Consider the following 57,671-nt stretch of genomic DNA (forward strand, 5'->3'; position numbering starts at 1 on the left):
TGAACGTGCCATTTCATTTTATAAAGACCACTTAAATGAGGTTTTTAAATAAAGGAGTGAACGTATGAATGTTACACTATCGCGAAGGCGAAAAGGTATTTGGATTGGACTCGTCTCTTTAATTATGCTATCAAACTATTTATTGTATGCTCTTCCAATAGTACCAGCTGCGCCGAAAGAAGTTGTACTTGGGTCATTATTAGATTGCATGTTTGTCATTCCAATCATCACGTATTTCTTCATTATTCGAAAAAGGTACTCGTTAACGTATATAGTTCCTGTTGTAATAGCTGGTTATATTTTTGCAAGATTTATTATTCCAAGTGACTATTTACAAGATTTTTCATACGTTTCTTATATTATAGTTGCAGGAGAAATTGCTTTTGTATGTTTAGAGTTATTCCTTCTATATAAAATTGTTAGAAAGCTTCCTACCATAATAAAAAAATATAAAGAATATAAAAGTGAGTACTCTTCATTTTCTTATGCAATTGATGCTGCGTTTGACGCTACTATGAAAAGAAATAAATTAATAGATATCATTGTAACGGAGTGTAAGTTAATCTATTATGCATTTTTATCGTGGCGTGAAAAAGTACCAGAAGGTGAATACGTATACTCATATCACAAAAAGACTGGTGCAATAGGTGTATATATCATGATCATCCATGCGACCTTAATAGAAAGTATTGGTTTTCATTATTTGCTACACCAGTGGAATCCAGTAATAGCATGGATTTTACTTATTTTAAATGTATACGCGATGATTTATTTTATAGCTGAAATACAAGCGATGCGTAAAAATCCACTTATCGTAACAGAAGAACAAGTAATCATTCAAATTGGATTAGGAAAGAAAATTGTTATATCATTTACACAAATTGATAATATTGCGTTCTACAAGGATGAATTGCTAACGGCAAAAGAAGGGAAACAGGTATTGGATGCAACTGTTATGGAGTTCATAAAAGAACCTGCTACTTTTGAAATAACATTAAAAGAGCCAGTGAAAGCACAGTTGTTATATGGATTTTCTAAAACAGTAAGTCGTGTGCACTTAAATGTTGATGAAGAACGAAAATTTTATGATGCGGTTAAGGAAAAGTTAAAACATGAGTAATAGTGCTGTTAGTTACATAAAAACAAATAAACTTCCGTTAGAAGTGAAAAACTCTTTCTAAATAAGAAGGAGTTTTTCTTGTATAAATCATTATATAAAAAACTATATACTTCTTTATCACTATATAAATGGATATAATTGAGGATAGAACTAGTGTAAGGGGAAACAAAATAATGAATAAGTTACTTACATCGAAAAGTGAAATTATAGAAAGAAAAATCCGGTATAACTCAACAATAGTAGATCACAATTGTTTATTACTTGAAAAGCAATCACAAAGTATCGTTTTATTTCACGAGGTGCAGTATTCATTTACAATGACTGCAAATGATACTAAGTTAACAATCCCAAAAGGGAGTTATACAATCGCATATTACTGGAAAGATTGTCCGTACAATTTATACGTATGGAGAGATATAAAAGGGAAGTATTTAGGTTCCTATTTTAATATCGTAAAAAATACACAAATAAAAGACGAAGTGGTTTCCTTCGAAGATTTAATCATCGATATTATGGTACTTCCAAATGGAGAATACTTCATATTAGATGAGGATGAATTACCAGAACCATTAGGAAATTTCGAAGGTGGTTATGTGAAGGAAGCTCTTTATATATTAATGGATACAATTAAAACGTTCCTTCCAAAAATAATAAAAGGGACTGCTGATATCTTTAAAAATAAATAATGTTCGCTAAAACCCAGTTGACTTATCGGAAATATTTGTATAATATGTACTTAATTCCATAACGTATTGCTGATTGGAGAAACCAAAGGCATTTTATCTGTTGATAAAATGCCTTTGGTTTTTTTATTGCACAAATACTGAATCTGTTCATTTATATGAATCATTTTAAGGAGGGGAAGAAATGACTGTTTCAATTGATGGGGTATCAAAATATTTTTTGAAACAAACTGGTACTGTTCAAGTATTAGAGAATATTAATTTTCAATTAGAGAAAGGGGATTTTGTTACAGTAATTGGTCCGAGTGGGTGTGGAAAAAGTACATTACTAAAAATTGTTGCAGGTCTAGATAATGATTTTGAAGGGGAAGTTGTTATTGACGGGGAGTCTATCTTAAAACCGAGTAAGAAACAAGGTTTTATTTTTCAAGAACATAGGCTTTTTCCATGGTTAACAGTTGAAGAAAATATAGCGGCAGATTTGTCGTTAAAAGATAAGTATGTGAAAGATAAGGTGAGAGAATGGGTTGAAATCGTTCGTTTAGATGGCTTTGAAAAATCGTATCCGAAAGAAATTTCAGGTGGGATGTCACAACGTGTTGCGATAGCGAGAGCGTTATTAAGAGATCCGAATGTATTATTACTTGATGAACCTTTTGGAGCGCTGGATGCTTTTACTCGAAGTCATTTGCAAGAAGTATTGCTAAATATTTGGGAGCAGAAAAAAACAACAATGATATTCGTTACACATGATATAGACGAAGCGATTTATCTTTCAAACCGAATCATCATTATGAGTGCAAAACCAGGGAAAATACATAAAGTGATTGAAAATAATTTGCCTTATCCGCGAAATAAAACTTCTCAATCGTTCCAACAACTTCGAACGAAAGTATTACAGCAGTTTGAATATGGAGGATTGATTCAAACAAGTATATAGGAAAAGGGTGATTTTATATGTATAAAAAATTTAAAGTTCTTTCTTTTGCTTTAGCTATATCAGTATGTTTATTAGGATGCGAAAAAAGTACAGCAAGTAGTAAGAAAGAAGATGTAACAATACAAATTGGTATACAGCAAGGATTAAGCCCGCTATTACTAGCAAAGAAAAAGGGATGGTTTGAAGAGGAGTTTAAAAAAGAAGGAGTTAAAGTGAAATGGACAGAGTTCCAAAGTGGACCTCCTTATTTTGAAGCAATCGCATCAAACCGGTTAGACTTTGGTGAAGTAGGGAATTCTCCGGTCATTTCAGCGCAAGCAGCAGGTATTGGATTTACCGAAATCGCCAATACAAGTTATGCGAGAAAAGGAACTGGAATTCTCGTTCAAAAAGATAGCAAGATTGCGAGTGTAAAGGATTTAAAAGGTAAAAAAATTGCAGTAGCAAAAGGAAGTAGTGCCTTTAATTTATTGTATCGAGCACTTGATAAAGAAGGTATTGATGCAAAAGATGTAAATGTCATTCAATTACAACCAGATGAAGCGCAGCCTGCATTCGAATCAGGATCAGTAGATGCATGGGCGATTTGGGACCCTTTCATATCATTACATACGTTAAATAAAGGTGCGAAGGTGATTGCAGACGGTGAAACATTAAATGTCTCTTCACCAGAATTTTTAATTACGAGGACAAAATTTGCGAAAGAACATCCAGAATTAGTTGAGAAATTCCTCAAAGTTTATGAGAAAGCACGTGTATGGCAAGATGCTAACTTAGATGAAGCAATAAAAGTATACACTTCTGTAAAAAAGATAGATGCAGAGATTGTAAAAGAAGTGTTTAATCACGACAAACCAATTTTAGTTCCGGTAACGAAGGAAATAATAGCAGAACAACAAAAGACAGCGGATTTTCAATATAAGCTCGGTTCTATAAAGAAAGAAATTAAGACGGAAAAAGTTGTAGATAATTCTTTCGTAGAAAAAGCATTGAAAGCGAAGTGAAAAGAGGTTTTGTAAAGTGGAAAATACGAAAGCTGTTATGAAACCAGCGAGTATAACGATTAAGAAAAATGGCATAAAGAAGGTACGAAAGTTAAATGTAAAAGTTTTAGTAAGGGCGATTACTATACCGGTTATTATATTAATAATTTGGCAGTTGGCTGGCGTATTCGGTCTTGTTTCTAAAACAGTTTTACCAACACCATTAGATATTTTTCTAGCTTTCCAAGAGCTTATTAAAACAGGAGAGTTATTCGGCCATTTAAGTATTAGTGTATTCAGGGCTGCGGCTGGTTTCTTTATTGGTGGGGGCTTAGGAATCATTTTAGGAACGATTGTTGGATTTTCAACGAGAAGTGAGCAATATTTAGACCCATCTGTGCAAATGTTAAGAACTGTACCTCATTTAGCTGTTGCGCCGCTTTTCGTATTATGGTTCGGTTTTGGTGAAACATCGAAAGTGCTATTAATTGCAGATGGTGCATTTTTTCCTTTATACGTAAACGCATTTTTAGGTATTAGAGGTGTGGATTCAAAGTTATTTGATGTTGCGAGAGTGTTAGAGTTTAGCAAAAGAAAACTAATTACGAAACTAATTTTACCATCTGCATTGCCTAACCTTTTACTAGGAGCAAGGTTATCGTTAGGTGTTGCATGGGTGAGTTTAGTAGTAGCAGAACTTATGGGATCTACAGAAGGTATTGGTTATATGATTATGGATGCAAGGCAATTTTCAAATACAGATATCGTATTTGTCGGCATAATTATCTTTGCATTTGTTGGGAAGTTTTCTGACTCTCTAGTACGTTTATTAGAAGTGAAGTTTTTAAGATGGCGAGATAATTTTAAAGGTGAGACTAGGAATTAACATATAAATTATTAGGGGTAATTTATATAGAATTTGTTAGTATACGTTTCAAAATAAATAAGGGGTGTGTAAAGGTATGGAATTATTATGGTTTATTCCGGCTTATGGAGATGGTCGATATTTAGGAACGACAAAACGAGGAAGAGCAGCTGAATATGGTTATTATAAGCAAGTTGCTGCGGCAGCTGATTATTTAGGATATACGGGTGTTTTACTTCCAACTGGTCAAGGATGTGAAGACCCTTGGGTGTTAGCTTCAGCTCTTGCTGCTGAAACAGAAAAACTAAAATTTTTAGTAGCAGTGAGACCAGGACTAATGTCACCTACAGTTGCAGCGAGGATGGCATCTACATTTGATAGAATTTCAGATGGGAGACTACTTATTAATGTAGTAGCTGGAGGAGATCCAGTTGAACTACAAGGAGATGGATTATATCTTGAGCATGATGAAAGATATGAAGCAGCGGATGAATTTTTAAAAGTTTGGAAATCGACATTGCAAGGTGAAACGATTTCTTTAGAAGGAAAACATATTCAAGTTACAGATAGTAAAGTTGTATTCCCGCCAGTTCAAACACCATATCCTCCTATATATTTCGGAGGATCATCAGCTGCTGGAAAAGAAGTAGCAGCTGAACATAGTGATGTATATTTAACGTGGGGAGAGCCACCAGAGCAAGTGAAAGAGAAAATAGAAGAAGTAAGAAAACTTGCAGAAGAGAAGGGCCGTACAGTACGATTTGGCATTAGATTACACGTAATTGTAAGAGGAACAGAAGAAGAAGCGTGGGAAGAGGCAGAACGTTTAATTCAATATGTGGATAATGAAACAATTGAGCTTGCTCAAAAGACATTTGCAAGATATGATTCGGTTGGTCAAAAGAGGATGACACATTTAAATAAAGGTACGAGAGAGTCGTTAGAGATAAGCCCTAATTTATGGGCTGGAATCGGACTTGTAAGAGGTGGGGCAGGTACTGCACTTGTAGGCAATCCACATACAGTAGCAGAAAGGATAAAAGAATATGAATCGTTAGGAATTGATACGTTTGTTTTATCAGGATATCCGCATTTAGAAGAAGCGTATGAAGTGGCAGAATTGTTATTCCCATTATTGAAAAACGAGAAGAAAGAAGAAAATAAAATGGTTGGTGAAATGATTGCTGATGCATATGCATTAAAAAAATAGTGAGAAATAAAGTTTCACCTATTTATTGCTTTATTTTGTTTACTGCCTGTTAATACGGGATAAAAAACCCGCAAGTTATTCGCTTGCGGGTTTTCATCGTAAATTATTAGAAAATATGGTAAAATTAAAGGGTAACTTAAGGTGCGGTTGGTTGTTCAATTATCACTTCTCCGAGTAGGAGGGGGGTGATAATACGTGAGTGAAATAGCGTTGCTACTGCAAGGTGGACTGTTTCTCGTTGCATTGTTAACGTTCGTCGTCGTTTTAATAGACAAGCTCAAAAAATAACAACCCACCTATGCTTATAGAATGTGGGTTGTTTTGTTTGTAAGAAACAAATAGGATAAATGAACAATCCAATCTGCTAAGTTACGTGGACTAGTGTGTAGCCGCACACTAGTCTTTTTTATTTATATACAATTTATAATTGGTTTATGTGATTGTATTGTTCTTTTCATACTCATTATAACACAGTGTCTTTTCATCAAGAAAGGAGACCGTATGTTCTGGTTTCTGTTATATAGTAGGTGCTTTTTCTTTAAACAGCCCATCCATATACTGTTTTAAACTTTGGACATAAAATTTCTGCGTATTCACATTATTTACACCGACAATCGGCGATGGAAGGTCAAATCTTTTTTCTGATAAATGAACGACAACATCAAAGATATCAAACAAACGAATGAAGCAAAACAGGCCGTCTTTATCGCTAAGTAAAATAAAGTAATGATTTTCACTACTTGTATTTAGCGTATTCCATAAAGAACTTTTGCTTAAATCACGTACAATGCTTTTTTCTTTTAGTTCCACGAAATCTGCATTGGAGAGAATGGTAGAAATATCAATTGCATCTTGATCTTCAAAGTAGCCGTCAACTGCTTGTACAGCGAATGTATAAGCCATTTTTAATACACTCATTTTATATTTACGGTTATCTAATAGTAATTCACGTTGAATAGAACTCGCTACTTTCGTTACACGTTCCTCTTTCCAAATTTCATTATGTAAGGAAATATCGTGCTTTTTACATAGTTTCATAATTAATGCATTAGAATAAAGAATCTCGTCGCTTACTTCGACAACATCAGTCTCAGCAGCCGCAAGTTCCTCACCGTGCTCATTCGTATAGAGTGGGGAATCAATTTGTCTTTTCATTTGTTCAATCTTAAATTGACTCAATTTATGCCTAATTAAAGGGCGATCGATATTTGTTGTCATTTGTTCATGACAAGTATCACAAATTGAGTTTGTGAAATAATATCCACATAATATTTCTGGAATGACATATTGTTCACTAAGTTCTTTCGTATCTTTTCTGCAAATGATGCATTGTGTCATTTTTATCACCTTTACCTGCAAATTTGTATGTAATCTCATTGTAGTGTATTTATCGGTATTTTGGAATATTGTAAAGGAAAATATTATGTGAAATTCATACTTATTTTGGTACAATGAAGAGAAGTGCTAGTTTAAAGGAGGCCGTTTTTTTGAAATCAAAAGTGCACTTTTGGACATTAGAAGTGCTAATGGTTGTAGGAATCATATTTATTTGCACAAAAATATCATTTTTATTTCAACCGATTGGTATCTTCATATCAACATTATTTTTCCCAATCTTAATCGCGCTTTTTTTATACTTCATATTTAATCCTGTATTAATCTTTTTGGAGAATAAAAAAGTACCTAGAAATTTAGCGATATTACTGTTATATCTTTTTATCATAACATTAACTGCGGTTGGCGTTGGAGTAGTTGTTCCTACGATTTCACAACAGCTAATGGACTTAGTAAAAAATATGCCAGGCTACATAAAAGAGGGAAAAGTATACATACAAGAATTATCACATCATAGGTTGTTTGAATGGTTATCTACACAAAACTACGTTTCCATTGAAACAATTGAAAAAAATGCAATTGAATACTTAAAAGATATACCAAATACAATTACGTCGAGTGCAACGGCTTTATTTGGTATTATCACGAACGTTGCATTAGTTGTATTTACTGTACCGTTCATTTTATTTTACATGTTTAAAGATGGACATGCCTTTCCAGGAAAAGCGGTAAGTTTATTACCAGAGTCTTACCGTGAAGAGGGGCTTCGTATCATTAAGGAAACGAACGAAACATTATCTGCATATATTCAAGGACAAGCGCTCGTTTGTATATTTGTAGGTGCGTTTACATTTATCGGTTATTTAATTATCGATTTACCGTACGCTTTCGTTTTAGGAATTATTGCAGCATTTACAAACATCATTCCTAACTTAGGGCCATTTATTGGGGCAGCGCCAGCTGTTATTGTAGGACTGTTCGTATCTCCGATGCAAGCATTGTACGTAATTATTATCGTAACAATTGTACAACAGTTTGAAAGTAATATTATTTCACCACGTATTATGAGCTCGAAATTAAACATCCACCCATTAACAATTATTATCCTAATTTTAGGGGTAGGTAACTTTGCTGGAATCATCGGAATGATTTTAGCAGTACCAGTTTATGCAGTAACAAAAACAGTTGTTTCGAACTTAGTGAGATTGTTTAAGACGAAGAGAAGTAATCGGAATTAGTAAAACCTGAGAAAGATACACCGCTTTTTAAGTGGTGTATCTTTTGTTTATAAAAAATAATTAAAAGTGGGTTGATTTGATTTTATTATATATTTTTTATACATCAAATTCAGTGATGAACTTGTGTGATATAAGGCTCTATAAAACTATGTGGAATCCCTCTGAACTATCCAAATCATTTCCTTACAGCGCGCTATCAACATCAAAATCGACTCCTTTCAATTCTATATAGTTAAACGATTAAAGGTGAGTGTAGTATTTGCTTCTACGATCTCGAATTTCATTAATAACTTGTTTATATTGTCTTTCTTGTTTTAATTCATTTTGAGATATTGTTTCTTTTTGAATCGTAATCGTTAAAAAGAAAAGGTGAAACTTCATATGTGAATTCCTCCTTTCGAATTGGAATTACAGATGACTACAGTAATGACTTTGTCTTTCTTTTACAGAATCCATAGCCTGATTAATTTGTCGTTCATGAAGCATTTCAGACTCAGAAAATTTATTTTTTTGAATGGTAATGGTTAAAAAGAATACTTTAAATTTCATTGGATAATTACCCCTTTATAAGTGATTTAGAAAAGACGAGTGTAATAAGAAGATTGGCGCTCTTTTACTTCGTCCATAATGTTTTGGATGTGTTGCTCACGTAAAATCTCTTTCTGTGAAAGCTTACGTTTTTGAATGGTGATTGTTAAAAAGAATGCTTTAAATTTCATGAATATATTACCCCTTTAAAATATATTTTTAATACATTTGAGTGTAGTATGAACTTTTAATGTCAGTTATTTTATCAGTCAGTTGTTTTAACTGTTGTTTACGAATGGTTTCAGTTTCAGATAAAGTATTTTTTTGAAGCACAGTCGTAAAAAAGAAAATATGAAAAGTCATAAATGAATTCCTCCTTTCGAAAAGGAATTACAGGTGATCACAGTAAAGTGCTTGGCGCTCCTTAACATCATTCATAGCTTTTTCAATTTGCTCATTATGAAGAATTTCATCTTTGGAAATTGTATTTCTTTGAATCGTAATACTTAAAAACAATACGCTAATAGTCATTGAATGTTGCTCCTTTCTTAGAAAAATAATGTAAGAGACTAAAAAAACCGCGCAAAAAAACCACAGGAAGATACAGTTCTCCTATGGCGGGGCGTGAAAAAGCCACAGGAAAGTATACGACCTCCTGTGGCGAATTTATGAATTAAATGAAATAAAGTACGATTTTCAATTCTCCATTAGGGTGGTCGAATTCATATTTAATTGTCCAGAAAACACAGGTGCAGTTAACGCTAAAGTTAATGCATGTAATTGTAATTTCATCATTTCCTTCGACCTCCTTTTAGAATTTTTTTCTTACGTTAGTAAGTATATACAATTAATGGATAATTGTAAACATAAAAAATGAAAATTTTTAATTTTGATTAAAATGCGTATATTTAAAAAGGGATTTGAAAGTAAATATTGTAATTAACGAAATATCGATAAAAATGGGGGATGCTAAATGAAATATATGCATCATAACATAATCGTTATGCTAACAATTTTTTTATTCATTACGGCTTGTTCTAACGGAGAAAGAATAAAAGATATATATGATGTTAGGTCAGATGATTTTAAGAAATATACTGGGACATACGTTGGTAATAATTCAGATGTGGTTGCAATTATTAATCATTTATCCGGTGGTGGAACAGTTCAAAGTATAAGTTTAGAAAATGAAAATATAAAAGTGAACTATGGTGCAAAAGAGAGTGGAGCTCTTACAGAAGAAATGATTGAGACGTATTGGTTTGATGAGAAAGATACGATGAAGAAGAATTTTCTCTTTAATGCTACCTATCTAGTAATTTTAGTACCAAACGCAAAAGCTTATGAGTTTCAAATAGAAAATAAAAACTTTAAGATAACGAGGGAAGAAATGTTATCAATTTTGCATAGGGAATTCGATGATTTTCCAAAAGAAAAAGATATATGGGATAAAAATAAAGTTATAAAGTTCTTTAACGGCAATGAAGAAAAAATTAAAATGCTTGTGGAAGATAAAGATTTTCGGAAATCTTTATTTGCTAAATATCCAGTAAGCCAGTTGAAATAATGGAGGGGAGAAGATGGAGTTAGTATACAAAATTTCTTATCATAGAATGCAGGATCATTATTACAATTTTTGAAAGAAGATATTCCATACATCCCGCATGTAACAGTCGGAAGAAAAGAAAGTGCCGAATTAGCTGCTGAAGTAGTGAAGGAGATTCCTAGTTTGCATGGGAAGTTAAATTGTGTGATTGATAGAATAAGCGTGGAGCGAATTGGAGAGAACGGGGAATCAATTATTGAATTTGAAGTGCCATTTCTAAAAAGCTGACAAAAGTCAGCTTTTTATTTCGTAGCATGAAGTAATGCACCAATTGCACCGCTATTACCACCATCTTGTAAAAAGATTGGTGTTTTATTTTGATATTCGGTGTAGCTACTAATAATATGTTGAAGTTGTATGTTATTACATAAAGTTGAACCAATATAAATAATGTGTTCAATGTCTTTTGTTTCGGCGAATTGAAGGCTTAGTGCAGTAACGACTTCACCGACAAGTCCTTGCACAGTAGCTAGTATATCGGAGCTACTATTATTTGATTCTGTAATGGCTGCTTTTCCGAAGTTGCTAGCAGTTAAGTTATTATCGATAGGGGAAAGAATACCACCATAAATATCTCCAACCGTAATATCTAGTTCTTTTCTAGAGCCTACTTTTGTTAGAGGGATTACATCTTCAAAATGATCTATATTTGTTAACAATTTTGAAAGTCCCATAATAGTCCCACCGCCAACTCCGGTTCCACCAGCGCGAATATATTGTTCATTATAAACGTAATGGATAGAAGTACCTGTACCGATATTGGTTAAAATAAAATTGCGTATAGCATGTTTTTCTTCTTTTAATATGTATTGGACACCTGCAAGAGTAGCTTTAAATTCGTTTAGCTCTACTATTTTATATGAACTTGTAAGCAGTTGCTGTAATAGTTTCGATTTACCACCCGTAATACATATTTGTTTTATGCCATTGTTGCTTTTAATCCAATCTATTATTTTATGTTGTTCATGCGAATAAAATTTTTCAAAAGTTAATAGCTTTTTTTCGTTAAAATAAGCTATTTTCGTTAATGTGCCTCCAGCATCGATACCGATAGTACGTTCCATTTCCCTACTCCTAACTACGTAATATATTTTCTTATTTATTTAATTGGTTGAGAATAGATATTTCCAACTAATATAAGGAACACTTTAATCTGCTTGATATATTAATAGTTTTTCTATAGTTAAAATAGGCTGGTCGTTTACAGTTGCAATACCTTTACCAAGAATAAAACCTCGGCGATTGCGCGTTAGCTCATAATGTAAATCAAGTTTATCACCGGGATATGCTTTTCCGTGGAATTCAACTCCATCTAAAGAGGAGAGAAATCCTAGTCCTTCAGAATCACTTGTATGTATAAATGCACTAAGCTGAGCAAGTGCTTCTACAATTAACATATGAGGCATATGTTTGTGACTATCGTTTATAAACCATTCGTTATTTGTAATGAGTTTATATCCTGTAACGAATTCATCTTGTTTTACATTTATTACTTTATCAATCATTAAAAATGGATAACGATGGGGAAGTGTGTCTTTAATATGCATATGAAAGTACCTCCAATTAATAATACCCCTGCTAAAGTTAAGCAGGGGAGTGGGAACTAATTTTTAACTAATTCATTTACTTTTTCAAGGACGAAAATGCCGCTATTTCTAATGTTTTCAACAACTTGTTGCAACACTTCTTTATCTTGAACGAGTGCAATACGTACGAAGCCTTCTCCGTGAGGTCCAAATGCGTGACCTGGTGTAACAACGACATTCGCACGATCCATTAATGCATAAGCGAAGTCTAGAGAAGTCCATCCTTGTGGAATTTCAGCCCAGACAAACATACTACCAGCTGGCTTATCGACATTCCAACCAAATGTTCGGAATCCATCGACTAAAGTATCTCTCCGTTCTTGATAAATATCGCGGTTTTTCTCACAAAATGCAGCGCCATTTCTTAGTGCTGCAGATGCCGCTTTTTGAATTGGTAAAAATACACCGTAGTCGGTATTGGATTTAAATTGAGTAAGTGCACGAACAATTTCTTCGTTTCCAATCATATATCCAATACGGCTACCTGCTAAACTATAACTTTTTGACAAAGAATTGATTTCTACGCCAACTTCTTTAGCACCATGTACAGAGAGGAAGCTAATTGGCTTATTACCATCGAAATAAAATTCAGCATAAGCAAAATCATGGACAACGATAATATTATGCTTTTTCGCGAATGCGATTACTTCTTTAAAGAAATCTTCATGGGCCATTGCTGGAACGGGATTCCCTGGGAAGTTTAAAATCATCATCTTCGCTTGATCGGCAATTTCTTCAGGGATGACTTCTAAGTCTGGTAAGAAATCATTCTCTTTCTTTAAAGGCATGTAGTAAGATGTTGCACCAGCCATTTGAATACCTGTTTCATAAGCTGTATATCCTGGATCAGGAACTAATATAATATCACCTGGATTTGCATAAACCATAGGTAAATGAACGAGCCCGTCTTGTGAACCCATTAATAATAAAACTTCTTTATCCGCATTTAATAAAACGTTATGAGTGTTGTTGTAATATTCAGTTACAGCTTCGTGAAATTCTTGAATACCTGATAATGTATACCCGTAGCTCTCTTTCTCACTCGCTGTATGTACCATTGTTTCTCTTACAAAATCAGCGGGCGGCATATCAGGATTTCCGATGCTCAAATCAATCATGTTATGACCTGCTGCAATTTTTTCTTTTTTATAGGCTCCTAATTCACTAAATATAGAAGATTGGAATGCTTTCATTCTAGTTGCTAACGTGTAAGTCATCAAAACCCCTCCTAAAACAGTGCTTTCATTCTGCGTTTTTAATTATTCTGAAAACACATGTTTATATTTTATCATTTTTTTATGAAAATTAAAACGATTGACAAATTTAGAGGAAGTATTAGCCTATTTTGAAAAGTATCGATGTAAATAGCGTAGACGTGTTAATTGAAATGTCTATTATAGGATTCATTTTATATAACTTAAGTTATTTTATAGTTTTTATTAAGTATTTGTGGAAGATTTCTAAAGTGAAATAACGCAGAAAATATTTTCTGCGTTTCCTCTGAAATATAATCATTTCTTTTTATACGTGCATAATTTTTCAGCTGTCAAAAAGTATACATTTAATGTACCGTCGGCAACTTTTAAAGTTTGCTCTGATGTAAATGAATTACCATAATCAATGTGATATACATTAGAATTTTTGACAAATGAGCCTTTATATAAATCGTCTTTATTCTTTGTGGTTTGCATTTCTACTAAATTTTGCACAATTTCCTCTTTATTTTCTTTTTTGACAACTGTTTCAAATTTATAATATACAGGGCATTCACCATTTTTATTGTCAACGACTTCCCAAGAACCGTATATATCGTTATTGCTGCATCCACTAAGTAGGATGATTAGTATAGGAATTGTAAGTAGAACCTTTTTCATTTTGTGCTCCTTTCTTTTAAATTTGAATAAACGTGCGAATACGATAGGGATATTATAATAAATAAAGTTTAAATTTTTTTAAAGAATTATTTAATTTCATATAAAAATTTAGGAGAAATTAAATAAGCATGAATCTAGTGTAAAGTCAGATTCATGCTAGTACCATAGCCTATGTTATATCTTTTTTGAGGATAAATAAAGAGGAAAGCAGAAGCACTATTCCATTTAATATATATACGCTTGCGATCATAAAGGCTAACGTACCTGCGCCAAATCCTGCTTTATCGAATATAGAAGCAAATGTTGCGATAGTCAAAAAGACAATGGGAGTCAGTAGTAAAAATATGAAACCTGCCACGATTCTTTTTTTTAAACTATGTCCAGATAAGGAAATGGCTAAAAAGTTTAGGATGCTAAACAGAGCAATTGCAAAGAGCAGGACAATAAATACTTCAATGCCATCAGACATTTTACCACTCCTTTTATAAAGAGTACTCTTTATAATCTATTCGAAATAAAAGGGGGATACTCCTTTAGGTAATTTCAATAAACGTAATAAATAGGCGTATTATAGAACAAAGAAGTATGGATTCAATATTATATCCATACTTCTTTGTTTATTTTATAAATTCGCAGATTGTGAATGCTGTTTTTCATAATGTTTCTGCTTAGAAAGGGAAATAGAAATAATCAATAATGAAACGACTCCGAAGATGAGAACCATATATTGTAACCCAATTGTATCTAAGAAGAACCCTGTGCCAAGTAAGACGATTTGGAACATAACCCTCTCAAACATATTACGGAATGAGAAGAGGCGACCGTGATAACTTTTTTCCACTTTCGTTTGGAAAATTGTCGACATAATAGGGAAGAAGCAGCCAACACTAAACCCAAACAAACCAAATGATGTAAGAGCCATCCATTTTATATCGCTAAAGAACAATGACAGGTGTGCAAAAGCAGTACAAATTGCGAAGAAATATAGTAATTTTTCGGGTTTGAAATGATCAGATAGACGTTTAATTACGAAGGCACCTAACATAAATGCGACACCTTCAATTGTATATATGAACCCTTTAATCGTAGGATCATGTTGCATTTCGCTAATGTTAATAACCATTAAATTAAACCCTGCTATAAATAATAGAGGGATGATACTTAATATAAGTGCTGTAAAAGCAATAGGAATTCCTTTTAAAATACGAAATACTTCCATAAAGCTATTATCTTTTGCAGCTTGTTTACTTGGTGTTGTTGATTTCTTGTCTTCGAATTGTAGGAAGAAAGTCGAGAGGAATAATAAGGCGTATGCTGCCATTGAGAAGGCATACATGTACTGTAAACTCATCACAACTAAAAGAATTCCACCTAGTGAAGTACCTGCAATACGAGCGATTGTACCAACATTCATATGTACACCATTCATTTGTAATAACTCATGCTCACGTACGATGAGTGGAATTACAGATTGTAATGCAGGGAAATAAAATGCTGCTGAAATTTGAAGAGCAACCATAAATGCAATCATAAATGCGATACTTTCAAATTGAATAGCAAAAAACATGAAAATAACACTTAAAACTCGACCAAACCCAGCGTAAAGAAGAACTTTTTTCTTTTCATACTGATCGATGACACGGCCAGCCATAGGTCCAACTAGAACACCGGCTAATAGTCCGATAAATAATATAACTGATTTCATGAAATCAGAAGGGACATATTTTTGCATAAATTCAAGGTTGCCAAGAATACCAAGCCATAATCCTAGACCTGCAATAAACTCCCCAATTAAAACAATCCAAACGTTTTTATTACGCCACATAACATAAAACCTCTCCGTCTTTTAAAATGAAAAACTCGTATATAAAACCTCCTTATTTATGTAGTATTTTTATACGAACTTTTTTAGAGTCAGAGTCTATATTACGTGTTTCATAATTGGATTTCAATCTTTTTGATTTGTAAAAAATTTGATGTATTAATTGATGAAATAAATGAAGCAAAACGTAAAAAATTCATGATTAAAGCTAATAGAAAGTAAGGATAAATATAAAAAAGCAAGAACGTATAACTACGTCTTGCTTTTCCAAAGTACAAAATTAAACATTAATTTCAATTAGCAATATTTACGCTCTTGTCCAATAGCTAAAGCGCTAAAAGATAGAGGACCAGCAACTTCTGTACTTGCACTACTAATAAGGTTTTCTACAGTTAATGAATATTCGTGTGTTCCACTGCTAACGTTTTGGTCTGTAGCTTGGAATGTTTGTACGTAAAATTGTTCAGAATTTGTTGATTCAATACCTACTTGTGTATTGAAAATTTCAATGTTATCAAGGAAAATTCGGAATAAAACTTGTGAAATCTCAGTTATACCTTCTACACCAACTGTAGCTATTAATTCTACTCGATTATTACGTGAATCTCTACTTGAAATTCTCAATTTCAAATTTGCTAGAATTACTTTGTTTGGAGAAGAGGGGATTGCAAAAGTTGTTGCATCAGTTTTACTTATAGGTTGAGTAGCTTAATAATCAATGATATGAGTCATATTCACAACCTCTTCATATACTGAAATACGGAAATAGGGATGAATTATCTTGGACAAATACTAGAATATTATAATAGAGTCCACAACAATTGTTGAAAAGAAGCAATTTACATAAAAGCATCAAGAATATATCATAATAAGATGATATTTTTCTTAATGCTTTTTGTAATTAAGCAGAATATTCTTCTTTACGTACTTCAAAAAATTCATTACGTCGTAAGTAATTATAAATTCTCTCAGAAACTTCTTCTTCTTCAGACACTAAGAAACGATGGTCAAAAGCGTAGAAAGATTGACCTTTAATTAATTTTACATAATATATATTAAACGCCTCCTGACACTAGATTATTACTTTCTTCATATTATGATGGCCTATATGTCTGCTAAAAATACTTGGAGTTTCAAAGGAAGTAAGTAAAGGGATGAAAGAGCTTACAATTTTGTAAGGTTTATGTCACCTTTTTCGATAGTTTACATTCACCAATTTCTTCTATACTACAAATAAGTTGCATAAAATAAGGGGGTAAAAAGATGGATGAAGTAATTGGAGAAGTTGTAGCAGGTATTTGTGAATTTGTAGTAGAAGTAACAGCGGATGCTATAGGAAGTTTAGTTTCCGGAAATGATGAGGAAAAAGAAACATTATAATAATTTGTAAAAGTATAAAGTTGATCAAATTGTAAAGGCTGATTTCTAAAGGGAAGTCAGCTTTTTATTTTTTACATTATATTAACTTAATTTGAATATTCATTTGTTATTATATTGAAGAAACCTATATAAGGAGGTGAATAAACAAATATGTCGAATTCGGGGGCTGATTTATCTGTTTCTCGTTTGATTGTGGCAAATGTAGAGGAAAAGGAATATCATTTTATTGTTCGTGAACATCCGATTGTAGGGAAAGTTATATCGCTATTTGAAAATGGTAAAGAATATGGTTTACTAGATAAACAAATCGCTAATAAAGATAAATTTATTACATCGGAGCTTACTAAATTAGATTATTTTAACTTAGATGTTTTATATCATACACCTGGGTGGATATGGATTGGTATGGATCAATTTGGTTTACATGCTCGTGAGGCTACTTATAACGAAGTAGATGTTATTATGAAGTTGAAAGAGGATTTATATTATATAGATATATACGAAGAAATAAAAATGTAGTAAATATTTAGTCAGGTTAGGGGACAAGTTCCCGTAGCCTTTTTTGTTTAATAGTAAAACGTAAAATTATATTATTTTGATTATAGGTAAACTTGATAAGAAGTGAGATGAAAAGAGGATTTGAAAATACATGAAGAGAATTGTAATAATTATATGAATCGTATATGTAAATAACAATAGAAAGAAGATGATAAAATGAGTAAGGAAGAGCTTGTGAAAAAACAGTTTGGCAGTAATGCAGATAAGTATGTGAATAGTAAAATACATGCTAAAGGACAGGACTTACAATATGTAGTTCAACAAGTTGCGTCTCGCCATAATAATCGTCTTCTTGATGTTGCTACTGGTGGCGGACATGTTGCGAATATGTTAGCACCTATGTTTGAAGAAGTAGTTGCACTTGATTTAACAGAACAGATGTTAGAAGAAGCAAAAGGTTTTATAAAGCAGAATGGTCATGGAAATGTGTCTTTTGTAGTAGGAAACGCAGAGGATTTACCATTTGCAGACCATTTTTTTGATACAATTACATGCCGGATTGCAGCCCATCATTTTACGAATCCGGCTCAATTTATTTTTGAAGTAAATCGTACGTTGGAGGATAATGGATTATTCATCTTAATAGATAATGTTTCGCCAGAAAATAATGAATATGATACATTTTATAATTTTATAGAAAAAAAGCGGGACCCAAGTCATGAACGAGCTCTAAAAAAGACAGAATGGCTTACTTTATTAGAAAAAAACGGTTTGCAAATGCAGTCATGTCTTACTTTTGATAAGAAGTTTGATTTTGACTGGTGGTGTAATATGATGAATGTCCCTGTACAAAAGCGCGAAAAATTAACAGAATGTATGATGAAAGCACCAAACGAAATGAAGGGATATTTTAATATTCAATTTAAAAATAATAAAGTAGATTCATTCTATACTGAAATGGCTATGTTTATATGTAAAAAAAGTACAACATTAAAAAGATAAATGTGTTGCAGTCTTTCTGAAGTACGATATACTTAGTACAGAGAAACTGAGAATTGAGGAATAGTTATAATGATTCGTGTACGCATTGAAGGTACTGAGGAAGAAATGCTTGAATTTATGGGGAAAATGCCGGACATTCCTGGATTTGAAAAGACACATATGAGAGAGCCGAGAAAAGGAAATAACCCGAAATACGATTCGAGTAAAAATGTACTAGCATATTTGTCTTATAAAAAGATTGAAGTCGCCAATAAATAGGCGGCTTTTTTAGTTTGCGCTGTTTCACCGCCTTGTCTTTTTCACATAATAATAATAGTAGATTATGCTGAAGAGGGGTGAGAATAGTTAATAAGAAAATCATCTTTTTTGGAGACTTTGGTATTGATGACGCCGTAGCGTTAATTTATGCAAATAAAACATGTAAATTAGATATTCTAGGTATTGTTGCAGAGTACGGGAATGTATCACGAGAAATCGTTACGGAAAATGTTTATTTTTTAGAAAGGTACTATGCTACACATGTAAAAATTATTGAAGGTGCGAGTAGGCCGATGACAGCTGAAGAACCTTTGTTTTTCCCTGAAATCCATGGGGATCACGGTTTAGGTCCTATTAATCCACCTGAGATGAGAATTTGTAAACGAGAAAATTTTTGTGAATTAATCAAATTAATCGAACCTTGTCCAGAAGATATTATAATTGTGGCGACAGGAAGACTAACGACGCTTGCTACGTTATTTTTATTGTATCCCAATATAATGGATCGTATTTGTTCGTATTATATAATGGGCGGTGCTTTCCTATTTCCAGGTAATGTTACACCAGTATCTGAAGCGAATTTTTATGGTGATCCAATTGCAGCAAATATTGTTATGAAATATGCGAAAAACGCTAGTATATACCCGTTAAATGTAACACAGGGCGCGCTTATTACGCCTGAAATGGCCAATATAATAGATAAACAAGGAACTGGACAGGCGAAACTCATTAAACCAATGATTGATTTTTATTATGAGAACTTCTATAAAAAAGAATATCCGGGTATTGGTGGAAGCCCTATACACGATTTACTACCGTTTGTCTCGTTTATAAATGATAGTATTTTTGAATATAAAAAATCGGCAGTGTGGATTAGTACGACAAATGATGTGACTAGGGGCCAAAGTGTAGCTGACTTTAGAAAAATAGCTGAACCAACAAGGTTTGATGGTCGGCCGATTCAAAGAATTGCTGTTGGTTTTAACTATCCTGCTTTTAAAGAAGAGTTTATGCGAACAATATTGAAGCCAGATTGTCCTTAATGTGTTAATAATAAGTCGGATAAATCGTTAGTCCGAAAAATGGTTTATCAGTCTGTATTATTCTCAAAAGTCTTATAGTTGAGCAGCATGAATAACTTATGAAAAATGTCACATAACTAATGGTAAGCAATTGTTTCTAATTATATTTTGATTGGTTAAATATAAAGGAGGTTATTATATGATTTGGTCTTTAATCGTTGGTGGTTTATTAGGATGGTTTGCAAGCTTAATTACTGGAAGGGATGTACCAGGTGGTGTAATTGGTAATATTATTGCTGGTATTATCGGTTCTTGGATTGGTACGAAATTACTTGGTAGTTTCGGTCCTGTAATAGGCGGATTTGCAATCATTCCTGCTTTAATTGGTGCGGTTATTTTGATTTTCATTGTGAGTTTTTTACTACGAGCAATGCGGAAATGAATGTAGCAGGACTGTTTACATTTGTAAGCAGTCCTTTTTATATGTTATGCTAGTATTATACAATCAGGAGGTGTCAGCATTGAAATCATTTACAGTAAATTTCCATCAAGAAGATAATGCAAAAGCGACAACAGTACATAAATTAAGTGAAGAGGACTTCAATAAAGCAACTGAAAAAGGTACTCGTCATTTATTTGATTTAGATACAAACGTTGGCTTCTTCGTATTCTTTGATGCAGAAGATGCAGAAGGAAATGATCAATACTTAATGTTACAATATGAAGGGGATCATGAAGAACCAACTGCGTGCTACGGATTTGATTTAAAACTATATTATCAATTTTTAGCGCTATACTTAAACGATCTTGAATTCCAAGGCGAAACAGATGAGGAAGAGGAAGAATACGGTCCAATTCATCATTTAGCGCACTTACTTTATCATATTGTTGAAGATGGTAAATCAATCGAAGTATAATATACATATTTGAAGCTGTCCTTTTGGGGCAGCTTTTTTATATGACATTGAATTGGTGTATTATTAGTTGAACCAATAAGGCTTTTACGGGCAGCCCTGCCCATCTAACTTCTTTGTTTCCGCTGAATTTTGAGGTGGAGATTTTACTGCCCGGCAAATAGCAGGATAAATTCATAATAGAAATTTATTTATTACTTTCATGTTAGCATCGTAAAACACCTGTTATAATGATTGTAATTAAATTCATGGAGGCTAATTCTATGCTTGTAGATGTAAAAGCTTTTATTAAAGCTGCAGGTTTAACATGTATTTCATCATTAAGTGGAGATAACACGTTTGTTTATAATTTTGAAACTGTAAAAAACACTATCGCTACACTTTTTAAGAAGCTAAGATTTACCATTTAATTTCATTTCAACCAGTAGGAAAAGAGTAATCACTTCCTACTGGTTTTTTTTCTGTTTGAAGGAGCTGTTGTGACAACATGTTTTAAGTGATAGATAGAGGATATTGTCATTGAGAAGAGAAGGGTTAAATAAGGAGATGAAAATGGTTTCGTTTATCAGGAGGTAGTTACTTCGGATATAACAGACTTGGTTACTTTTTAGAAACAGCTTTTGTAATATATTTTGTACAAGCTTTTTGAGAGAGTGAAGTACTGACTTTTTTGAACAAACATAATTTGAAAAGTAGTGTAATGGGTTGGTTAACGAAATAAATAAGATGCAATAGGGGGTAAAAATGATGAAAATATATTTAAAAATAGTTATGTTATTTTTGGTGTTTACATGTATGTTTGCGCTAGCCGCATGTAAAGAGACAGACGAAAAAAACGAAACAAATCCAACCTTGGAAAATAATAAAAATAAACAAAGTAATTCTTCAGAAGAACAGAAAAATCTTGAAACAAAACCAAGTAATGAAAAAACAACAAAACCATCAACTGAGCCAGATTCGAAAAATAGAACATTTAATCAAAAATCAATTAACCACATTAAAGATTTGTTTGAATTAGCAAAAGAAGGAAAAGTACCTAATGTACCATTTGGAGCCCATACAGGGGATATTGAAGAAATAGAAAAAGCATGGGGGAAAGCGAATAAAACCGAACAAGCAGGGAACGGAATGTACGCAACTTTTACAAATAAAAATGTTGTTTTTGGATTTAATAAAGGGTCACAAGTTTTTGATGTACGCTCATATCATGCAGAACTAAAATCGATTACATTACAAGAAATTGAAAAAGCGTTAGGAAAACCATCTTCAGTTAAAGGGAATGGTGGAGACAAAATATATGTATACAAAGTAAATAACCAGTATGAGTTAAAATTTGTCATTCCAAAATCGACTGGTAATGTAGATCATATTTCCGTGTTTTCACCAGAGGATAGTATTAATAAAATGGCAGGATAAGAAATTAAGTGATTTCAAAAACACCTCGCTCTTTAAGTGAGGTGTTTTAGTTGTAAACAAGGAACGTCTCATTTCATATGCGAAATACTTCACTTTTGTTTTTTAGCATGCATCCAATAAGAAATGTTGATCTACTGAAAAAGTAGTAACTTATAAATTATGTGTAGGCTGGTTTGCGATTTTTTTTCGTTCCAAATTTTGAACAAATAACGCTTGTACAATACCTCCAACTAATAAGAAACTAGCGCAAATATAAAACAGCATACTTCCATTTAACTTACTTAATAAAACTGCACCAATAACTGGTCCACACGTTCGAGATATATCCCAGTGTATACCGTAAATTGAAAAATATAAACCACGTTTATCATGAGGTGCAATTTCTGAAACGAATCGTAATAAATGGTTTAGAGCAATACTTTCTCCAATGACTAAAAAGAGTAAGGTGAAGAATAACGACAATTTCGTCGTTGAATAACTAAAGCCAACTGCAGCTATTGTATAGCAGGCGTAAGAAATAAGGATGATTTTCGCCATAGAAAATCGTTCAGACCATTTTACGAGGAAGATTTGTAGAATGATTTCCAAAATGGCTTTACATGTTGAAATAAATGCGAGTATGAATACGAGATTAAGAAATACATGTTCTGCAAAAATACGATAATTCGTCTCAGTTTGTGCATAAAAAAAGCTAATAGGAAGTGTAGAAACCATAAGACCGAATATGGCGTAATGTTTAAAAATAAATTGCTTTGGTGAACTTGCCTCAACTGTTTGTTTTGACATACTTATTGGTGGAACGGTTTCTGGGAGCTGGGTCCAAACAACAACGGCATATATCGTAAGGGTTACACTTTGCACGATAAATAAATATTCTGGGTGAGTATTATAAAAACTTGCACCGATTAAAGGGCCGACTACGGATCCAATTGCTCCCATCGTTTGTAGGAGAGCAAAAATTTCTGCTTGCTGCTCTTTTTTTGTTAAATCAGCAATTTGTGCACGTTGAGCCGGAATATATAAGGAACGGCCAATGCCATTAATGACATATAACAGTGCAAATATAAAAACGGATTGAGCGAAAACGAAACTACCGATTGCAACACTTTGTAGCAATAAGCCGAGTAACATAATCTTTTTCCGGCCATATTTATCAGTAATTCCTCCAGCAATAAGTGTAAATAAAATGTCTGAAAGTGGCTGTAATCCGAAAATCAGCATAGTTATTATTACATTGCCGTTTAACATTTTATTGACGTAAATAATCATAATGATAGCTAACATAGATTCAGTCGTTCTGGTTAATAATTCACCACACAGTCTAATAAAAATAGGTTTATTGTAACGAAGTAAGAGATAATTCAATATTAATTCCTCCTTTCTATATTGAAATGATAAGATGAAAGAAGAATTGGAAAAAGTGTAGAAACAATAGGGAGTATTTTTCACCTTTTAGGGGGATTATGATGTTTATTTTAGATCAATACATTGAACTATGGAGTGCTTATGGAAAAGGGGAAAAAGAGGGAGAACAATTGGAAGTAACAGTGCAAAATATATCTGAAACATTATTTTGTACAGAGCGTAATAGTAAATTAATTATAAAAAAATTAGATGAGTTAAATTGGATCAAGTGGTTTCCAGGTCGCGGCAGAGGAAATCGTTCTAAGTTAATATTTCAAAAGGACCCGATATCTTTAATTTTAGATAGAGGAAAAGAAATAACGAAAAAAGGGGATGTGAAAAGCGGGAGCATATTTGTGGAACGCTATAGCTCACATTTTCCATTAGTAAAGGAAGAATATCACTCCTGGGTGGATTCAATATTTGGTCATAAGATTGAAATGACATCTGAAGGGAGAAGAGATGTACTCCGGTTGCAAGTACAAATGAATTTAGATATCACATTAGATCCTGTATACGCTACAATGCGTTCAGAATGCCATATGGTAAAACATATATTCGATACACTCGTGTATGTAGACGGTAATACAAACATTATAGAGCCAAGACTTGCATTTCACTGGGAATATAATGATGCTGAAAAAATATGGACGTTTTATTTACGAAAAGGAGTTCACTTTCATAATGGAAAACAACTTACTGCACATGATGTTATATACTCATTGAATCGATTTATGAAGCTGGAAAATAATGCACACGCATGGATGTTACAACACGTTGAAAGTATTCGTTCAGTGGATGACTACGTTGTCGAAATTCAATTACATACGGAAAATCGAATGTTTTTACATATGCTAAGTGCAGAACAGTGTTCTATCGTGAATAAAGATGAAGCAGGAGAGCTAATTGGAACAGGGCCTTTTCAATTATATAAAAGTAATGAAAATTTGTTCATTTTAGAAGGTCATCCTTTATATTTTCGTGAAAGACCTTTTTTAGATCGTGTTGAGTTGTGGAATGTAGAACAAGGTGTAAGTACATACGATGTTTTAGTAAAGGCGCAGTATAAAGATAAAGAAAAACATAATAAAGAATTGTCTCGGCTTGAGTCGAACGTGACATATATAACATGTAATCATACGAAAGAAGGACCAATGCAAGATGAGTTATTTCGGAAAGCATTATATAAAATCATTCATGGTTATACAATCGTTCAAGAACTCGGCGGAGAACGTGGAGAAGTGGCACAGAAACTAATATTAGCAGGTGAAAGCATTGTAGAGATTGAGGAAGATGTAGAAAGTTTAATTAAAAGGAGTACTTATCATAATGAAGTGCTACAACTCTACACATTTACAGGACGAGATCATGTTGAAGATGCACAATGGATACAAAAAGAGTGTGTGAAGTACGGGATTCGTGTAGAAAATAATTTTCTTGACATAGAAGAGCTATTGGAAGTAAGTACGATACAAAAGGCCGATATGATGCATGATAGTGCCACAATAAGTGAACGAATAGAAGATAGTCTATTATATATGTTTCTTACAAAAAATAGTTTTATTCATGGACAAAGCAGCATGGACTTTCATGAAAAGTTGTCTCCTTATTTTAAACAAGAAGAATTAGAGAAAAGAGTTACACTGTTACGCGATATTGAGGATACTTTGTTACGTCAAATTCATATTATTCCTTTATATCGTAATAAACAAGAGGTAAGTACACATGAAAAAGTCCAAAATATAATGATTAATTCACAAGGTTGGATTGATTTTTATAATATTTGGTTTAAATCTTGATATATAAGGGCTTTTGCGCATTTTCATAAGATGTGTAAGAGCCTTTTTTTGTATGTGGGAATAGGTTTGTTTTACACATTGTTACCCTACTTGTGATAAAAGTCTATTTACAGTGTAACAGTGTTATGTTACATTGTTATCAGGAAGGGGTGTTATACAGTTGAGTACAGATTTAATTTCAAAAAAAGATTTATTAGAACTAACTGGTATTTCATACGGACAGTTATATAGGTGGAAGAGAAAAAATTTAATACCGGAAGATTGGTTTGTACGAAAGTCAACATTCACGGGTCAAGAGACATTTTTTCCGAAAGAAAAGATATTAGAGCGCATCGATAAGATCCAAACGATGAAAGAGGATTTATCACTTGATGAACTAGCGAATATGTTTTCACCGAGTGTGAGAGAAATTCTTTTAACAAAGGAAGACATTTTACGTAAGGAGATTGCATCAGAACCAGTTTTACAATTTTTCATAGAACAAACGAATAAAACAGCAGAGTTTCAATTTGTAGATATTCTTTATGTGTACATGTTAGAAGAATTACTACAATCGGGAGAGATTAGTTTAGAAGAAGGAAAAATGGTCTTGCAAGTTTTACGTGAAAATTATGAAACAATTAAACATAAAACTTGTGATTTAATCGTTGTCCGAAAATTAGGGATTTCTACATGTTTATTAGTTTCAAACGTGGACGATTTAATTTTTGAAAAAGGCACTAAAATCGTTTTACGCGAAGCGATTATGAAATATACCGAAGCATTAAAAACTAAATTGTTGTAGTGGAGGAGAAAGTATGCGTACAGATAATTTGATTATAAATGGTTACGGTTCATCCAATGGCGGCGAGTTTCATAAAGTACAATTAAACGGAAAAGGAACTGTGAATGGAAATGTTGAATGTGAGCAATTTGAATGTAACGGTTACGGTGCAGTTACTGGCGATTTGAAAAGTAGCAGTGCACGAATTAGCGGATCTGGTAAAGTCGATGGCACAGTTCATGCTGAAACGATGCGAATTGATGGGAAAGCAACAATTACGCAAGATGTAAAGGCAAACAGTTTGAAAATTGCAGGAAAAGGTACGATAGGTGGAAATGTCACTGGTGAAGAATTTAAGGTCAATGGTCAAGCTACAATTGACGGTAATTGTGAAGTGGATACTTTTTCTTCAGAAGGACAATTTACAATTGGCGGATTATTAAGCGCTGATGAAATAAATATTAATATTCACGGTACATGTCGAGCGAAAGAAATTGGTGGTCAAACGATTAAAGTAAAGCATAGACTAAGTACTTTTAGTAGGCTGTTTAAATCAGTATTTGGTATGCAATTAGAGGCTGAACTATTAGAAGGTGACAATATCGATATTGATTATGCTCACATAAGAACGGTAAGAGGAAATAATGTTACGGTAGGACCGAACTGTGAGATTGAACTAATCGAATATACGGGTGTTCTTACTGTTGATAAAAGCGCAAATGTAAAAGAAATTAAGCAGATTTAATGGAAGGGAGAAAATGATATGGAACATCAACACAGTCTTACTGTTAATGGTTCTGGTATTTCAGCGGGCGGAGATTATAATAAAGTAAAGATTCGCGGTGAAGGAACGATTTCTAATGATATGAGCTGTAATGAATTTAAAACGTACGGCACGAGTGAAGTGTGCGGTAATATGAAAGTGAAAAGTTATGTCGTGTATGGAGATAGTGAAGTACAAGGAAATGTAGATGCGGAATCTGTAAAAGTATACGGAAATACACAAATGCATAGTGATGCTCATATTGAAAAAATAAAAGTAAGAGGTATGATAGAAGTTAAGGGGAAATTAACTGGTGATTTCGTAGATGTGAAAGGCGCTTTAAATGTAAAAGGAGATATTGAAGTTGAAGAACTATCACTAACTGGTGGCCTTGAAAGTGATGGATTACTTAATGCTGAAAATATTGAAATTTCACTTCGTTATGAAGGTAGCAAAGTAAGAGAAATTGGCGGTCAGAAGATTACCGTTCGTAAAAAAGCGAGATTTATTCCATTTACCAATCATGCTGGAAGCCTCCAAACATCTATCATTGAAGGAGATGATATCTATTTAGAACATACGATTGCTGAAGTTGTAAGAGGAAACAACGTTACAATTGGTCCTGGATGTGAAATTAGTATTGTAGAATATCATACTAGTTTTAACCAAAAAAGTAATGCAGTCGTAAAAGAACATAAACAAATATAAGTAGTATGAGGGAGAGCAAGGTTATGGTTGAGAAGAATAATAGGCTCGGCTTTGTTGTAGCGGGCTTATTGCTAGGTATTTTAATGGCATCAATGGATAATACCATTGTCGTTACAGCGATGGGAACAATCGTTGGTGATTTAGGAGGCCTTGAAAACTTTGTATGGGTCGTTTCTGCCTATATGGTCGCAGAAATGGCAGGTATGCCGATATTCGGAAAACTATCAGATATGTATGGTAGAAAGAGGTTCTTTATTTTCGGTTTAATCGTCTTTATGATTGGTTCGGCACTTTGTGGTACTGCTGAAAATATTACACAGTTAGGGATTTATCGTGCCATTCAAGGTATTGGCGGCGGGGCATTAGTGCCGATCGCGTTTACTATCGTTTTTGATATTTTCCCTCCTGAAAAGCGTGGGAAAATGGGTGGTTTATTCGGAGCAGTATTTGGTTTATCAAGTATTTTTGGTCCGTTGCTTGGTGCGTATATTACAGATTACATAAGCTGGCACTGGGTATTTTATATTAACTTACCGCTTGGCGTTTTAGCACTTATTTTTATTACATTCTTTTATAAAGAGTCAAGAGTTCATAGAAAGCAAAAAATTGATTGGTTTGGCGCAATTACTTTAGTTGGAGCAGTAGTTTCTTTAATGTTTGCGCTTGAACTTGGCGGACAAAAGTATGATTGGGATTCTAACTTTATTTTAAGTTTATTTGGTGGATTCGCTATTTTAATTATTGCATTCATTTTTATTGAACGTAAAGTAGAAGAACCGATCATTTCATTTGAGATGTTTAAACAACGTTTGTTCGGAATGAGTACAATTATTGCTTTATGTTACGGAGCTGCGTTTATGTCAGCAACTGTATACATTCCATTATTCATTCAAGGTGTATACGGTGGCACTGCAACAAACTCGGGATTATTACTTTTACCAATGATGTTAGGCTCAGTCGTAACAGCGCAGTTAGGTGGGTTTTTAACGACAAAGCTTAGCTACCGAAACATTATGATCATTTCTGCGGTTATTATGCTAATTGGACTATTTTTATTAAGCACATTAACGCCAGAAACAAGTCGTGTATTATTAACAGTGTATATGATTATTATCGGATTTGGAGTCGGCTTCTCATTCTCTGTACTAAGTATGGCAGCTATTCACAACTTCGGTATGGAACAGCGCGGATCTGCGACTTCGACGAGTAATTTCATTCGTTCATTAGGTATGACACTTGGTATTACAATCTTCGGAATGATCCAAAGAACAGGTTTCCAAGATCAATTAGAAGAAGCATTTAAAGGCATGAGCGGGGGAATGAATACAAACACATTAGGGGATTCAAGAGCCATTTTATCAGAATCGGCAAGATCTCAAATCCCTCCGCAAATATTAGATAAGATTATTGATGCTCTTTCTAGTTCAATTGTTCAAACATTCATGTGGGCATTGGTACCAGCTGGATTAGCATTCATATTCATTTTCTTTATGGGAAATGAGCGCATGGTAATTAAGAAAGAACAAACAAATAAAAAAAGTGAAACATCAAAAGCGTAATGAAAAAGCTCCTTTCCAATTGGAAAGGAGCTTTTTCGTATGTATGGTGTTAGATTAGCCTTCAATAATTTCGTATTCTTCGTCTGCAAGTAATAAAATTTGTGTTTTCTTACCTTTGTTTTGAACTTCAATTACATCGTATGCACCTAAGTCTCTTACTTTGCTTTGAGAAGCGTTAACCATAACTTCCATAGAATCGATTAAGATATCTTCTTCAATGTATGATTCAGGCAATGCCATATCTTCAGTTTCTAATACACATGCATATAGATTTTGTAAGTTTTCAGCAGTTGGGTTTTGTTCCTCAACATCAATGATGTTTTTTACTGCTTCCATATTTTCTTCTTTTACTTGGTATACTTTAATTTTAGCCATTGTTTTAATCTCCTTTATAACGTAATCGTAGAGGCTACACTTCATTATAACGTTTTTTTCATGAAAGATGAAATTGTTATATGTATTTATAGTAAAAATTATGTGTTATTACTCATTATTGGTGTAATTCCCTTACTAATATTATGAATAGGTAACGATATTCCTACGTTAAAGTTATATTGTCCAAGCTTTTTTGTTTTCCTTTCATATATATGTATTAGCTATTCTATATAGAGAAGGGATGGAGTGTAAGTGGATTGTGAGCCGAAACGTGATTGTGGATGTTGCCAAAATAGTATATGTGAATTTTTACAAAGTCTAGAACCGTATACTAAAGTTGAAAGTATTGTAATAGTAGGAAACGAAATCGTTGTATCTTATTTTCTTTCATTTAATGTGATGAAAGGGATTGTATCATTCGTACAAGAAGACAGTGAGGATATTTTTGTAGATTGCTCAAAAATTGATGTAATCCGAATAGGAAAAGTTTGTAGTTGCAAATCGAAAGTTAAATATATTGAAGAGGACTTTAGCTTGCTAGGAAATGTGTGCCCGCAATGTTTAACAGAGGGGAGTACAATCTTTTTTGATTTTCATAATCCAGAATTAAATTTATCTTTACAAGCGAAAACAATTGATGCACCTATATGTACTGAATTTACAGATGAACTTGGGAATGTAGTAAAGCAATTTGCAATTGTAGGTGAAGCGATTGTTTCTAAGGATTTTGTTCAAGTACCTGAACTGTTAGATTTTCGATTAGTTTTATCGGATACTGCTGCGAACCCTTTGAAGTTTGGAATGCTGTTCATTAATTTTCCTGATATTACATTCGTTATTCTTTTCGCATCTAGTGGATACTTAAACATTTCAAATTGTTTAAAGGTAGAGAGTGGAACTGGTAATATCGAAATAGAAGAGCTGAAAAAAATGATAAAGGATGACGTTAACACGTACAAGTCAGTTGTTAAATTGACTAAAGTATATAAAAATGGTGAAATGGAATCTTTTATTTCTAAGAAGGAGTTATAACGCATTTTTTGATAAATCCTCATACATTATGTTGAGGGTTTATACATACACGATGTATATTCTAAAGTTTAAAAAGTGAGATACTCTTTTTTTATTAGATGTTATAATAATTTTATATTTGTGAATGATTTATAATTATATAAAAATTTAGTTTAATAGGTGTTTTCTTATATGGTAAATGGTTGATTGAAAAATTATATAAGTTTATTCTAAAAGATTTAGAATAAGATTGATTTTATAGAAGGCGGGAATGTAAATGATACATGAAGCGAATATACATACAAGAAAAAAACTAGTTTCTATGTTTGATGATTTCAATAACGTTATTTTACTTTCTTATTTACAAGGGCATATGGGGACTGCTTGGGTAAATGATCTTGAAAATCCAACAGTAGCACAAGTTACGGTAGGAATTTTCACATTTTACGCTGGAGACCCAAATGTGCAAGAAACAGAAGAGTTATTACGTAACATTCCTGAAAGAATTTTAGTTATCGTAAATAGTGAAGAGTGGAAACAACGCTTAGAAACATTCCATGAAAGAAAAATAGATAAGTTTTTACGCTATAAGTTCAAACGAAATTCAGAAGGTTTTAATCGTTCAAAATTACAGTCTTTTATATCAATACTTCCAAAAGGATATGAGTTAAAAAGAATAGATGAGCATATCGCAAATAGCCCTACATTACATAAAATCTCTGAAGATTTTATAAGTCAATTTCAGTCGGTAGAAGATTATATAAACCGTGGTATAGGTTATAGCATTTTATATAACGGAGAAGTTGTATGTGGTGCATCCTCGTATAGTATTTATAATGATGGAATTGAAATTGAAGTTGCGACTGATCACAATCATAGAAGAAAAGGCTTGGCAACTGTAGTTAGTGCAGCTCTTATATTGGATTGCTTAGAAAATGGAAAGTATCCAAACTGGGACGCAGCGAATACTACATCTGCTAACCTAGCAGAAAAGTTAGGATATGTTTTTGATAAAGCGTATGATACTTATTTTGTGGATAATAGATGAGTGAAGGAAATTACATACTAAAAAATAAATACGCCCTAGTACGTAAGTCTAGGGCGCATTTATTAGTTGGTAAATATCTTCATAACAATCTTATCACATTTTATCTTTTGAATGTTTGGAATTAAAGATATTTATGTGACTTTTTGAAAAAATAAAAGAGCAGCTAGCAAAAGCTAACTGCTCCTCTCCAAGGGAGAATGGAGAAATACAATCATGTTACCTATAGTATTGACGGAACATTGAGTTTTAATCAGCCATTTATAAAAGGAGAGATAAAATATCTTTGATTAATCCTTAGGCTCCGATTAGGAGTACTGATAGAAAAACGATTGAGAATATACTTTTTATTATATTTACAATTTAAATAGTAGAACGTGTTTATCGTAGTTCTCCAAACACCAATTATATTTTTTTAGAATAATTGGATGGACTGCTTCTTTCGTAGTATCGACTTCAGTATAGCCATATTTCTTATAAAAGTTTTCTAATTCCTCAAAAGGAAGACAATATACATCTTGTATTTGTGATTTTTTTACAGTTTCTACTAAAAATGAAACAAGCTCACCAGCTAATTGTAGCCCTCTAAATTTAGGGAGAATAAAAATCCCGCCCATTTCTATAGTATCTGCATCTATTTGGACTAATCGTCCAACACCTGCATACTCGTTGTTATATGTAATAATTGCAACTTTATCTCTCTTTAAATCACTTCGTACAAATCCTATTGATTCATATTGATTATTAATCCATTTTAAATCGTTAGATGTAGCTAGTTGAATACTCATATACATGCTCCTTCCGAATACTAGCGCTCTCTTCATTATATAGAACATAAGATACTATATCAAAGGAACCTTGAGATAGCACATTTGTTTAAGTTATTAGTTAAAAGTGTGGGGTTGCTGGCATTGAAATGTAGGCTTCACCAAATATAGGATAATAATGTTGTGAATTTAGTGTTACATAGTCAAAATAAAAAATAGTTCATGTGTTCGATAACGCACGATTTTTTTAGTGTAGAGAAAATCATAGGGATATTTTAATTAGTAGCTACTGTATTCATTGAAGCTATTAAGGAAATGTGGTAATCGCCAGCCTTAGTGATACAAATCATATTAGGATTTAGTAAAAAAACTCTTCCTGAAAAAGAGGGAGATTAAAGATAAGAGCACTTCGAAAAGTGCCCTTCAGTAACGACTACTCATTCTAAAAATATTATATGAAGTTAAGTGTATTTAAGTATGGGTCTTTTATATAAATGTGAAATAAAAGATGGTTGTCTTCTTGTTAGAAGGCTATTTTTTGTTATTACAAAAAAGAATTAGAAGTAAAATATAAATTCAAGTTACTTGTCCAAACAAATTATTAAAAAATACATAAAATGCTAGTAGTTAGCCAATATTTTAATATTGCTAATTTTTTAGTTTAAAAGGGGTGATTTTATGTGTGATTGTGAAGTTTGTAGACGAAAGAAAAACCGGGATCCATTAAATCGGGATTCTGAACGAAAAAAAGTGGATTCTGAGCCAATAAAAAAGGATTGTGAACCAAAAAAACAGGTTTCTGAGCCAATAAATCAGGATTCCGAATCAGTAAATTCTTATTCATATAGTAAAAATGCAAATTTTTTAGAAGAAGCTATACAAACAGATGAAATCGATCAAGTTTCTGAGGAATATATTGAAATAGTAGATTCAGCAGATGTACAAGTTACTACTACAGATACAAAAGCTGCGCTATCCATCCAAGCTGCGTTACAAGCAGCTATTGTGGTTGTAGTAAGTATTTCTATAGCAGATAGTGAAAAGGCAGATAAAATAACACAAGAATTGTTTCAAAAATCATCTATTAAACAAATTAATAGACAAAAAACATTTATTAAAAATTCCAGAAACGTAACCGTAACAACTACTGATACAGATATTGCAGTGAATATTCAAATTCTCCTTCAAATTTTATTAGCGTTACTAGTTAAACTAAACATTTTATAAAGTGTCTATCCCATTTATATTTAGCTATAATGGTTGACTCAAAGTAAATATTTTTTTGTTGTAATATGTGGTACAAGCTTGGACTTCTTATTATGACTAAATTAAAATTCAAGATTGATGGGAAGGTAAGTGGGGATAACTATACAATAGCAAAGGTGAACTTATTATTTAACAGTAATTAAAACTTATATATGTTAAGTAACGGGAGGCTGTCTTCGCATTAGAAGACAGCCTTTTGATTTCATTAGTAAAAAGAAGGGAAAATAGAAGATTAAGTTACTTGTCCAAGCAATTGTTATTTAAATACATATAATGCTGGTAGTTATTTGAAATTTTTATAGAAAACTGATAGGAGTGAACATTGTAAATGGATGATTTAAATAAATTTTCTTCCTTTAAGTTTGATAAAGATCAAAAGAATATAATTATAGACCTTTTACTCTCAGATATTTTTAATAGGCATGGGATAAATGAAGAAAAACTAAAAAATTTATCGCCAGAAAAAAAGCAGCAAATTAAAAGTATTATTTCTGAAATACAATCACAGGTTAATAATTATTTAGATTGAAAGGGGGTGAACTTATGGAAAAAACATGTCATTCAGATGGAAATAAAAAGTGGAGTGCATTAGATTCTTCAAATCCTCATCCGTCTTTTAAAAATGCTAGCGTTTCAGAAGCAGCTGCGCAAGAAAGTAAAACTTATCAAATTTCTGAAGAATCTATTACAATAGTTGATTCAGCAGATGTAGAAGTTACTACTACTGATACAAAAGCTGCGTTATCTATTCAAGCAGCTTTACAAGCAGCTATTGTGGTTATAATAAGTATTTCTATAGCAGATAGTGAAAAAGCTGATCGTGTAGCACAAGAATTGTTTCAAAAATCATCTATTAAACAAATTAATAAACAAGAAACTGTTATTAGAAATTCTAGAAATGTTACAGTTACGACTACGGATACAGACATAGCAGTAAATGTTCAAATTCTTCTCCAAATTTTATTAGCTTTACTAGTAAAATTAAATATTTTATAAAATGTTTAACCTGTTTTTTTATATAGTGATTCTTACAGGTGAATATAGTACAGGCTATAAATATTAATCATTAACATCGCCAAAATAATAATGAGAACAATGTGATGGGAAATAAAGTTTGGTTGTTTTATGGAAATTTAAAAGCCATTTCCTTTATTGGATGTGGCTTTTAAATTTTAAACAGTATAAATTTTAAACAGTATAAATTTGAAAAGATTATATTAAGATAAAGAATTAAAATATGATGATACAAAATACTTATAAAATTATTCGTGTTATTGAAAAATGATAAGAAAAAGGTGTTTAAAATAGAACCATTTTCATTAATAGTTCAAGTTTTGAAGAATAGTGCATACAATATAAAGTGTTTTCCTTTCTTCATTTAAGTTTTACGTATATAATTTAAAAGTACTATTTTTATTTTATTATTTTATATTTATAACAGAATAGAGGTTTAAAAATGGGTGTTAAAATCATTACGGATAGTGCGGCGGATTTACCAGTAGAATTGCTGCAAGCATATGATATTGATTTAATTCCACTCCGTGTATATGATGAAGTAGAAACAGAGTATTTAGATGGAGTAACATTAGAGTCAGTTACATTACTGCAAAAAATGAGAGAAGGCGCTGTTTATAAAACGTCATTGCCTTCACTTGAAACTTTCCAAGAAAAATTTGTTTCTTATGCAAAAGAAGGTAATCCTTGTATATATTTAGCTTTTTCATCTGAACTGTCTGGTACATATCAATCATCAGTTGTCATTAAAGAGGAAGTAAAAGAAACATATGCAGATTTAGATTTAGAAATTATTGATACGAAATGTGCTTCGCTTGGTCAAGGGCTTGTCGTATTAGAAGCTGCTAAAATGGCAAAAAACGGCGCATCAAAAGAAGACATATTAAAACGTGTCGCTTTTCTAATGAACCATATGGAACATATCTTCACTGTAGCTGACTTACAGTACCTTGTTAGAGGCGGGCGCTTAAGTAAAGTAGCAGGATTTATCGGTGGTTTATTAAACATTAAGCCGATTTTGAACGTGGAAGAAGGAAAACTTGTCCCACTTGAAAAAGTACGAGGGAAAAAGAAAGTATTAAGCCGTATTGTTGATATTATGGAAGAACGTGGAAAATACCTTAAAGGTCAAACAATCGCTATGACTCACGGTGACGACTTAGAAACAGCTGAAGCGTTAAAAGCATTAATTACTGAAAGATTTGGCTGTGAAGTATTTATCGTAAATACAATTGGTGCAGCAATCGGTGCACATACAGGTCCTGGCGTTATAACGTTATTTTTCTTAAATGAAGTAGAGTAAAGGATTGATCTTTTGATCAATCCTTTTTTATTTTTTAATCTGTGATAATCGGTCGATATGGTATGGATGAAGATGAAACCTTTGAAGTTAGCCTATATCAAATGCAATCCTGTAGAGGGAGTATTTTTTATATGTGAAATGATACTTTATGGTAGAAGAAAAGATATAAATAAGAATGCATTTATAGAAATCTGAATATTTAAGGATATCGAAATTTTTTTATTTCATATATAATTGTGTAGGAAGAAATATCTGTAACTATTTGTAAAAATAGGAGGCGGCTATAAAAATGCAAGGAATTGCTAGATGGGATTTAAATCGATTGTATTTGAATGAGGATATTCTATTTCCGATTTTAGAGTTGAAAGAGCAATATTTTGTAACAAAAGATGTAGAGGTTCTTTCAAAGCTTATACAAGCTATTGAAAAAGCAGAATACTATTTGTATTGTCAATGGGTTGAAGAAAGTGTTTCATCTGACCTTACTAAATTGAATGTGAAAGTGAAGGAACTAAAAAGTGAAGTACAGCAAATAATAAAACATAGTGAAGTAGAAACTTCCGATAATATTAATATTAAGTTTATAAAAAATGAACTTAGTGCGTGGGAAGATATGTACATACAATTACGGGATAGGATAGAAATAGAGCACAATAATAAACAATTATCCTTTGGACAAGCAAATAATATTGCAATGAATAGTGAAAATGAAAAGGAAAGATTAGAAGTATTCGAGTTACTTACAAGTACTTTACATAAGGAAAAAGAAATCTTTGCTACTGTATTAAATCAAATAGGGAGATTGCGTAATGCAAAGAGTAATGAAATAGAAGATAGAGAGATTTTAACACAATCTTTTCATGCGAATGGCATTTCAGAAGCTGTATTATTCCAAATGTGGAATGCGACAGAAGAAAACCTTGATAAATTAGTAAGTGCTTTAAACGTGTATAAGAAGGGAAAAGAGTCAATTACATGGCATGAACTTATGACAGTAAAGGAAAGTAATGAGGTTATAATTCCTTTTTCAGTAGCAGTACAAAACGTTTATGATGCATGTAAGAATATTGATGAAGAATTAGCAGAATTTGCACGTAATGCGATAGAAAGTGGATGGGTAGATGCTGAACCGAGAGAGAATAAACCACCAGGTGGGTTTTGTGCTCCATTTTTCAGTGAGAAAGAATCACGAATTTCAATGCGCTATGATGGGAGTATAGATAGTGTAAGAGTGCTCGCTCATGAATTAGGACACGCTTGGCATTTTTATAATATGAGTTTCGAACAATCTATATCTTTTTTAGATGATAATTTGCCAATGAGTACGGCTGAATCAGCATCTATTTTCTTTGAAACGGTACTCTTAAATTATCTAATTGAAACAACGGATAGTAAAGATATGAAAAAGTCATTACTTAGCTGGAAAATAAGAAATAGTTTTAATTATGTAATGGCAATACGAGCATCGTATCAGTTTGAAAAAACATTTTATGAAAAATGTAAAGAGGGTCCTTTAAGTGCTGATGAAATTGAGAAATTATCTATAATGGCACAGAAAGAAGCTTATGGAAATGCTTTAAGTGAATACCAACCGTTTGTATGGATGAAATATATTCAATTTTATATAGCAGATGTTCCTTTTTACAATTATCCATACACATTTGGATATTTAGTAAGTTTTAGTTTATTAGAAATCGCTCAAGAAAGTAAAGGTACTTTTCATTCGAAATATAAAGAGTTTTTACGAGAAACAGGAAAGGTTCCAGTAGAGGAGCTTATGAAAAAATATTTTGAAATAGATATAAGAAATTATGAATTTTGGAATAAGGCTTTTATTCAAATTTCTAAAGATATTGATGAATATTTGCAGCTTATGTAAGGGGAGAGTATAGTGGATCAGCAGTTTATAAAAGGTATACCTTTTTCAACTTTAGAATATGCAAAAGCTATAAGTTTATTAAAAGGTTGGCTACATGAACAACAAGAGAAACCAAGGTTTGTAGTAACTGCAAATCCTGAAATTGTTATGTCTGCAAAGGAAAATACGGAAAAATCAAAGCAGTTTAAAAAGATGTTACTATCTGCGGATTTAATAACAGCGGATGGGATTGGTGTCATAATTGGCTCGAAAATATTAAAAGGAACTTTGAAAGAACGTGTTACTGGAGCGGATTTAACTCACGATTTAATAAAATATTGTAACGACAATGAATATCGTGTCTTTCTTTTTGGAGCCGCTCCAGAAAGTAATAAAAAGGCATTAGAAAAATTAAATGAGCAGTTCCCAGGAGCGCAGTTTAAAGGACAGCATGGATTTGTAAATGGTGAAGAAATAGAAGAAATAAAAATGAAAATTAAGCAATTCAAGCCGCATTTACTACTAGTAGGACTAGGTTCACCAAAACAAGAAGAGTTCATCTATGAAAACATACAAACATTAAACGTTCCGCTATCTATTGGTATCGGAGGCATGATTGATATAATATCTGGTACTGTAAAAAGAGCACCGAAAATGATGAGGGATACCGGAACTGAATGGCTGTATAGGTTACTCTCACAGCCGAAAAGGTTAAAGAGACAACTTGTACTTCCGAAATTTTTATTGTCGGTTATGTCTGAGAGGATTAAAGGGATTAATTAATAAAGGAGACTACATACATGAACAGAATCGGCATTATTGGAGCAATGCAAATTGAAATAGATTTACTTTTAGAAAAACTAGTTATACAAGAGGAACAGACAATAGCGGGAATGCCTTTTTATATTGGAGAATTCATGGGGATAGAAGTAATTATTACACGTTCTGGTGTAGGGAAAGTAAATGCAGCTGCATGCGCGCAAACATTAATTCATAAATTTGATGTAGACTCTATCATTAATACAGGCGTTGCTGGTGGGTTACATCCAGATGTAAAAGTTGGCGATTTAGTTATTTCAACTAACGTAACCCATCATGATGTAAGTAAAAATCAAATGAAAAACTTATTTCCGTTCAAGGAAGAATTTATCGCAAGTAAGGAATTGGTAGAGTTAGCACGTAAAGCATGTAATAGTAGTAGTTTACGTACTAGGGTTCATGAAGGAAGAATCGTCAGCGGTGAATGTTTTGTTGAAGATTCAAAGTTAAAGGCGAAATTAATAGACGAATACGCACCTCATTGTACAGAAATGGAAGGAGCAGCAATTGGACATGTCGCCTACATAAATGATATACCGTTTCTTGTTATAAGATGTATTTCTGACAGTGCAGATGATGAAGCTCAAGTTTCTTATGATGATTTCGCGAAAACTGCCGCAAATTATTGTTCAGAAATTATCGTTGAGATGCTGAAAAATATATCGAGTAATACTTATAGTTCAAAAGGGGAGAATGACATGTTACAAGCGTTAATTTTTGATATGGACGGAACGTTATTTCAAACAGATAAAATTTTAGAATTATCGTTAGATGATACTTTCAATCACTTAAGATCACTACAACTATGGGATACAGTAACACCAATTAATAAATATAGAGAAATTATGGGTGTGCCGTTACCGCAAGTTTGGGAAGCTTTATTACCGGACCATTCTATTGAAGTAAGAGAACAAACAGATGCATATTTTTTAGATAGACTAATTGAAAACATAAAAAGCGGAAAAGGCGCTTTATATTCAAATGTAAAAGAAATATTTACATATATAAAAGAAAATAATTGTTCAATTTACATTGCTAGTAATGGTTTAACTGAATATTTACGAGCAATCGTAACTTATTATGCTTTAGACAAGTGGGTGACTGAAACGTTTAGTATTGAACAAATACAATCGCTAAATAAAGGTGACTTAGTTAAAAGTATTATGAACAAATATGATATAAAAGAGGCAGCGGTAGTTGGTGACAGGCTATCTGATATAAATGCAGCGAAAGACAACGGTTTACTTGCGATTGGATGTAATTTTGATTTTGCGCAAGAAGATGAACTTGCTCAGGCTGATATAGTAATAGATGATTTAATGGAGTTGAAGGGGATATTATCTGAAGTGAAGAATACGCACGCTATGAATTACATAAAGTAACAACCATAAAAATGCTCAGAATAAATGATTCTCGAGCATTTTTATGTGTTTTCATACTTAGGGGGAATGGACTTGAAAGATATACATATTCAAAAAATAGAAAATTTAATGGAGTATGAATTCAGTCATCTCGTTCAAGACAGTGAAGAAGAAGGTTTTAATTTCCTTATAAGACTAATAAATGAATATAAAAACAAAATAAATGTATTTAATAAAACTGGAGAATGTTTATATGGTGTTTTCCAAGGTGATATGTTAATTGGAGTTGGAGGTTTAAATGAGGATCCGTACACAAAAGACAATAAGATTGTGCGGTTAAGGAGATTTTATATTTCAAGGGATTATCGGCGTATAGGGTTAGGGAACTTATTATTAAACCAACTATTATGTCATGCGGAAAAGTATTTTGAAGTGATTGTTTTACATGCTGACACGAAGCAAGGGGATGTGTTTTATACTGCAAATGGATTTGTAAAAGGGGGATTATATAAGGGATCGAGTCACTACAAACTATTATAGAGATTGCTATCCAAAGAATAGCTACGGACAGGGTTTTTGTTGGTAAATCGATATATCTTAAAAATCGCTGATATATATGAAGTTGCGACCCTTATATAAAAAAACAACTTTTATAATTTCATTTACTAAATTGTTATTATAAAAAAGAGCACCTTAGCTTTTAAAATTTAGCTTATAAGGTGACTCCTTTTCAGTCAATTACGTTTTAACGTTCATTTGTTTCAATAATAATCCTGGTTTACCTTTTACATAATAAAAATGCGGATTATTTTCATCATCATAAAGCATAATATAAGGCTTTTCATTTAGTGGGAGCAGTATAAGTACTTCGTCTATTGTAGTGTGTAACCATTGATTAGTAATAGAAACCGGCTTAGATAATGGGATTTTTATCATATAGCCATCTTTTGGAACGACATTTAAGTTTTTAAATGGACCGGTTATTGCTTTAGCGTATTGAACTGCTTCTTTTTGGATTACTGGATCTAAAGATTGTTTTTGAATGACCATTTCTTTTTGACAATCAAATACTTCAATTTGTTGATTGGTTTTTGCGAACGCATTTGTTGATAATAGAAATAAAAGAAGAGAAATGACCCCGATTTTTTTTATCATAATACAACACCTCACCATTACTATCCCCTCAAAAGCTTTAAATATTTTTCTGTCACATTCATGTAACAAAGATGTTGTATGATACAATTGGTTTTTGTTTAAAAGCAATGGAGGAAAAAATATGAAAGTTTTAATTGCAGATGACGAACAAGATATGTTAAGAATTTTAAAAGCTTATTTTGAAAAAGAAGGCTTCGAAGTTTTATTAGCGAAAGACGGAGAGGAAGCACTTCAAATGTTTTATGATGAAAAAATTGATTTAGCAATTTTGGATTGGATGATGCCGAAACATAGTGGTATTACTGTCTGTCAGGAAATAAAAAAGAATTCAAGCGTAAAAGTGTTAATGCTTACGGCGAAAAGTGAAAGCGAAGATGAATTAGCAGCGCTTCAAAGTGGGGCAGATGAGTACGTAAAAAAACCATTTCATCCAGGAGTACTAATTACACGAGCGAAAAAGCTTATTCAGCATGATGATATTATTCAAGTACAAGATGTAAAGATAAATTTCGCCAAAAATAAAGTATATAAAAATGATATAGAGTTAGAAATTACAAAAACAGAGCTCGAATTAATAAAATGCTTTTTAAATCATAAAGGAACGATTTTAACTCGTAAAAAATTGCTAGATATTGTATGGGGATTTGACTATTTTGGAGAAGAGAGAACTGTTGATACACATGTAAGAAGGCTGCGTAAAAAAATTGGAGAAAATATTATTAAGACGCATCGCGGGCTGGGCTATAGTTTGGAGGAACAAAGTGAATAAACTTGGAAAAAAGTTATTTTTCAGTATTTCTGCAACTGTTATTCTCATCTTTATGATTTCGTTATTATTCATTAACAATCTCTTACCGAACTATAATATTTATAAAACACGTGAAAACTTAAATAAATTTACAACACAAATACAAAATACAACAGTGGAAAATATAGAGGATGTTATTCATACAATTGAAAGTGAAAACAACGTTACAATTGCGTATACGCCAATTAATCAGTCAGAAGATGCTATGAACGAAGCATTACGCATGCAACTTACGAAAAAGAAAGTGACGTTAAATAAGCTTTGGATTACGAAAGACGAAGTCATGAAAGTGAAGACGGAAGGGCAATCGAATAAACTGTACGATCAAGGAAAGGTAAAAGCGAGTTTTTTTGCTAAATATATTGCGAAAGATGATACGATAATTTTAATTGGGACTTCTATTGCGAATTCAAATGAAATTATAAGTACGTTAAATACATTTTACTTATACATCGTATGTTTCTCGCTGCTTCTTATTATTTTACTTGTGTGGATACTTTCAAAAATAATAACGACGCCACTGAAAGAGCTAAGTGATGTAGCTCAGGATATTTCACATTTGCAGTTTAAAAGAACGAAAGTGAAAACGAATGATGAAATAGGAGAGTTGGCCAATAGTATTAATATCATGAGCGAAAAACTACATGAAGCACATCAAGATTTAACTGATCGTAATGAACATTTAAAACGATTTATGGGTGATGTGACGCATGAATTAAAGACACCGATCGCATTAGTAAAAGCATACTCTATGGGGATTAAAGATGGACTAGATGATGGGACTTACGTAGATACAATTATTAAACAAACAGATCAAATATCAAACTTAATTGAAGAACTATTACGATTTTCTAAACTAGAAAGAGATATTTTACAAAAAGAAGAATTCCCTATTGAACCACTGGTCCAGAGTATATTAGATAAGCATCAGATTGAACTGGATTCGAAAGAAATTAACTTGCAAGTAAACTGTAATACGAGCGATACAATCGTTTATGCAGATTTAAATAAAATGAGAATGGTATTTCAAAATTTAATTTCTAATGCAATAAAATATTCAGCAAATCAAAACATAATAATTACTTTAGAAGATAGAAATAAAAGTATATATTTTCAAATAAAAAATGGCATTCATACGGAAAAAATTAAAGATATCGATAAAATTTGGGAGCCTTTTTACGTACTAGAATTTTCTCGTAGTAAAGAAAAATCAGGTACAGGATTAGGACTAGCGATAGTGAAAAGTATTTTAGAAAGACATGGTTTTGAATATGGAGTTTCCTCTATAGATGGAGAAATTCAATTTTATATAAATGTGAAAAAGGATTAATGAAAATATTAGTCCTTTTTGCAGCTTTAGAGGTTAGCGATACAGGATGAATCACCATAATTTTCAAAATTGATGTATTAAATGGAGAATTAGCAAATGTTCTACTTTCATTAAATTCACGTGAAGTTCACAGGGAAACGTTACATTTACATAGTTACATTTGAATTTAATGAAGTGAGGTATTCGGATTTGAAAAGAAAGAAATTAGTAATAGGTAGCATTTTAATGGGGATGACGTTATCTTTATCCGCATGTGGTTCATCAGATACTATTGTAACTACAAAATCAGGAAGCATTTCAGAAAGTGATTTTAACAAAAAATTAAAAGAAAACTACGGTAAACAGAATTTATCTGAAATGGTAGTAGAGAAAGTATTAGATGATAAATATAAAGTTACGGATGAAGAGGTAACGAAACAACTAAAAGAATTAAAAGACAAGATGGGCGATAATTTTAATACATATATGGAATCTAATGGTGTGAAAAATGAAGATCAGTTGAAAGAGAAATTAAAGCTTACTTTCGCTTTTGAAAAAGCTATTAAAGCAACCGTAACGGAAAAAGATTTTAAAGATCACTATAAGCCAAAGCTTCAAGTTAGCCATATTTTAGTGAAAGATGAAAAGACAGCAAAAGAAATTAAAGAAAAATTAAATAGTGGCGAAGATTTCGCGGCATTGGCTAAACAATATTCAGAGGATCCAGGTTCTAAAGAGAAAGGTGGAGAACTATCTGAATTTGGACCAGGTATGATGGTGAAAGAATTTGAGGATGCTGCATATAAGTTAGAAGTTGGTCAATTGAGTGAACCTGTTAAATCTTCCTTCGGATATCATATTATTAAGTTAACGGATAAAAAAGAGCTTAAACCGTATGAGGAAGAGAAAGAGAATATTCGTAAAGAATTAGAACAGCAACGTATACAAGATCCTCAATTCCATCAACAAGTTACTAGAGATCTGCTTAAAAATGCAGATATAAAGGTATCTGATAAAGACTTGAAAGATACCTTTAAAGAGTTAGAAAAATAATAAATGGAATGTAAGACAATCGATAGAAATATCGGTTGTCTTTTCCTCTATTTATCCCGCTATTTGCCGGGCAGTAAGACCCCCATCTCAAAATTTAGCGGAAGCAAAGAAGTTAGGCGGGGGCCCTGCTGCTCGTAAATGCCCGATTGGTGAGTGCTGATTACAGTTTCACTTTATAAAGAAGGGGGGAGTGGGAAAATACTTTCACACCTGCATTAAATTTTACTTAATAAGAAATCTTTGAGTTTCTCAACTTTTACATAAAAATAAAACTGAATTTTCAGTTATTTTTTATATAGTAAAAGAGAACGAATAAGGGGAGGGAACATGTTGAGTAAAAAGAAAATGGCAATTACACTGTCAGCAATGCTATCTGCAACAATTATACCTAGCTTTACTATGGATGTGCATGCAGAGAATAAGGAAGAGACTAAAAATACGAAAATTGAATTAGAAAATGGGATGACAAAGCCGATTTATTCTCTCGATGAAGCTATTATCGAAAATTTATATGTAGAGACAGAAGTTGATAGTGATCGCGACGGTAAGAAAGACAGAGTATCGATAAAAGTTATGCGTCCAAAGACAGATCCGAATGTGAAGGTTCCTGTTATTTATGAAATGAGTCCATATCGATCTGGATTAAAAGATGTTCCTGTATATAATGTAGATGAAGAATTGTATGCGTATGAAGGAAAACCGTATGGAGCAGTTAATCTTGGTTCGTATGGGAACTATTACGTGCCAAGAGGTTATGCAGTTATTCTAGGCGAAAGTATAGGTACTGGAAAATCAGATGGATGCCCTACAACTGGAGATGAACAAGAAATACTCGGTACAAAGTCTGTTATTGATTGGGTAAACGGTCGCGCGAAAGCATTTACAGAACAGGGTGAGGAAGTTCAGGCAAATTGGTCTACAGGAAATGTAGGTATGACTGGCGTTTCTTATAATGGTACATTACCAAATGCTGTTGCGACTACTGGAGTTGAAGGTTTAAAAACAATTATTCCAATCGCAGCAATTAGTAGTTGGTATGATTATTATTGTGCAAATGGTGCAGTCATTGCTCCAGGCGGATATCAAGGAGAAGATACAGATAATATGGCAGAAGCAGTACTGACAAGAAAGAATTCAGAAGTTTGTGGTCCGATAATGACAGAACTTACTGCTGGACAAGATCGGAAAACGGGTAATTATAACGATTTTTGGGATAAAAGAAATTATGTAAAAGATGCTAAAAATGTAAAAGCGAGTGTATTTGTTGTTCATGGTTTAAACGATTGGAATGTTAAAACGAAACAGTTCGCACAATGGTGGGATGCTCTTGGAGAAAATGATGTACCTCGTAAAATGTGGCTACACCAAGGTGTTCATGGTGGGACATCAAGTAATAACTGGCAGCAAACACAAAATAAATGGTTAGATTATTGGTTGTACGGAATTGAAAATGGAATTATGGATGAACCAATGGTTGATGTGCAAAGAGAAAATAAATCGTGGCAAAAGATAAAAAATTGGCCAGATCCAGCGGCTGTACCTTCAAAAATCCGTATGTATTTAAGTAATAAATCAGTCAATTTGCGACTAAGTATGGGATCGGTTAATAAAGTTTTCTCATTCGTAGATGATGCACAAATAAAATCAAATCAATTAGTAGCAAACCCAGAATTAGAAGTAGCCAATCGATTAGTATATACAATGCCTGTACTGCAAAAAGATACGCGTATAAGTGGTATACCAAAGATTTCAATTACAGGAAATATTGATCAATCTGTATCAAATTTAACAGCATTACTTGTTGACTATGGAGGAGCGAAGCCGGAAATCGTAACGAGAGGCTGGATGGATCCACAAAACTTAAAGAGTATAGAAAATTCAACGGCGATTCAACCGGGCAAAGATTATACATTTACATGGGACATGCAGCCAGATGATTATGTATTTAAAGTGTGGCATCAAATCGAAGTTGTTTTAATTGCAAGTGATTATGATTATACAATTAGACCGAAAGCTGGAACGAAACTTACAGTGAAATTAAGTGAAGTGACATTGCCGATTGTGAAATAAATATTTTTTCTAAAGAGCTTACTAAAGTAAGCTCTTTAATTTACAGTCTGAATTTTTAATTTTTATATTTCAAATTGGAAGGTTATGTAATACAATATCATTATATTCTATGGAAAGTGAGTGATATATTATGACAGTCAGCTCTTTCAAAATCTCATTAAAATTCGAGGTACAGGAAGATTAGTTGAATTGAAATCTTCCGTACGTAAAAACGGAGGAGAAAATAAATGTTTAGTTTTTATAGTACACTTTGTACGGAACTGTATGATTACACAAAACCAGTCGGTTATTCTTTAAATGGTGATATTGAGTATTACAAAGAACGTTTAAAAGATTGTAGAGGAAGAATCCTCGAAGCTGCAGTAGGTTCAGGGCGTGTCATCATTCCACTTCTAGAGGCTGGTTTTACAGTAGATGGGATAGATTATTCACCTGAAATGCTAGATTCTTGCCGTAAGCGCTGTAAAGAGAGAGGCTTACATCCTAATTTATATGAAGGAAGCTTGCAACAATTATCACTTCCGTATAAATATGAGGCAATTATCATTCCTACTGGATCTTTTTGTTTAATTGAAAATCGTGTCGATTCTATAAACGCATTGAAATATTTTTATGAACATCTTAATCCAGGCGGACGATTAATCGTAGATATTATGCTTCCGTATGACTGGAAGACTGGGGAAATTCATACATCGACTTTTTCTTTGCCGAGCGGAGACGGAATCACATTAGAAAATAAATCAATTGAAATAGATTGGCTGAACCAAGTTACTGTATCATATTTGAAATATGAAAAGTGGAGTAAAGGACAGTTAGTACAAACAGAACTACAACGCTTTGCGGTTCGTTGGTATGGAATAGAAGAGTTTAAACTTCTGTTAGAAAGTATAGGTTTCTCTAATATTACTTGCTCTGCTGAATATGCTTATAAAAACGAACCGTCAAGTGCAAATCAAATGTTTACTTTTGAAGCTGTGCGAAAAGAATAGAACTAATACTATGAATAAAAAAATAAGGCAATCGATTAAAAATCGGCTGCCTTATTTTTAATTTTATGTAATTGTTTATAGAGAAAGATCGGAGGGAAATAAATGAAACTTATATTAATATTTGGCCCACAAGCAGTTGGGAAAATGACAGTGGGTCAAGAATTAGCAACATTAACCGGTTTAAAACTTTTTCATAACCACATGACAATTGATTTAGTAAGTCCAATTTTTGATTACAGTACGACAGAAGCAAAAAGGCTAGTAAGTTTATTTCGTAATGAAATATTTGAAGAAGTATCTAAAAGTGATTTATCTGGAATGATTTTTACGTATATATGGGCATTTGACCTCCAATCGGATTGGGATTATATACATTATGTAGAAAGTATTTTTGAATCAAAAGGTGGGACAGTGTATTTTATAGAGCTGGAAGCGGAATTAGATGAAAGATTAGAACGGAATAAAAGTCCGAATAGATTAGAACATAAACCGAAAAAAAGAGATATTGAGTGGTCTCAAAATAATTTGAAAGAGACGATGAAAAAGCATAGATTAAACTCTCTTCATGGTGAAATTGAAAAAGAAGAGTATATAAAAATTAATAACACGTATTTGAGTGCAAAAGAAGTAGCGGAAATGATTAAAGAGAAGTTTCAATTGTAAAATTTTTGAAGTCTATTTCGTTTCCATTGTCTAAGCATTCTCCTACTAATTACATATACTATTTATGTTAAAATCGGTCGCTATTTTAATATATATAACTATACAGGGAAGAGGAGAGAATAAATTTGGAAAACGTAGAACAAGATAGAATTGAAAATCAAGTGTATTCAAATCGTGTAGTAAGATCAGAATTTGATGCGAATTGGGAAACTTGTATATCAAAGAGTGGTTATGTAATTTATGTAGCAACAAGTAATAATGCTGAAGTAATAGTGCTTCTTGCAGATGGTTCAAGTAAATTATTAATTTTTGAAAAAAGCGGTAAAGTAGTAGTAGGTGGCGGTGGAACAAGTCATTACAGTAAGCCGCATATTGCAATAAATATTTAAGGTAAAACATGTTAATTGAGAAGAAGCTGGAAAACGGTTAGTCATTCATATTTAGAGAATGACTAACCGTTTTTAAATGTGGTTTTTGAAGAATTATATAAGCAATATAAAAAGCATTTCCTATTTCGGCAAATGCTTTTTATATGTTATAGTATAATAGTGTCCTAAAGTAATGTTATTTTAATATATTTCAAATTTTGTTGTGTATTATTTTTATATTAAATTAGCACTAAAGTATTTTTTATATAAGGAGTAATAATTAGAGAAATGAAAAATATAGACTTTATACTAGAAAGTGATGAGGCATTAAAACCGTCTGAACGATTAGTGCTATTATTATTAGAGAAGCATAGAATGTTATATACGAACGATCTATTGGCATTATCAAATTTATCATATAAAACATTAACAGATTCATTAACGGCGCTTGTTTTAAAATCGTATGTGTTAAAGGAAACAGGTAAGGGAAGAAGACAGAATTGCTATAGATTAGTATGATAAGGCAGCTGTTTTAGAGAATTTTACATATGTTTTTTTCAAACGTAAGGTGAAAAAAGTTTTTTGTTTTCAAACGAAAAACTCAATATAAGAGGGACGAAGATAGTGGCGTTTCATTTTTGTAAACGTAATTATTTCTTCATTGAAAATACAAAAAAATAAACCGCATAAAACAGAAATAAAAAAACAATCCATTTTAAAAATGGATTGTTTTTTTTATTGGAATAATATTATTTGATATGTTGAAAGCATGAATAGCAGAATAAACATTACCTGTTTTATTTCATGCAACTGAACAAATATGATGAAAACTATGTGTATAGTTTTTTGCTTGCTTTTTCAGTAACTCTAATGAAATCATGGTCTTCATTGTTTAAAGGCAGTATTTTTAACATTATTGCTATTCAGCATTAAGCACAAAAAGGGATATATAATATTATTATGTAAACTTAAGGTTTTAAAAGGAAAATGTAATAATTAATAGAACATGTAGAAGGAGATGCTTAAATAGTTTGAAGGATGGGAGATTATTATGGAGCATTTACAATCAATAGCACAAGCTGTTATAAGTGGTCATAAGGGAAAAGTAGTGAAGTTTATAAAGGCGAGTCCAAGTATTGTTAACGAATGTAGTGAAGATGGCTGGACACCACTTCATTTAGCAGCTTATTTTGGACAAAAAGAAATAGCGAGTTTTCTTTTAGAAAGCGGTGCAGATATACATAGTAGAGCGAAAAACGAAAATGAAAATACGCCTTTGCAAGCAGCAATCGCGAACAAGCAAAGTGAACTTGTTGCTTTCTTAATTGAAAAAGGATCAAATGTAAATATTATGCAAAGTGGTGGCTGGACAGGACTTCACGAAGCGGCATTATTAGGAAATGAAGAAATAATTATGCTACTCCTTAAAAATGGAGCTAATAAGATGATAAAGAAAAATGATGGGAAAACAGCGTATGATATTGCATTAGAAAAAGGATATGATCACCTTTTACATCATTTGAAACAGGAAGTGAACTTATGATGAATAAATGGAGTGTTGGTATATTTTTATTTAATGAAGTAGAAGTGTTAGATTTTGCAGGACCATTTGAAGTTTTTTCTGTAACTGAGGTGAATGAAGAAAAACCATTTACTGTTTATACAGTTAGCGAGAATGGAGAAATGATTACAGCAAGGAATGGATTGAAGGTACAGCCAGATTATAGTATTGAAAATTTACCACCAGTGGATATTTTAATAATTCCGGGTGGGCTAGGTGCTAGAAAATATGAAATAAAAAATGAAATAGTAATAAAATGGATTCGCCAACAAATGAAAGAAGTAAAGCTGATGACTTCAGTTTGTACAGGAGCGTTATTACTGGCGAAAGCAGGTTTACTGGAAGGGTTAAAAGCAACAACACATTGGGCTAGTATTGAAAAGTTTAAAAATGAGTTTCAAAATGTTGAAGTTATAGAAAATGTAAAGTTTGTAGATGAAGGACATATTATAACATCTGCCGGAATTTCAGCTGGAATTAATATGGCATTTCATATTGTGAAAAACTTGTTAGGTGTGCATGTTGCGGAGGACACAGCGAAGCGAATGGAGTATGATATTAGTTTGCCAAATTAAAAAGCCCGGATTGGGCTTTTTATATTGAATGAATATAGTTAAGCTCTTCATCACTCAAAATAGGGCGAACAGATGCATTTGCATTTTCTTGTGCTTGCGTTCCTGACTTCGCACCAGGAATTACAACACTTACTGCCGGATGAGAGAGTACATAGCGAAGTGCAAGTTGCCCTAGGGTCTGATTTTTTTTTGAGAGCAACCGAAGTTTCTCTACGGTTTGTAAGTCTTCTTGAAACCAAGTTTCATTTGGCCAATCTTTGCGTAAATCTCCATCTGGAAAAATTGTTTTATTTGTAAATTTTCCAGTTAAAATGCCCATTTTTAATGGACCACGAATAACAGCCCCTAGATTTTTCTCTTGTAAGAATGGTAATATATCTTTTTCTGGTTTTCGATTTAATATATTGTAATCAAGTTGTACGATATCAATTTCGTTGTTGTTATTGAAATGATGAATGTATTGTAAATCATGAGTCGAAACACCGACTGCTCTTACTTTGCCATCACGTTTTAATATGTCAAATGCACGTAGAAATGCTTCTGTTTCTCTACGATTATGCCACCAAATATGACAAAAATAAAGATCAATATAATCTGTTTGAAGACGTTGTAAACTTGTTTCAAATACGGCGATGATTTTTTCAGGAGTATCATATACAGGAACGCCATTAGTGTCGTAGTGATGTCCGATTAAACCACCTTTCGTTGATAGTATAATATCATTACGATGTCCTTTAATCGCGGTAGCCACCAACTTTTCACTATGTCCTAAACCATACACATCCGCAGTATCAATAAAATTCACACCACACTCAATGGCTTTTTTTATAGCAGTTATAGATTGTTTATCGTTAACAGGTCCCCATTCATCACCACCGATTGCCCATGCCCCAAAACCTATTTCAGAAACAGTTATTCCAGTGTTACCTAATGTGCGGTAATGCATATTTCCCCTCCTTGTAAGCATGTTATAACATGGATATGTAGGGAAGGAATTTTGTGTGTGAAAAAACTCTTCTACAATAGTAGAAAAAGAATTACAGAAACTACTATTTTATAGCAGCATGTATAAAAAAAATCGGTGTAAATATGGAAATGTCGTCGAATGCTATCTTTAATTGGTTAATTTATGGGATATTTTTGTGAAGGAGTTTATTTTATAAGAATAGAATTTAGTTTAGTAAGAAAACGTGCCGATGGTAGTGAAAAATATGGGTTAGGGGGATTTGAATGAGGAAACTCAAACGAGTAAATGTTCCTAATATACCAGAGCAGTTATCACAACCTAGTGACAAGCGTAGGATAAATAAAAAGAAGTTAAGGCGACTTATTTTAATGGTCCTTTTTATTGCAGCAACTACTCTGTACGTTCAATATATTTTAACGAAACAACAAGAAGTAATTGATAAGAAGAAAGGTACGATTACGGATCAAAAGGAACAATTAGTATCTTTAAAGAAAGATAAAGATTCTTTAAAGACTAACATAGAAAATTTAACAGACGATGAGGAAGAAATTTTGAAGTTTGCGAGAAAAGAGTATCAATTTTCTAAGTCAAATGAAACTATATTTGTGATGCCCAAGTAATGAAAAAAATAGTTAGCCGTCGCTAACTGTTTTTTTTATGTATGAATGTAATGGTACAAGGAATAATCACATATTGTAAAAATGAAGAGTTTAAGCTATTTTCATAGATATGGAATATGCACTAAAATAAATGTTGTTAAAATTCTGTCAATTATATTATAATACAAGGTAAGCGGATACATTTTTTAATCAACGTTGAGTTCCTCGCTCATACGACTATTAAGAAACCCGTTATCCTCGTATACGAAAGGAAGATAGCTGTGTACGCTTCAAATACAATTTATATCGTAGGGGATGCGAAAGCACCTCAAAATAATCCCATTACTGAAAAGTTTAAAAGCTATTTCGTAGCATTTGTACTTGTTAAGGATACAGGGGAAATTGTAGATGTAGACTGCTCAGCGACAATTGCATTAACATCTCAATTTGTTAAATATTTATTTCTACATAAAAATATAAATGACCCGGCGTTAGTAATGGAAGTAAAGAACCGATATTTCGGCTCTTCTCAAAAAGCGTTACTTGTAGCGCTAAAAGATGCACAGAAAAAATATAATCAGATTGCTGCTTTGTCTACTCAATCATAGACAAAATCCAGCCGTAAGAATCATTCTTATGGCTGGATTTTTTTATTTCACATTATCATCCTACATCAAAAGTAAACGGAAACAAAGTAGAGAGATAGGAGAGTAAATGCCCAATAGGTTTACTTAATAATCTGTGGGTATAAATCTCCGGTGGATTAAAATTTCACTTCATTGGAGAACGAAAGGATGAACAAAATGAAAATTACAGATGTAAAAGTAAATCGTAGACGTGTAAAACTTCATACACCGTTTAAAACCGCGCTTCGTACTGTAACAGAAATTGAAAGTATAGATGTTTATATTCATACAGATGAAGGAGTGATTGGTAAGGGAGCTGCAGCCGCAACGCCAGTTATTTCGGGTGATTTCACCAGTGGAATAGAAGAAGCGATTTTAGGACCGATGCGTTCATGTTTAATTGGTCAAGATATCATTCAGTTTCAGCAGTTACTACAGCGCATTCAAATGAGTTGTATTAGAAATTCAAGTGCGAAAGCAGCGGTAGATATCGCTTTATATGATGTATATTGCCAATATCAAAAGGTGCCGTTATATGCATTGTTAGGCGGGAAGAAAGAAATTTATACGGATATTACAGTGAGTGTGGATGAGCCTGTATTAATGGCAAAAGAAGCGAAGAAACATATAGAAAAAGGATTTCAAACATTAAAGATTAAAGTGGGTAAAGAGGCGCATTTAGATTTGGAACGTATTGAGGCAATTCGAAATGTGGTACCAAGAAATACGACATTACGTTTAGATGCGAATCAAGGTTGGAGTCCAAAAGAAGCGGTCTCTATCATTCAAGGGATGGAAAATCGTAATTTAAATATAGAATTTATTGAACAACCAGTACACGCGAAAGATTGGGATGGGTTAAAGTACGTCAAAGATCGTGTGCAAACGCCAATTATGGCCGATGAAAGTATATTTTCAGCAAGTGATGCATTAAAGCTCGTTCAAGGAAGATATGCAGACTTAATTAATATTAAATTAATGAAATGTGGTGGCATACGTGAAGCATGGCGTATTGCAGATATCGCAGAAACAGCTGGTGTGAAGTGTATGGTGGGAAGCATGATGGAATCTTCACTTTCCGTTAGTGCTGTTGCGCATTTAGCGGCAGCGCATCCTAATATTCATTATTTTGATCTTGATGCACCGCTTTGGTTAATGGAAGAGCCGGAAGGAATGACTTATTCTGGATCAAAGGTAAACCTTCAATCGACAGTGAATAGTAAGTCTTAGGAGAAGAGACTAGTAAACTATTTTTTTAAGGGGGATATATATGAAAAAAGTAGGAACTGCATTTTTAACAACTTTATTTATATTTTCATCGTTTACATCGGCAAATGCTGAAGAAAAGAAGGATAATAAAGCATTTATAGATGTATCTGCTGCAACGTTATGGACAGCACCTGATGCATTAAGGCCAATCGATACACCGAGTGCAACAAATCCAGTGGATCTATGGAAATGGACGAAATCAATGACACTTGACGAGAAACTATGGTTAACAAATGCAAATAAATTAGAAACACAAGCGTTACTCGGTCAAGAAGTAACTGTTATTGATAAGAAAGGCGAGTGGGTGAAGGTATTAGTGCATGGACAGCCAACCCCACGAAATGAAGAAGGTTATCCGGGCTGGATGCCTGAAAAGCAATTAACATATAATCAAGAATTTGCAGATAAAACAAATGAACCTTTTGTGTTAATAACAAAGCCAACAGCGATTTTATATATAAATCCTTCTGAAAAACATAAATCACTTGAAGTCAGTTATAATACAAGACTGCCGCTATTAAGTGAAGACACAATTTCATACCGTGTATTGTTGCCAAATGGTCAGAAAGCATGGCTACGAAAAAATGATGGAACAGTTTACCGCTCTCAAACTGATATTCCAAAACCGACCGCTGATGATTTAATTAACACAGGGAAAATGTTTTTAGGTTTACCGTATATATGGGCTGGTACAAGTGGTTTTGGATTTGATTGCTCTGGCTTCACGCATACGATCTATAAATCGCACGGCATTACAATTCCGCGAGATTCTGGACCGCAATCAAGAGCAGGGGTTGCAGTTGATAAAGAAAACTTACAAAAGGGAGATTTAATTTTCTTTGCACATGATCAAGGGAAAGGTAGTGTCCATCACGTTGCAATGTATATTGGTGATGGCAATATGATTCACTCACCAAGAGCTGAAAGGTCGGTAGAGATTATACCACTAAATACACCAGGATATATAGAAGAATACGCTGGTGCTCGTCGTTACTTACCTTAAAAATAGAGGGGGTTTTTAAATGAAAAAAGTTGTTCGTTACTCATTAGTTAGTACTCTATTAGTTTCTTCATTTTTAGTTGGCTGCGCAAAAGAAAAAACTACAACAAAGCCGAAAGATGAAAAGAAAGTATTACAGTTACTAGAAACGGGTGAAATTCCGTCGTTAAACTCAGTGAAAGTCACAGATGGAATCTCGTTTAACGTTTTGAATAACGTAATGGAAGGACTATTCCGTCTATCGAAAAATGATGAAGTAATTGAGGCAGGCGCACAAAAATATGAAGTGAGTAAAGATGGAAAGACATATACATTTCATTTGCGTGATGCGAAATGGTCAAACGGAGATCCAGTAACCGCTCATGATTACGTATACGCTTGGAAGCAATTGATTAATCCAGATACCGCTTCTCAATATGCATACATTGCGTACGATGTGAAAAACGCTGAGAAGATAAATAAAAAACAACTAGGTCTAGATGAATTAGGAGTAAAAGCGAAGGATGATAAAACGTTCGTCGTAGAGCTAGAACATCCTGTACCGTATTTTACGAAATTATTAATTTTACCATCCTTCTATCCAATTAACGAAAAATATGCGAAAGAGCAAGGTGATAAATACGGATTAGAAGCAAATAAAGCGGTATATAATGGACCATTTACATTATCAGAGTGGAAGCATGAAGCTAGCTTTACAATGAAGAAAAACGATAAGTATTGGGATAAAAAAGAAGTGAAGTTAGATGAAGTAAACTATCAAATTGTAAAAGAAATTTCAACTGCGGTAAATTTATATGAAACAGATAAAGTTGATAGAGCTGTTATTTCTACAGAATTCGTGGATAAATATAAAAATAATAAAGAGCTAAAACAATATACAGATCCAGTTATGTACTTCTTCCGATTTAATGAAAATGTACCGATTCTTAAAAATAAAAATGCACGTCTTGCGCTAAGTACAGTTTTTGATAAGAAAGGACTTGCGGATTCATTTTTAAATGATGGTTCGGTTGCTGCAAACTATTACGTACCAAAAGGATTTTTAAAGGGACCAGATAAAAAAGATTTTAGAAGTACGGCAGGTGAGTTTAATAAAACTGATGTAAAAAAAGCGAAAGAATATTGGGAAAAGGCAAAGCAAGAAACAGGTACAGATGAAGTGACGTTAGAACTATTAAATTATGACTTAGAAAACTTTAAAAAAGTTGGAGAGTACATTAAAGAGCAGCTTGAGAAAAATTTACCAGGTTTAAAAGTGAATGTGAAATTGCAACCACATACGCAAAAATTAGCACTAGAGAAGAAGAAAGAATATGAAATGTCGTTATCACGCTGGTTACCGGATTATCCAGATCCAATGACTTACTTAGAAGTATTCCTTTCTGGAAGTAGTGTTAATAATACAGAATATGCAAACCCAGAATATGATGCGTTAATTAAGAAGATTAAAACAGAATTAGGTAATGATGAAAAGGCTCGCTGGAAAGCAATGCAGGATGCTGAAAAAATGCTACTTGATGATGCAGTAATTGCACCGGTATTCCAGCGCGGATTATCTTACTTACAAAAACCATATGTGAAAGATTTATATGTACATCAATTTGGTCCAGCTACAAGTTTAAAATGGGCAGATGTACAAAAATAAAAGAATGGGGAAACAGACTTCACGTATGTGATAGTCTGTTTTTTTGTACAGTTCCGAATGAAATATAGACATTTCATATGTTTTTTTACGACTTAAAAATAAAATTATTACTAAAATTCCAGTGTGAAATTTATGTAGAATCTTGTATAATTAACGTGTTTCTATGGAAACATTTTCTTGCGCTATTTCTATAGGATTTAATAGAACAAGGAAGGAAATACATACATGTATATAATAGACAAATAGAATGGAACATCATGTATAGAGAAAAAGGAGAGAAAAGATGGCGTGTCAAAGACAAGGGTTACAAGTTAATAACGATAGAAAGAGGGACAGAAGATGAAAATGAAGCATGCTTTTGGTCCTATAATTTTAGCGTGTGTGCTTTTTTTCATTATCATTCTAATCCCATCGAAAAGTTTAGTATCGCTTATTAGTGATAAGAAGGTAGAAGATGCGGCTACTTCTTTACAAAAAGAGAAATTACAAAGTGTTTTCTTACAGCAAAAAATGTTAGATAATTCACAGTATTTACCGATGTACGGTTCATCAGAATTTTTACGAATGGATGCATATCATCCGTCTAATTATTTCAAAGTAAATCCAGCTGGTTTTACACCGTTTTTAATTGGAACTGGCGGTACACAAAGTTTAGCTCATATTTTAAATATGACATCTACTATGGATGAATTAGAAGATAAAAAAGTAGTCTTTGTTCTTTCACCACAATGGTTTACAAAGACTGGTGTATCACAAGGGGATTTCACTAATAATTTCTCCAAACAACAAGCATATCATTTTATTTTTAATGATGAGATAAATCCAGAAATGAAGAAGCAAATCGCGAAACGGCTATTAGATTATAAAGTTGTTCAAGAAGATGATATATTAAAAAATTCATTAGAAGGTATTGTATATA

The 57,671-nt window shown here is 32.7% G+C and carries 68 protein-coding genes and 2 pseudogenes (2 of these 70 cut by a window edge); 51 read left to right on the forward strand and 19 right to left on the reverse strand.

Going from position 1 to position 57,671, the window contains the following annotated elements:
* The 8 genes from ASE54_RS12475 to ASE54_RS36875 form a co-directional block, all read left to right on the forward strand.
* Nucleotides 1–52, forward strand: partial view of a tetratricopeptide repeat protein gene (locus ASE54_RS12475; protein WP_000400637.1) — the 3' portion only. Its footprint begins 422 nt before the window's first position; 52 of the gene's 474 nt are visible here — the last part of the coding sequence; the start codon falls outside the window, past its left edge; the stop codon is at nt 50–52.
* A gap of 12 nt (nt 53–64) precedes the next feature.
* The gene (locus tag ASE54_RS12480) at nt 65–1,120 is read left to right on the forward strand and encodes a hypothetical protein (RefSeq protein ID WP_001103388.1); all 1,056 of its coding nucleotides are present in this window, start codon (nt 65–67) and stop codon (nt 1,118–1,120) included.
* Nucleotides 1,121–1,293: 173 nt separating this feature from the next.
* A complete protein-coding gene (locus ASE54_RS12485; protein WP_001037891.1) occupies nt 1,294–1,806 on the forward strand; it encodes a DUF402 domain-containing protein in 513 nt (170 codons plus the stop codon).
* A gap of 181 nt (nt 1,807–1,987) precedes the next feature.
* Nucleotides 1,988–2,743 (forward strand): ABC transporter ATP-binding protein, encoded by a 756-nt coding sequence (locus tag ASE54_RS12490; protein WP_000218583.1) that lies wholly within the window; start codon nt 1,988–1,990, stop codon nt 2,741–2,743.
* A 17-nt stretch (nt 2,744–2,760) separates the two neighbouring features.
* Nucleotides 2,761–3,747 (forward strand): aliphatic sulfonate ABC transporter substrate-binding protein, encoded by a 987-nt coding sequence (locus ASE54_RS12495; protein ID WP_000276925.1) that lies wholly within the window; start codon nt 2,761–2,763, stop codon nt 3,745–3,747.
* 16 nt (nt 3,748–3,763) lie between these two features.
* The gene (locus ASE54_RS12500; RefSeq protein WP_000432136.1) at nt 3,764–4,612 is read left to right on the forward strand and encodes an ABC transporter permease; all 849 of its coding nucleotides are present in this window, start codon (nt 3,764–3,766) and stop codon (nt 4,610–4,612) included.
* A 76-nt stretch (nt 4,613–4,688) separates the two neighbouring features.
* Complete coding sequence (ssuD, locus tag ASE54_RS12505) at nt 4,689–5,801, forward strand: FMNH2-dependent alkanesulfonate monooxygenase (protein WP_000422254.1); 1,113 nt, start codon at nt 4,689–4,691, stop codon at nt 5,799–5,801.
* A gap of 195 nt (nt 5,802–5,996) precedes the next feature.
* Complete coding sequence (locus ASE54_RS36875) at nt 5,997–6,089, forward strand: putative holin-like toxin (RefSeq protein ID WP_001289320.1); 93 nt, start codon at nt 5,997–5,999, stop codon at nt 6,087–6,089.
* Nucleotides 6,090–6,317: 228 nt separating this feature from the next.
* Here ASE54_RS36875 and ASE54_RS12510 read toward each other — a convergent pair whose 3' ends face one another.
* Complete coding sequence (locus ASE54_RS12510; RefSeq protein ID WP_000189714.1) at nt 6,318–7,139, reverse strand: HNH endonuclease; 822 nt, start codon at nt 7,137–7,139, stop codon at nt 6,318–6,320.
* A gap of 149 nt (nt 7,140–7,288) precedes the next feature.
* Here ASE54_RS12510 and ASE54_RS12515 point away from each other — a divergent pair, with 149 nt between their 5' ends.
* Nucleotides 7,289–8,374 carry an AI-2E family transporter gene (locus ASE54_RS12515; protein ID WP_000837893.1) on the forward strand — a complete coding sequence of 362 codons (1,086 nt, stop codon included), beginning with the start codon at nt 7,289–7,291 and terminating at the stop codon, nt 8,372–8,374.
* A gap of 240 nt (nt 8,375–8,614) precedes the next feature.
* On the opposite strand, the gene ASE54_RS12520 is transcribed toward ASE54_RS12515, so the two are convergent.
* From ASE54_RS12520 to ASE54_RS12540, 5 genes are read right to left on the reverse strand one after another with little or no spacing between them, the layout of a single operon-like run.
* The gene (locus tag ASE54_RS12520) at nt 8,615–8,755 is read right to left on the reverse strand and encodes a YrzI family small protein (protein WP_000668498.1); all 141 of its coding nucleotides are present in this window, start codon (nt 8,753–8,755) and stop codon (nt 8,615–8,617) included.
* Between the two features lie 27 nt (nt 8,756–8,782).
* Nucleotides 8,783–8,923, reverse strand: coding sequence for a YrzI family small protein (locus tag ASE54_RS12525; protein WP_000669805.1), 141 nt, complete (start codon nt 8,921–8,923; stop codon nt 8,783–8,785).
* Between the two features lie 26 nt (nt 8,924–8,949).
* Complete coding sequence (locus ASE54_RS12530; RefSeq protein WP_000668963.1) at nt 8,950–9,093, reverse strand: YrzI family small protein; 144 nt, start codon at nt 9,091–9,093, stop codon at nt 8,950–8,952.
* Between the two features lie 28 nt (nt 9,094–9,121).
* Nucleotides 9,122–9,265, reverse strand: a complete 144-nt coding sequence (locus tag ASE54_RS12535; protein WP_000142731.1) for a YrzI family small protein — start codon at nt 9,263–9,265, stop codon at nt 9,122–9,124.
* Between the two features lie 27 nt (nt 9,266–9,292).
* Complete coding sequence (locus ASE54_RS12540; RefSeq protein WP_000156193.1) at nt 9,293–9,433, reverse strand: YrzI family small protein; 141 nt, start codon at nt 9,431–9,433, stop codon at nt 9,293–9,295.
* A gap of 442 nt (nt 9,434–9,875) precedes the next feature.
* Here ASE54_RS12540 and ASE54_RS12545 point away from each other — a divergent pair, with 442 nt between their 5' ends.
* Together ASE54_RS12545 and ASE54_RS12550 are read left to right on the forward strand one after the other, a co-directional pair.
* The gene (locus tag ASE54_RS12545) at nt 9,876–10,469 is read left to right on the forward strand and encodes a DUF4825 domain-containing protein (protein ID WP_000876530.1); all 594 of its coding nucleotides are present in this window, start codon (nt 9,876–9,878) and stop codon (nt 10,467–10,469) included.
* A 57-nt stretch (nt 10,470–10,526) separates the two neighbouring features.
* Nucleotides 10,527–10,736, forward strand: a pseudogene (locus tag ASE54_RS12550) (2'-5' RNA ligase family protein); the annotation flags it as partial.
* A gap of 14 nt (nt 10,737–10,750) precedes the next feature.
* Here ASE54_RS12550 and coaW read toward each other — a convergent pair.
* The 8 genes from coaW to ASE54_RS34175 form a co-directional block, all read right to left on the reverse strand.
* The gene (coaW, locus tag ASE54_RS12555) at nt 10,751–11,572 is read right to left on the reverse strand and encodes a type II pantothenate kinase (RefSeq protein ID WP_000442496.1); all 822 of its coding nucleotides are present in this window, start codon (nt 11,570–11,572) and stop codon (nt 10,751–10,753) included.
* Between the two features lie 84 nt (nt 11,573–11,656).
* On the reverse strand, nt 11,657–12,055 hold the full coding sequence (locus ASE54_RS12560; protein WP_000547637.1) for a 3-hydroxyacyl-ACP dehydratase FabZ family protein: 399 nt from the start codon (nt 12,053–12,055) through the stop codon (nt 11,657–11,659).
* Between the two features lie 56 nt (nt 12,056–12,111).
* On the reverse strand, nt 12,112–13,311 hold the full coding sequence (locus ASE54_RS12565) for an LL-diaminopimelate aminotransferase (RefSeq protein ID WP_000222695.1): 1,200 nt from the start codon (nt 13,309–13,311) through the stop codon (nt 12,112–12,114).
* A 294-nt stretch (nt 13,312–13,605) separates the two neighbouring features.
* The gene (locus ASE54_RS12570; RefSeq protein ID WP_000757024.1) at nt 13,606–13,968 is read right to left on the reverse strand and encodes a hypothetical protein; all 363 of its coding nucleotides are present in this window, start codon (nt 13,966–13,968) and stop codon (nt 13,606–13,608) included.
* Between the two features lie 169 nt (nt 13,969–14,137).
* The gene (locus ASE54_RS12575; RefSeq protein WP_001279467.1) at nt 14,138–14,437 is read right to left on the reverse strand and encodes a hypothetical protein; all 300 of its coding nucleotides are present in this window, start codon (nt 14,435–14,437) and stop codon (nt 14,138–14,140) included.
* A 153-nt stretch (nt 14,438–14,590) separates the two neighbouring features.
* Entirely contained in the window at nt 14,591–15,793 is a 1,203-nt protein-coding gene (locus ASE54_RS12580) for an MFS transporter (protein WP_000269259.1), read from the reverse strand.
* A gap of 294 nt (nt 15,794–16,087) precedes the next feature.
* Nucleotides 16,088–16,486: an exosporium protein ExsC gene (gene exsC, locus ASE54_RS12585; protein ID WP_223837280.1), complete on the reverse strand. Its 399-nt coding sequence runs from the start codon at nt 16,484–16,486 to the stop codon at nt 16,088–16,090.
* Nucleotides 16,487–16,691: 205 nt separating this feature from the next.
* On the reverse strand, nt 16,692–16,844 hold the full coding sequence (locus tag ASE54_RS34175; RefSeq protein ID WP_074789873.1) for a YqbF domain-containing protein: 153 nt from the start codon (nt 16,842–16,844) through the stop codon (nt 16,692–16,694).
* A gap of 476 nt (nt 16,845–17,320) precedes the next feature.
* On the opposite strand from ASE54_RS34175, the gene ASE54_RS12595 reads away from it, so the two are divergent.
* The 9 genes and pseudogenes from ASE54_RS12595 to ASE54_RS12630 all read left to right on the forward strand — a co-directional run bounded on the left by ASE54_RS12595 (nt 17,321) and on the right by ASE54_RS12630 (nt 22,280).
* Nucleotides 17,321–17,689, forward strand: a complete 369-nt coding sequence (locus ASE54_RS12595) for a hypothetical protein (RefSeq protein WP_000071474.1) — start codon at nt 17,321–17,323, stop codon at nt 17,687–17,689.
* Between the two features lie 195 nt (nt 17,690–17,884).
* Nucleotides 17,885–18,670 carry a class I SAM-dependent methyltransferase gene (locus tag ASE54_RS12600; RefSeq protein ID WP_000031314.1) on the forward strand — a complete coding sequence of 262 codons (786 nt, stop codon included), beginning with the start codon at nt 17,885–17,887 and terminating at the stop codon, nt 18,668–18,670.
* Between the two features lie 69 nt (nt 18,671–18,739).
* A complete protein-coding gene (locus ASE54_RS12605) occupies nt 18,740–18,928 on the forward strand; it encodes a DUF3970 family protein (RefSeq protein ID WP_000621885.1) in 189 nt (62 codons plus the stop codon).
* A gap of 77 nt (nt 18,929–19,005) precedes the next feature.
* Nucleotides 19,006–19,971 carry a nucleoside hydrolase gene (locus ASE54_RS12610; protein WP_001223689.1) on the forward strand — a complete coding sequence of 322 codons (966 nt, stop codon included), beginning with the start codon at nt 19,006–19,008 and terminating at the stop codon, nt 19,969–19,971.
* A 178-nt stretch (nt 19,972–20,149) separates the two neighbouring features.
* Complete coding sequence (locus ASE54_RS12615; protein ID WP_000638310.1) at nt 20,150–20,392, forward strand: GlsB/YeaQ/YmgE family stress response membrane protein; 243 nt, start codon at nt 20,150–20,152, stop codon at nt 20,390–20,392.
* 79 nt (nt 20,393–20,471) lie between these two features.
* Nucleotides 20,472–20,867 carry a hypothetical protein gene (locus tag ASE54_RS12620; RefSeq protein ID WP_000834883.1) on the forward strand — a complete coding sequence of 132 codons (396 nt, stop codon included), beginning with the start codon at nt 20,472–20,474 and terminating at the stop codon, nt 20,865–20,867.
* Nucleotides 20,868–21,127: 260 nt separating this feature from the next.
* A complete protein-coding gene (locus ASE54_RS12625) occupies nt 21,128–21,274 on the forward strand; it encodes a hypothetical protein (protein ID WP_000959552.1) in 147 nt (48 codons plus the stop codon).
* A gap of 140 nt (nt 21,275–21,414) precedes the next feature.
* Nucleotides 21,415–21,585, forward strand: a pseudogene (locus ASE54_RS34180) (aminopeptidase); the annotation flags it as partial.
* A gap of 23 nt (nt 21,586–21,608) precedes the next feature.
* On the forward strand, nt 21,609–22,280 hold the full coding sequence (locus tag ASE54_RS12630) for a YjgB family protein (protein WP_002082626.1): 672 nt from the start codon (nt 21,609–21,611) through the stop codon (nt 22,278–22,280).
* A gap of 150 nt (nt 22,281–22,430) precedes the next feature.
* Here ASE54_RS12630 and ASE54_RS12635 read toward each other — a convergent pair whose 3' ends face one another.
* Nucleotides 22,431–23,645, reverse strand: coding sequence for an MFS transporter (locus ASE54_RS12635; protein ID WP_001108448.1), 1,215 nt, complete (start codon nt 23,643–23,645; stop codon nt 22,431–22,433).
* A gap of 101 nt (nt 23,646–23,746) precedes the next feature.
* Between ASE54_RS12635 and ASE54_RS12640 the strand changes: the two genes are divergently transcribed.
* The 5 genes from ASE54_RS12640 to ASE54_RS12660 all read left to right on the forward strand — a co-directional run bounded on the left by ASE54_RS12640 (nt 23,747) and on the right by ASE54_RS12660 (nt 29,276).
* Nucleotides 23,747–25,483 (forward strand): SgrR family transcriptional regulator, encoded by a 1,737-nt coding sequence (locus tag ASE54_RS12640; protein ID WP_000470218.1) that lies wholly within the window; start codon nt 23,747–23,749, stop codon nt 25,481–25,483.
* Nucleotides 25,484–25,643: 160 nt separating this feature from the next.
* A complete protein-coding gene (locus ASE54_RS12645; RefSeq protein WP_000102243.1) occupies nt 25,644–26,267 on the forward strand; it encodes a YhbD family protein in 624 nt (207 codons plus the stop codon).
* Between the two features lie 13 nt (nt 26,268–26,280).
* A complete protein-coding gene (locus ASE54_RS12650) occupies nt 26,281–26,991 on the forward strand; it encodes a polymer-forming cytoskeletal protein (RefSeq protein WP_001258382.1) in 711 nt (236 codons plus the stop codon).
* Between the two features lie 18 nt (nt 26,992–27,009).
* On the forward strand, nt 27,010–27,717 hold the full coding sequence (locus tag ASE54_RS12655; protein ID WP_003259674.1) for a polymer-forming cytoskeletal protein: 708 nt from the start codon (nt 27,010–27,012) through the stop codon (nt 27,715–27,717).
* 23 nt (nt 27,718–27,740) lie between these two features.
* A complete protein-coding gene (locus ASE54_RS12660) occupies nt 27,741–29,276 on the forward strand; it encodes an MDR family MFS transporter (RefSeq protein WP_000229652.1) in 1,536 nt (511 codons plus the stop codon).
* A 54-nt stretch (nt 29,277–29,330) separates the two neighbouring features.
* On the opposite strand, the gene ASE54_RS12665 is transcribed toward ASE54_RS12660, so the two are convergent.
* On the reverse strand, nt 29,331–29,651 hold the full coding sequence (locus ASE54_RS12665) for a hypothetical protein (RefSeq protein WP_001062742.1): 321 nt from the start codon (nt 29,649–29,651) through the stop codon (nt 29,331–29,333).
* A 252-nt stretch (nt 29,652–29,903) separates the two neighbouring features.
* On the opposite strand from ASE54_RS12665, the gene ASE54_RS12670 reads away from it, so the two are divergent.
* Together ASE54_RS12670 and ASE54_RS12675 are read left to right on the forward strand one after the other, a co-directional pair.
* Complete coding sequence (locus ASE54_RS12670; protein WP_000340385.1) at nt 29,904–30,683, forward strand: BC_2878 family exosporium-associated protein; 780 nt, start codon at nt 29,904–29,906, stop codon at nt 30,681–30,683.
* Between the two features lie 256 nt (nt 30,684–30,939).
* Nucleotides 30,940–31,710: a GNAT family N-acetyltransferase gene (locus ASE54_RS12675; protein WP_000581062.1), complete on the forward strand. Its 771-nt coding sequence runs from the start codon at nt 30,940–30,942 to the stop codon at nt 31,708–31,710.
* A gap of 353 nt (nt 31,711–32,063) precedes the next feature.
* Here the strand turns inward: ASE54_RS12675 and ASE54_RS12680 are convergent, their stop codons facing one another.
* Nucleotides 32,064–32,495, reverse strand: coding sequence for a GNAT family N-acetyltransferase (locus ASE54_RS12680; RefSeq protein WP_000027164.1), 432 nt, complete (start codon nt 32,493–32,495; stop codon nt 32,064–32,066).
* Between the two features lie 657 nt (nt 32,496–33,152).
* On the opposite strand from ASE54_RS12680, the gene ASE54_RS12685 reads away from it, so the two are divergent.
* The 8 genes from ASE54_RS12685 to ASE54_RS12720 all read left to right on the forward strand — a co-directional run bounded on the left by ASE54_RS12685 (nt 33,153) and on the right by ASE54_RS12720 (nt 40,635).
* Nucleotides 33,153–33,701 carry a spore coat protein gene (locus ASE54_RS12685; protein WP_000332789.1) on the forward strand — a complete coding sequence of 183 codons (549 nt, stop codon included), beginning with the start codon at nt 33,153–33,155 and terminating at the stop codon, nt 33,699–33,701.
* Nucleotides 33,702–34,068: 367 nt separating this feature from the next.
* On the forward strand, nt 34,069–34,269 hold the full coding sequence (locus ASE54_RS12690; protein WP_000342252.1) for a spore coat protein: 201 nt from the start codon (nt 34,069–34,071) through the stop codon (nt 34,267–34,269).
* A 14-nt stretch (nt 34,270–34,283) separates the two neighbouring features.
* Entirely contained in the window at nt 34,284–34,736 is a 453-nt protein-coding gene (locus tag ASE54_RS12695) for a spore coat protein (RefSeq protein ID WP_000415813.1), read from the forward strand.
* A 460-nt stretch (nt 34,737–35,196) separates the two neighbouring features.
* Entirely contained in the window at nt 35,197–36,057 is an 861-nt protein-coding gene (locus ASE54_RS12700) for a DegV family protein (protein WP_000538298.1), read from the forward strand.
* Nucleotides 36,058–36,346: 289 nt separating this feature from the next.
* On the forward strand, nt 36,347–37,936 hold the full coding sequence (locus tag ASE54_RS12705) for a M3 family metallopeptidase (RefSeq protein WP_003262698.1): 1,590 nt from the start codon (nt 36,347–36,349) through the stop codon (nt 37,934–37,936).
* Between the two features lie 12 nt (nt 37,937–37,948).
* Nucleotides 37,949–38,698, forward strand: coding sequence for a WecB/TagA/CpsF family glycosyltransferase (locus tag ASE54_RS12710; protein WP_000372659.1), 750 nt, complete (start codon nt 37,949–37,951; stop codon nt 38,696–38,698).
* A gap of 17 nt (nt 38,699–38,715) precedes the next feature.
* Complete coding sequence (locus ASE54_RS12715; protein WP_001079713.1) at nt 38,716–40,116, forward strand: 5'-methylthioadenosine/adenosylhomocysteine nucleosidase; 1,401 nt, start codon at nt 38,716–38,718, stop codon at nt 40,114–40,116.
* Between the two features lie 24 nt (nt 40,117–40,140).
* Nucleotides 40,141–40,635 carry a GNAT family N-acetyltransferase gene (locus ASE54_RS12720; RefSeq protein WP_057187471.1) on the forward strand — a complete coding sequence of 165 codons (495 nt, stop codon included), beginning with the start codon at nt 40,141–40,143 and terminating at the stop codon, nt 40,633–40,635.
* A gap of 198 nt (nt 40,636–40,833) precedes the next feature.
* Here ASE54_RS12720 and ASE54_RS12725 read toward each other — a convergent pair whose 3' ends face one another.
* Nucleotides 40,834–41,250, reverse strand: a complete 417-nt coding sequence (locus ASE54_RS12725; RefSeq protein ID WP_000591758.1) for a hypothetical protein — start codon at nt 41,248–41,250, stop codon at nt 40,834–40,836.
* Nucleotides 41,251–41,371: 121 nt separating this feature from the next.
* Between ASE54_RS12725 and ASE54_RS12730 the strand changes: the two genes are divergently transcribed.
* The 10 genes from ASE54_RS12730 to ASE54_RS12775 all read left to right on the forward strand — a co-directional run bounded on the left by ASE54_RS12730 (nt 41,372) and on the right by ASE54_RS12775 (nt 50,646).
* On the forward strand, nt 41,372–42,019 hold the full coding sequence (locus ASE54_RS12730) for a response regulator transcription factor (protein WP_000865984.1): 648 nt from the start codon (nt 41,372–41,374) through the stop codon (nt 42,017–42,019).
* Complete coding sequence (locus tag ASE54_RS12735; protein ID WP_001037226.1) at nt 42,012–43,388, forward strand: HAMP domain-containing sensor histidine kinase; 1,377 nt, start codon at nt 42,012–42,014, stop codon at nt 43,386–43,388. The genes ASE54_RS12730 and ASE54_RS12735 overlap by 8 nt, the downstream gene beginning before the upstream one ends.
* A 189-nt stretch (nt 43,389–43,577) precedes the next feature.
* On the forward strand, nt 43,578–44,420 hold the full coding sequence (locus ASE54_RS12740; protein ID WP_002162768.1) for a peptidylprolyl isomerase PrsA: 843 nt from the start codon (nt 43,578–43,580) through the stop codon (nt 44,418–44,420).
* A 330-nt stretch (nt 44,421–44,750) separates the two neighbouring features.
* Nucleotides 44,751–46,490: a Xaa-Pro dipeptidyl-peptidase gene (locus ASE54_RS12745; RefSeq protein WP_014895280.1), complete on the forward strand. Its 1,740-nt coding sequence runs from the start codon at nt 44,751–44,753 to the stop codon at nt 46,488–46,490.
* Between the two features lie 227 nt (nt 46,491–46,717).
* Nucleotides 46,718–47,479 (forward strand): class I SAM-dependent methyltransferase, encoded by a 762-nt coding sequence (locus tag ASE54_RS12750; RefSeq protein WP_000490921.1) that lies wholly within the window; start codon nt 46,718–46,720, stop codon nt 47,477–47,479.
* Between the two features lie 102 nt (nt 47,480–47,581).
* Nucleotides 47,582–48,142 (forward strand): AAA family ATPase, encoded by a 561-nt coding sequence (locus tag ASE54_RS12755; RefSeq protein WP_000767068.1) that lies wholly within the window; start codon nt 47,582–47,584, stop codon nt 48,140–48,142.
* Between the two features lie 125 nt (nt 48,143–48,267).
* Complete coding sequence (locus ASE54_RS12760; RefSeq protein ID WP_000432425.1) at nt 48,268–48,531, forward strand: hypothetical protein; 264 nt, start codon at nt 48,268–48,270, stop codon at nt 48,529–48,531.
* Between the two features lie 267 nt (nt 48,532–48,798).
* Complete coding sequence (locus ASE54_RS12765; protein ID WP_000789031.1) at nt 48,799–49,029, forward strand: hypothetical protein; 231 nt, start codon at nt 48,799–48,801, stop codon at nt 49,027–49,029.
* A gap of 532 nt (nt 49,030–49,561) precedes the next feature.
* Entirely contained in the window at nt 49,562–50,053 is a 492-nt protein-coding gene (locus ASE54_RS12770) for an ankyrin repeat domain-containing protein (RefSeq protein WP_000400677.1), read from the forward strand.
* Nucleotides 50,050–50,646 carry a DJ-1/PfpI family protein gene (locus ASE54_RS12775; RefSeq protein WP_000981426.1) on the forward strand — a complete coding sequence of 199 codons (597 nt, stop codon included), beginning with the start codon at nt 50,050–50,052 and terminating at the stop codon, nt 50,644–50,646. The genes ASE54_RS12770 and ASE54_RS12775 overlap by 4 nt, the downstream gene beginning before the upstream one ends.
* A gap of 19 nt (nt 50,647–50,665) precedes the next feature.
* On the opposite strand, the gene ASE54_RS12780 is transcribed toward ASE54_RS12775, so the two are convergent.
* On the reverse strand, nt 50,666–51,592 hold the full coding sequence (locus tag ASE54_RS12780; protein ID WP_000559372.1) for an aldo/keto reductase: 927 nt from the start codon (nt 51,590–51,592) through the stop codon (nt 50,666–50,668).
* Nucleotides 51,593–51,876: 284 nt separating this feature from the next.
* Between ASE54_RS12780 and ASE54_RS12785 the strand changes: the two genes are divergently transcribed.
* From ASE54_RS12785 to dltD, 6 genes are all read left to right on the forward strand, one after another.
* Nucleotides 51,877–52,233, forward strand: a complete 357-nt coding sequence (locus ASE54_RS12785) for a septum formation initiator family protein (RefSeq protein ID WP_001228728.1) — start codon at nt 51,877–51,879, stop codon at nt 52,231–52,233.
* Between the two features lie 260 nt (nt 52,234–52,493).
* Nucleotides 52,494–52,820, forward strand: a complete 327-nt coding sequence (locus ASE54_RS12790; protein ID WP_000271316.1) for a DUF3870 domain-containing protein — start codon at nt 52,494–52,496, stop codon at nt 52,818–52,820.
* A gap of 186 nt (nt 52,821–53,006) precedes the next feature.
* Entirely contained in the window at nt 53,007–54,068 is a 1,062-nt protein-coding gene (locus tag ASE54_RS12795) for a dipeptide epimerase (RefSeq protein ID WP_001038453.1), read from the forward strand.
* Between the two features lie 40 nt (nt 54,069–54,108).
* Nucleotides 54,109–55,110: a C40 family peptidase gene (locus tag ASE54_RS12800; RefSeq protein WP_000755414.1), complete on the forward strand. Its 1,002-nt coding sequence runs from the start codon at nt 54,109–54,111 to the stop codon at nt 55,108–55,110.
* A gap of 19 nt (nt 55,111–55,129) precedes the next feature.
* Nucleotides 55,130–56,752, forward strand: coding sequence for a peptide ABC transporter substrate-binding protein (locus ASE54_RS12805; protein WP_000758269.1), 1,623 nt, complete (start codon nt 55,130–55,132; stop codon nt 56,750–56,752).
* A gap of 339 nt (nt 56,753–57,091) precedes the next feature.
* On the forward strand, nt 57,092–57,671 hold the 5' end (the start) of the coding sequence (dltD, locus tag ASE54_RS12810) for a D-alanyl-lipoteichoic acid biosynthesis protein DltD (RefSeq protein WP_000782292.1). The gene runs 602 nt beyond the window's last position; only the first 580 of its 1,182 coding nucleotides appear in the window; its start codon is at nt 57,092–57,094; the stop codon falls past the right edge of the window.

Source organism: Bacillus sp. Root131, from assembly GCF_001429475.1.
Classification (GTDB): Bacteria; Bacillota; Bacilli; order Bacillales; family Bacillaceae_G; genus Bacillus_A; species Bacillus_A thuringiensis_S.

Coding starts and splice junctions, on each gene's coding strand:
- ASE54_RS12655 (WP_003259674.1), top strand. CDS start 27,010: ATGGAACATCAACACAGTCTTACTGTTAATGGTTCTGGTATTTCAGCG.
- ASE54_RS12540 (WP_000156193.1), bottom strand. CDS start 9,433: ATGACTATTAGCGTATTGTTTTTAAGTATTACGATTCAAAGAAATACA.
- ASE54_RS12595 (WP_000071474.1), top strand. CDS start 17,321: ATGTCGAATTCGGGGGCTGATTTATCTGTTTCTCGTTTGATTGTGGCA.
- ASE54_RS12495 (WP_000276925.1), top strand. CDS start 2,761: ATGTATAAAAAATTTAAAGTTCTTTCTTTTGCTTTAGCTATATCAGTA.
- ASE54_RS12700 (WP_000538298.1), top strand. CDS start 35,197: ATGGGTGTTAAAATCATTACGGATAGTGCGGCGGATTTACCAGTAGAA.
- ASE54_RS12650 (WP_001258382.1), top strand. CDS start 26,281: ATGCGTACAGATAATTTGATTATAAATGGTTACGGTTCATCCAATGGC.
- ASE54_RS12690 (WP_000342252.1), top strand. CDS start 34,069: ATGGATGATTTAAATAAATTTTCTTCCTTTAAGTTTGATAAAGATCAA.
- ASE54_RS12565 (WP_000222695.1), bottom strand. CDS start 13,311: ATGACTTACACGTTAGCAACTAGAATGAAAGCATTCCAATCTTCTATA.
- ASE54_RS12805 (WP_000758269.1), top strand. CDS start 55,130: ATGAAAAAAGTTGTTCGTTACTCATTAGTTAGTACTCTATTAGTTTCT.
- ASE54_RS12765 (WP_000789031.1), top strand. CDS start 48,799: ATGAAAAATATAGACTTTATACTAGAAAGTGATGAGGCATTAAAACCG.
- ASE54_RS12705 (WP_003262698.1), top strand. CDS start 36,347: ATGCAAGGAATTGCTAGATGGGATTTAAATCGATTGTATTTGAATGAG.
- ASE54_RS12560 (WP_000547637.1), bottom strand. CDS start 12,055: ATGCATATTAAAGACACACTTCCCCATCGTTATCCATTTTTAATGATT.
- ASE54_RS12725 (WP_000591758.1), bottom strand. CDS start 41,250: ATGATAAAAAAAATCGGGGTCATTTCTCTTCTTTTATTTCTATTATCA.
- ASE54_RS12490 (WP_000218583.1), top strand. CDS start 1,988: ATGACTGTTTCAATTGATGGGGTATCAAAATATTTTTTGAAACAAACT.
- ASE54_RS12795 (WP_001038453.1), top strand. CDS start 53,007: ATGAACAAAATGAAAATTACAGATGTAAAAGTAAATCGTAGACGTGTA.
- ASE54_RS12720 (WP_057187471.1), top strand. CDS start 40,141: ATGATTCTCGAGCATTTTTATGTGTTTTCATACTTAGGGGGAATGGAC.
- ASE54_RS12665 (WP_001062742.1), bottom strand. CDS start 29,651: ATGGCTAAAATTAAAGTATACCAAGTAAAAGAAGAAAATATGGAAGCA.
- ASE54_RS12755 (WP_000767068.1), top strand. CDS start 47,582: ATGAAACTTATATTAATATTTGGCCCACAAGCAGTTGGGAAAATGACA.
- ssuD (WP_000422254.1), top strand. CDS start 4,689: ATGGAATTATTATGGTTTATTCCGGCTTATGGAGATGGTCGATATTTA.
- ASE54_RS12600 (WP_000031314.1), top strand. CDS start 17,885: ATGAGTAAGGAAGAGCTTGTGAAAAAACAGTTTGGCAGTAATGCAGAT.
- ASE54_RS12535 (WP_000142731.1), bottom strand. CDS start 9,265: ATGACTTTTCATATTTTCTTTTTTACGACTGTGCTTCAAAAAAATACT.
- ASE54_RS12695 (WP_000415813.1), top strand. CDS start 34,284: ATGGAAAAAACATGTCATTCAGATGGAAATAAAAAGTGGAGTGCATTA.
- ASE54_RS12730 (WP_000865984.1), top strand. CDS start 41,372: ATGAAAGTTTTAATTGCAGATGACGAACAAGATATGTTAAGAATTTTA.
- ASE54_RS12615 (WP_000638310.1), top strand. CDS start 20,150: ATGATTTGGTCTTTAATCGTTGGTGGTTTATTAGGATGGTTTGCAAGC.
- ASE54_RS12530 (WP_000668963.1), bottom strand. CDS start 9,093: ATGAAATTTAAAGCATTCTTTTTAACAATCACCATTCAAAAACGTAAG.
- ASE54_RS12545 (WP_000876530.1), top strand. CDS start 9,876: ATGAAATATATGCATCATAACATAATCGTTATGCTAACAATTTTTTTA.
- ASE54_RS12625 (WP_000959552.1), top strand. CDS start 21,128: ATGCTTGTAGATGTAAAAGCTTTTATTAAAGCTGCAGGTTTAACATGT.
- ASE54_RS12520 (WP_000668498.1), bottom strand. CDS start 8,755: ATGAAGTTTCACCTTTTCTTTTTAACGATTACGATTCAAAAAGAAACA.
- ASE54_RS12675 (WP_000581062.1), top strand. CDS start 30,940: ATGATACATGAAGCGAATATACATACAAGAAAAAAACTAGTTTCTATG.
- ASE54_RS12715 (WP_001079713.1), top strand. CDS start 38,716: ATGAACAGAATCGGCATTATTGGAGCAATGCAAATTGAAATAGATTTA.
- ASE54_RS12660 (WP_000229652.1), top strand. CDS start 27,741: ATGGTTGAGAAGAATAATAGGCTCGGCTTTGTTGTAGCGGGCTTATTG.
- ASE54_RS12605 (WP_000621885.1), top strand. CDS start 18,740: ATGATTCGTGTACGCATTGAAGGTACTGAGGAAGAAATGCTTGAATTT.
- ASE54_RS12640 (WP_000470218.1), top strand. CDS start 23,747: ATGTTTATTTTAGATCAATACATTGAACTATGGAGTGCTTATGGAAAA.
- ASE54_RS12780 (WP_000559372.1), bottom strand. CDS start 51,592: ATGCATTACCGCACATTAGGTAACACTGGAATAACTGTTTCTGAAATA.
- ASE54_RS12580 (WP_000269259.1), bottom strand. CDS start 15,793: ATGTGGCGTAATAAAAACGTTTGGATTGTTTTAATTGGGGAGTTTATT.
- ASE54_RS12685 (WP_000332789.1), top strand. CDS start 33,153: ATGTGTGATTGTGAAGTTTGTAGACGAAAGAAAAACCGGGATCCATTA.
- ASE54_RS12510 (WP_000189714.1), bottom strand. CDS start 7,139: ATGACACAATGCATCATTTGCAGAAAAGATACGAAAGAACTTAGTGAA.
- ASE54_RS12575 (WP_001279467.1), bottom strand. CDS start 14,437: ATGTCTGATGGCATTGAAGTATTTATTGTCCTGCTCTTTGCAATTGCT.
- ASE54_RS12570 (WP_000757024.1), bottom strand. CDS start 13,968: ATGAAAAAGGTTCTACTTACAATTCCTATACTAATCATCCTACTTAGT.
- ASE54_RS12480 (WP_001103388.1), top strand. CDS start 65: ATGAATGTTACACTATCGCGAAGGCGAAAAGGTATTTGGATTGGACTC.
- ASE54_RS12525 (WP_000669805.1), bottom strand. CDS start 8,923: ATGAAATTTAAAGTATTCTTTTTAACCATTACCATTCAAAAAAATAAA.
- ASE54_RS12775 (WP_000981426.1), top strand. CDS start 50,050: ATGATGAATAAATGGAGTGTTGGTATATTTTTATTTAATGAAGTAGAA.
- ASE54_RS12485 (WP_001037891.1), top strand. CDS start 1,294: ATGAATAAGTTACTTACATCGAAAAGTGAAATTATAGAAAGAAAAATC.
- ASE54_RS12800 (WP_000755414.1), top strand. CDS start 54,109: ATGAAAAAAGTAGGAACTGCATTTTTAACAACTTTATTTATATTTTCA.
- ASE54_RS12770 (WP_000400677.1), top strand. CDS start 49,562: ATGGAGCATTTACAATCAATAGCACAAGCTGTTATAAGTGGTCATAAG.
- ASE54_RS12750 (WP_000490921.1), top strand. CDS start 46,718: ATGTTTAGTTTTTATAGTACACTTTGTACGGAACTGTATGATTACACA.
- ASE54_RS12785 (WP_001228728.1), top strand. CDS start 51,877: ATGAGGAAACTCAAACGAGTAAATGTTCCTAATATACCAGAGCAGTTA.
- ASE54_RS12680 (WP_000027164.1), bottom strand. CDS start 32,495: ATGAGTATTCAACTAGCTACATCTAACGATTTAAAATGGATTAATAAT.
- ASE54_RS12630 (WP_002082626.1), top strand. CDS start 21,609: ATGATGAAAATATATTTAAAAATAGTTATGTTATTTTTGGTGTTTACA.
- coaW (WP_000442496.1), bottom strand. CDS start 11,572: ATGGAACGTACTATCGGTATCGATGCTGGAGGCACATTAACGAAAATA.